53 protein-coding genes and 1 pseudogene (1 of these 54 running past the window's edge) are annotated in these 56,966 nt (G+C 59.9%); 33 read left to right on the top strand and 21 right to left on the bottom strand.

What is annotated here, in order from left to right:
- The 3 genes from QRN31_RS16965 to QRN31_RS16955 all read left to right on the top strand — a co-directional run.
- On the top strand, positions 1-522 hold the 3' end of the coding sequence (locus tag QRN31_RS16965) for a YbfB/YjiJ family MFS transporter (RefSeq protein ID WP_285433278.1). It extends 693 nt beyond the left edge of the window; 522 of the gene's 1,215 nt are visible here — the last part of the coding sequence; the start codon falls outside the window, past its left edge; it ends in the stop codon at positions 520-522.
- Between the two features lie 136 nt (positions 523-658).
- Positions 659-1,657, top strand: a complete 999-nt coding sequence (locus QRN31_RS16960; protein ID WP_222585881.1) for an NAD(P)H-quinone oxidoreductase — start codon at positions 659-661, stop codon at positions 1,655-1,657.
- Positions 1,658-1,978: 321 nt separating this feature from the next.
- Positions 1,979-2,932: an alpha/beta hydrolase gene (locus tag QRN31_RS16955; RefSeq protein WP_285433276.1), complete on the top strand. Its 954-nt coding sequence runs from the start codon at positions 1,979-1,981 to the stop codon at positions 2,930-2,932.
- On the opposite strand, the gene QRN31_RS16950 is transcribed toward QRN31_RS16955, so the two are convergent.
- Together QRN31_RS16950 and QRN31_RS16945 are read right to left on the bottom strand one after the other, a co-directional pair.
- The gene (locus QRN31_RS16950) at positions 2,904-4,718 is read right to left on the bottom strand and encodes an ABC transporter ATP-binding protein (protein WP_285433275.1); all 1,815 of its coding nucleotides are present in this window, start codon (positions 4,716-4,718) and stop codon (positions 2,904-2,906) included. The two genes, QRN31_RS16955 and QRN31_RS16950, sit on opposite strands and share 29 nt — an antisense overlap.
- A gap of 172 nt (positions 4,719-4,890) precedes the next feature.
- Positions 4,891-5,250 (bottom strand): DUF6124 family protein, encoded by a 360-nt coding sequence (locus QRN31_RS16945; protein WP_285433274.1) that lies wholly within the window; start codon positions 5,248-5,250, stop codon positions 4,891-4,893.
- A 488-nt stretch (positions 5,251-5,738) separates the two neighbouring features.
- Here QRN31_RS16945 and QRN31_RS16940 point away from each other — a divergent pair, with 488 nt between their 5' ends.
- Positions 5,739-7,280, top strand: a complete 1,542-nt coding sequence (locus tag QRN31_RS16940) for a T6SS phospholipase effector Tle1-like catalytic domain-containing protein (RefSeq protein ID WP_285433273.1) — start codon at positions 5,739-5,741, stop codon at positions 7,278-7,280.
- On the top strand, positions 7,280-7,936 hold the full coding sequence (locus QRN31_RS16935; RefSeq protein ID WP_285433272.1) for a DUF2931 family protein: 657 nt from the start codon (positions 7,280-7,282) through the stop codon (positions 7,934-7,936). Before QRN31_RS16940 ends, QRN31_RS16935 begins: the two co-directional genes overlap by 1 nt.
- A 108-nt stretch (positions 7,937-8,044) precedes the next feature.
- Here QRN31_RS16935 and QRN31_RS16930 read toward each other — a convergent pair whose 3' ends face one another.
- A complete protein-coding gene (locus tag QRN31_RS16930) occupies positions 8,045-9,064 on the bottom strand; it encodes an AraC family transcriptional regulator (RefSeq protein ID WP_285433270.1) in 1,020 nt (339 codons plus the stop codon).
- Between the two features lie 166 nt (positions 9,065-9,230).
- Here QRN31_RS16930 and QRN31_RS16925 point away from each other — a divergent pair, with 166 nt between their 5' ends.
- From QRN31_RS16925 to QRN31_RS16900, 6 genes are all read left to right on the top strand, one after another.
- Positions 9,231-10,082, top strand: coding sequence for a 3-hydroxybutyryl-CoA dehydrogenase (locus tag QRN31_RS16925; protein WP_285433268.1), 852 nt, complete (start codon positions 9,231-9,233; stop codon positions 10,080-10,082).
- Positions 10,069-10,674, top strand: a complete 606-nt coding sequence (locus tag QRN31_RS16920; protein ID WP_285433266.1) for a TetR/AcrR family transcriptional regulator — start codon at positions 10,069-10,071, stop codon at positions 10,672-10,674. Before QRN31_RS16925 ends, QRN31_RS16920 begins: the two co-directional genes overlap by 14 nt.
- Before the next feature lie 332 nt (positions 10,675-11,006).
- On the top strand, positions 11,007-11,798 hold the full coding sequence (locus QRN31_RS16915) for a HipA family kinase (protein ID WP_285433265.1): 792 nt from the start codon (positions 11,007-11,009) through the stop codon (positions 11,796-11,798).
- Between the two features lie 4 nt (positions 11,799-11,802).
- Positions 11,803-12,687 (top strand): hypothetical protein, encoded by an 885-nt coding sequence (locus QRN31_RS16910; protein WP_285433264.1) that lies wholly within the window; start codon positions 11,803-11,805, stop codon positions 12,685-12,687.
- A 167-nt stretch (positions 12,688-12,854) separates the two neighbouring features.
- Positions 12,855-13,268 carry a VOC family protein gene (locus QRN31_RS16905; protein WP_285433262.1) on the top strand — a complete coding sequence of 138 codons (414 nt, stop codon included), beginning with the start codon at positions 12,855-12,857 and terminating at the stop codon, positions 13,266-13,268.
- 121 nt (positions 13,269-13,389) lie between these two features.
- A complete protein-coding gene (locus tag QRN31_RS16900) occupies positions 13,390-13,818 on the top strand; it encodes a hypothetical protein (protein ID WP_285433261.1) in 429 nt (142 codons plus the stop codon).
- A gap of 9 nt (positions 13,819-13,827) precedes the next feature.
- On the opposite strand, the gene QRN31_RS16895 is transcribed toward QRN31_RS16900, so the two are convergent.
- From QRN31_RS16895 to QRN31_RS16855, 9 genes are all read right to left on the bottom strand, one after another.
- Positions 13,828-15,054, bottom strand: coding sequence for an RtcB family protein (locus tag QRN31_RS16895; protein ID WP_285433259.1), 1,227 nt, complete (start codon positions 15,052-15,054; stop codon positions 13,828-13,830).
- 185 nt (positions 15,055-15,239) lie between these two features.
- On the bottom strand, positions 15,240-16,259 hold the full coding sequence (locus tag QRN31_RS16890) for an ABC transporter substrate-binding protein (RefSeq protein ID WP_285433258.1): 1,020 nt from the start codon (positions 16,257-16,259) through the stop codon (positions 15,240-15,242).
- 77 nt (positions 16,260-16,336) lie between these two features.
- Complete coding sequence (locus QRN31_RS16885) at positions 16,337-16,552, bottom strand: TOBE domain-containing protein (protein WP_027921432.1); 216 nt, start codon at positions 16,550-16,552, stop codon at positions 16,337-16,339.
- 127 nt (positions 16,553-16,679) lie between these two features.
- Positions 16,680-17,444, bottom strand: a complete 765-nt coding sequence (locus QRN31_RS16880; protein ID WP_285433256.1) for an ABC transporter ATP-binding protein — start codon at positions 17,442-17,444, stop codon at positions 16,680-16,682.
- A 6-nt stretch (positions 17,445-17,450) separates the two neighbouring features.
- A complete protein-coding gene (locus QRN31_RS16875) occupies positions 17,451-18,782 on the bottom strand; it encodes an ABC transporter substrate-binding protein (protein WP_285433254.1) in 1,332 nt (443 codons plus the stop codon).
- Between the two features lie 52 nt (positions 18,783-18,834).
- Positions 18,835-19,902, bottom strand: a complete 1,068-nt coding sequence (locus tag QRN31_RS16870; RefSeq protein WP_285433253.1) for a branched-chain amino acid ABC transporter permease — start codon at positions 19,900-19,902, stop codon at positions 18,835-18,837.
- A gap of 22 nt (positions 19,903-19,924) precedes the next feature.
- Positions 19,925-20,806, bottom strand: a complete 882-nt coding sequence (locus QRN31_RS16865) for a branched-chain amino acid ABC transporter permease (RefSeq protein WP_285433250.1) — start codon at positions 20,804-20,806, stop codon at positions 19,925-19,927.
- Positions 20,807-20,808: 2 nt separating this feature from the next.
- Positions 20,809-21,609 (bottom strand): ABC transporter ATP-binding protein, encoded by an 801-nt coding sequence (locus tag QRN31_RS16860; protein WP_285433249.1) that lies wholly within the window; start codon positions 21,607-21,609, stop codon positions 20,809-20,811.
- A gap of 9 nt (positions 21,610-21,618) precedes the next feature.
- The gene (locus tag QRN31_RS16855) at positions 21,619-22,707 is read right to left on the bottom strand and encodes an AMP-binding protein (RefSeq protein WP_285433248.1); all 1,089 of its coding nucleotides are present in this window, start codon (positions 22,705-22,707) and stop codon (positions 21,619-21,621) included.
- A gap of 441 nt (positions 22,708-23,148) precedes the next feature.
- On the opposite strand from QRN31_RS16855, the gene QRN31_RS16850 reads away from it, so the two are divergent.
- Positions 23,149-23,796: a helix-turn-helix domain-containing protein gene (locus QRN31_RS16850; protein ID WP_285433246.1), complete on the top strand. Its 648-nt coding sequence runs from the start codon at positions 23,149-23,151 to the stop codon at positions 23,794-23,796.
- A gap of 118 nt (positions 23,797-23,914) precedes the next feature.
- On the opposite strand, the gene QRN31_RS16845 is transcribed toward QRN31_RS16850, so the two are convergent.
- The 4 genes from QRN31_RS16845 to QRN31_RS16830 form a co-directional block, all read right to left on the bottom strand.
- Positions 23,915-24,424 (bottom strand): hypothetical protein, encoded by a 510-nt coding sequence (locus QRN31_RS16845; protein WP_285433244.1) that lies wholly within the window; start codon positions 24,422-24,424, stop codon positions 23,915-23,917.
- A 301-nt stretch (positions 24,425-24,725) separates the two neighbouring features.
- Positions 24,726-26,171 (bottom strand): ComEC/Rec2 family competence protein, encoded by a 1,446-nt coding sequence (locus QRN31_RS16840; protein WP_285433242.1) that lies wholly within the window; start codon positions 26,169-26,171, stop codon positions 24,726-24,728.
- Positions 26,172-26,175: 4 nt separating this feature from the next.
- Entirely contained in the window at positions 26,176-28,137 is a 1,962-nt protein-coding gene (locus tag QRN31_RS16835) for a gluzincin family metallopeptidase (RefSeq protein WP_285433240.1), read from the bottom strand.
- 97 nt (positions 28,138-28,234) lie between these two features.
- On the bottom strand, positions 28,235-29,545 hold the full coding sequence (locus tag QRN31_RS16830; protein WP_285433238.1) for a patatin-like phospholipase family protein: 1,311 nt from the start codon (positions 29,543-29,545) through the stop codon (positions 28,235-28,237).
- Between the two features lie 285 nt (positions 29,546-29,830).
- Between QRN31_RS16830 and QRN31_RS16825 the strand changes: the two genes are divergently transcribed.
- From QRN31_RS16825 to QRN31_RS16810, 4 genes are all read left to right on the top strand, one after another.
- Entirely contained in the window at positions 29,831-30,037 is a 207-nt protein-coding gene (locus QRN31_RS16825) for a hypothetical protein (RefSeq protein ID WP_285433237.1), read from the top strand.
- 143 nt (positions 30,038-30,180) lie between these two features.
- Entirely contained in the window at positions 30,181-30,885 is a 705-nt protein-coding gene (locus tag QRN31_RS16820; RefSeq protein WP_285433236.1) for a metallophosphoesterase, read from the top strand.
- 194 nt (positions 30,886-31,079) lie between these two features.
- Positions 31,080-32,270: a methyl acetate hydrolase AcmB gene (acmB, locus tag QRN31_RS16815; RefSeq protein WP_285433235.1), complete on the top strand. Its 1,191-nt coding sequence runs from the start codon at positions 31,080-31,082 to the stop codon at positions 32,268-32,270.
- Positions 32,271-32,371: 101 nt separating this feature from the next.
- On the top strand, positions 32,372-33,295 hold the full coding sequence (locus tag QRN31_RS16810) for a transporter (protein WP_285433233.1): 924 nt from the start codon (positions 32,372-32,374) through the stop codon (positions 33,293-33,295).
- Positions 33,296-33,375: 80 nt separating this feature from the next.
- Here the strand turns inward: QRN31_RS16810 and QRN31_RS16805 are convergent, their stop codons facing one another.
- On the bottom strand, positions 33,376-34,404 hold the full coding sequence (locus QRN31_RS16805; protein ID WP_285433231.1) for an AraC family transcriptional regulator: 1,029 nt from the start codon (positions 34,402-34,404) through the stop codon (positions 33,376-33,378).
- 68 nt (positions 34,405-34,472) lie between these two features.
- Entirely contained in the window at positions 34,473-35,423 is a 951-nt protein-coding gene (locus QRN31_RS16800; RefSeq protein WP_285433294.1) for a LysR family transcriptional regulator, read from the bottom strand.
- Between the two features lie 395 nt (positions 35,424-35,818).
- Here QRN31_RS16800 and QRN31_RS16795 point away from each other — a divergent pair, with 395 nt between their 5' ends.
- The 13 genes and pseudogenes from QRN31_RS16795 to QRN31_RS16740 all read left to right on the top strand — a co-directional run bounded on the left by QRN31_RS16795 (position 35,819) and on the right by QRN31_RS16740 (position 50,325).
- Positions 35,819-36,148: a DUF485 domain-containing protein gene (locus tag QRN31_RS16795; protein ID WP_259150004.1), complete on the top strand. Its 330-nt coding sequence runs from the start codon at positions 35,819-35,821 to the stop codon at positions 36,146-36,148.
- Complete coding sequence (locus QRN31_RS16790) at positions 36,145-37,794, top strand: cation acetate symporter (RefSeq protein WP_285433229.1); 1,650 nt, start codon at positions 36,145-36,147, stop codon at positions 37,792-37,794. Before QRN31_RS16795 ends, QRN31_RS16790 begins: the two co-directional genes overlap by 4 nt.
- A 184-nt stretch (positions 37,795-37,978) precedes the next feature.
- Positions 37,979-39,229, top strand: coding sequence for an OprD family porin (locus QRN31_RS16785; protein ID WP_285433227.1), 1,251 nt, complete (start codon positions 37,979-37,981; stop codon positions 39,227-39,229).
- Positions 39,230-39,580: 351 nt separating this feature from the next.
- The gene (locus QRN31_RS16780) at positions 39,581-41,284 is read left to right on the top strand and encodes an AMP-binding protein (RefSeq protein WP_285433225.1); all 1,704 of its coding nucleotides are present in this window, start codon (positions 39,581-39,583) and stop codon (positions 41,282-41,284) included.
- Positions 41,285-41,386: 102 nt separating this feature from the next.
- On the top strand, positions 41,387-42,895 hold the full coding sequence (locus tag QRN31_RS16775; protein WP_285433224.1) for a CoA-acylating methylmalonate-semialdehyde dehydrogenase: 1,509 nt from the start codon (positions 41,387-41,389) through the stop codon (positions 42,893-42,895).
- 110 nt (positions 42,896-43,005) lie between these two features.
- Complete coding sequence (gene mmsB / locus QRN31_RS16770; RefSeq protein ID WP_285433222.1) at positions 43,006-43,896, top strand: 3-hydroxyisobutyrate dehydrogenase; 891 nt, start codon at positions 43,006-43,008, stop codon at positions 43,894-43,896.
- 2 nt (positions 43,897-43,898) lie between these two features.
- Positions 43,899-44,987, top strand: a complete 1,089-nt coding sequence (locus QRN31_RS16765) for an enoyl-CoA hydratase/isomerase family protein (protein WP_285433220.1) — start codon at positions 43,899-43,901, stop codon at positions 44,985-44,987.
- A 17-nt stretch (positions 44,988-45,004) separates the two neighbouring features.
- Complete coding sequence (locus tag QRN31_RS16760; RefSeq protein WP_285433219.1) at positions 45,005-46,156, top strand: acyl-CoA dehydrogenase family protein; 1,152 nt, start codon at positions 45,005-45,007, stop codon at positions 46,154-46,156.
- Between the two features lie 63 nt (positions 46,157-46,219).
- Positions 46,220-46,990, top strand: a pseudogene (locus tag QRN31_RS31600) (cache domain-containing protein); the annotation flags it as partial.
- Positions 46,964-47,848 carry a methyl-accepting chemotaxis protein gene (locus QRN31_RS31595; protein WP_502942497.1) on the top strand — a complete coding sequence of 295 codons (885 nt, stop codon included), beginning with the start codon at positions 46,964-46,966 and terminating at the stop codon, positions 47,846-47,848. The pseudogene QRN31_RS31600 and the gene QRN31_RS31595, both read left to right, overlap by 27 nt.
- Before the next feature lie 31 nt (positions 47,849-47,879).
- Positions 47,880-48,542: a TetR/AcrR family transcriptional regulator gene (locus tag QRN31_RS16750; RefSeq protein ID WP_285433217.1), complete on the top strand. Its 663-nt coding sequence runs from the start codon at positions 47,880-47,882 to the stop codon at positions 48,540-48,542.
- Between the two features lie 210 nt (positions 48,543-48,752).
- Positions 48,753-49,037: a hypothetical protein gene (locus QRN31_RS16745; RefSeq protein WP_285433216.1), complete on the top strand. Its 285-nt coding sequence runs from the start codon at positions 48,753-48,755 to the stop codon at positions 49,035-49,037.
- A 574-nt stretch (positions 49,038-49,611) separates the two neighbouring features.
- A complete protein-coding gene (locus QRN31_RS16740) occupies positions 49,612-50,325 on the top strand; it encodes an SOS response-associated peptidase family protein (RefSeq protein WP_285433214.1) in 714 nt (237 codons plus the stop codon).
- 46 nt (positions 50,326-50,371) lie between these two features.
- Here the strand turns inward: QRN31_RS16740 and QRN31_RS16735 are convergent, their stop codons facing one another.
- The 3 genes from QRN31_RS16735 to QRN31_RS16725 form a co-directional block, all read right to left on the bottom strand.
- Positions 50,372-50,572, bottom strand: a complete 201-nt coding sequence (locus QRN31_RS16735) for a hypothetical protein (RefSeq protein WP_222585827.1) — start codon at positions 50,570-50,572, stop codon at positions 50,372-50,374.
- 104 nt (positions 50,573-50,676) lie between these two features.
- A complete protein-coding gene (locus tag QRN31_RS16730; protein ID WP_285433211.1) occupies positions 50,677-51,156 on the bottom strand; it encodes a sn-glycerol-3-phosphate transporter in 480 nt (159 codons plus the stop codon).
- Positions 51,157-51,311: 155 nt separating this feature from the next.
- On the bottom strand, positions 51,312-52,244 hold the full coding sequence (locus QRN31_RS16725) for a helix-turn-helix transcriptional regulator (protein ID WP_285433209.1): 933 nt from the start codon (positions 52,242-52,244) through the stop codon (positions 51,312-51,314).
- A gap of 584 nt (positions 52,245-52,828) precedes the next feature.
- Here QRN31_RS16725 and QRN31_RS16720 point away from each other — a divergent pair.
- From QRN31_RS16720 to QRN31_RS16705, 4 genes are all read left to right on the top strand, one after another.
- The gene (locus QRN31_RS16720; RefSeq protein WP_285433207.1) at positions 52,829-54,178 is read left to right on the top strand and encodes an MFS transporter; all 1,350 of its coding nucleotides are present in this window, start codon (positions 52,829-52,831) and stop codon (positions 54,176-54,178) included.
- 97 nt (positions 54,179-54,275) lie between these two features.
- Positions 54,276-54,968 (top strand): fumarylacetoacetate hydrolase family protein, encoded by a 693-nt coding sequence (locus tag QRN31_RS16715; protein ID WP_285433206.1) that lies wholly within the window; start codon positions 54,276-54,278, stop codon positions 54,966-54,968.
- A 41-nt stretch (positions 54,969-55,009) separates the two neighbouring features.
- Positions 55,010-55,768, top strand: coding sequence for an SDR family oxidoreductase (locus QRN31_RS16710; RefSeq protein ID WP_285433205.1), 759 nt, complete (start codon positions 55,010-55,012; stop codon positions 55,766-55,768).
- 33 nt (positions 55,769-55,801) lie between these two features.
- A complete protein-coding gene (locus tag QRN31_RS16705) occupies positions 55,802-56,758 on the top strand; it encodes a 2-hydroxyacid dehydrogenase (RefSeq protein WP_285433203.1) in 957 nt (318 codons plus the stop codon).
- The last annotated feature ends 208 nt before the right edge of the window (positions 56,759-56,966 follow it).

The raw sequence follows: 56,966 nt of genomic DNA, 5'->3' as shown, positions 1-56,966 counted from the left end.
TTCCTGGTGGATTACGTGGCTCGTGGGCTCGGTGCCGGGGCGCACGTCGGTGCACTGATGTGGGTGATGTACGGCCTGGGCGCGATCATCGGGCCGGTGAGTTACGGTTTTCTGGCCGATAAGCTCGGCGCCCGGTTGAGTATCCGGCTGGTGCTTGTGGTGCAGGCGATTGCCGTGGGCTTGCTGTCGATAGCGAGTTCTTTCACGGCGCTGGCCGTGCTGGCGGTGATCCTCGGTTCATTCCCGCCAGGCATCGTGCCACTGGCGCTGGCCCGGGTGCATGAGCTGATCCCCAACCATCACCAGCAGCAGATTGCCTGGAGCCGCGCGACGGTGTCGTTCGCCACGTTCCAGGCGATAGCAGGCTTTGCCTATTCGGCGTTGTTCAATGCCAGCGGCGGGCATCATGCGCTGTTGTTCGTTGTGGCGGCGGGTGCCATTGTGGTTGCACTGATGCTGGAACAGGCGATGCGGTTAATGAACAGATCCCCTGTGGGAGCGAGCTTGCTCGCGAAGACGTAGGCAGATCCAACATCAATGTGACTGACACACCGCTATCGCGAGCAAGCTCGCTCCCACAGGGATTGGTGGTTTGACTGAATCATTGGTTGGCTCATGCGATCTCATTTACAGACAACTTTCTCGACAGGACTTCTACATGACTTTGCCGCAAACCATGACCCTGATTGAAATCACCGAACCCGGCGGTCCCGACGTGCTGAAGCCGCGCCAGGAACCGGTTCCAAGCGCCGGTGCCGGTGAAGTGCTGATTCGCGTGCACGCCGCCGGGGTCAACCGTCCCGACGTGATTCAACGCGCCGGCAAGTACCCGATGAAACCCGGCATGAGCCCGATCCCGGGGCTGGAAGTGGCCGGCGAAGTGGTGGCCATCGGGGCCGGCGTCAGCGAATTCATTGTCGGCGACAAGGTCTGTGCGCTGACCAATGGCGGCGGTTACGCGCAGTATTGCGTCGCCCCGGCCAGCCAGACGTTGCCGATACCCGACGGCATGGATTGGGTCCACGCGGCGGCAGTCCCGGAAACCTATTTCACCGTGTGGGCCAACCTGTTCGACATGGGTGGCGCCAGCAAAGGCCAGCGCGCACTGATTCACGGCGGCACCAGCGGCATCGGCACCACCGCGCTGATGCTCTGCCGCGAATTCGGCGTCAAGGCCTTCGCCACCGCCGGCAGCGAGGAAAAATGCGCGGCGATCCGCCAGCTCGGCGCCGAAGCGATCAACTACCGTGATCAGGATTTCGTCCAGGTCATCCAGGAGAAAACCGCCGGCAAAGGCGTCAACGTCATCCTCGACATCATGGGCGGCTCGTACTTCAACCAGAACGTTGCGGCGCTGGGCATGGAAGGCCGACTAGTGATGCTGGGCTTTCTCGGCGGTGCACGCGCCAACGACGTCGACTTGTTGGGGATCATGAGCAAGCGCGCGACGATCACCGGCTCCCTGCTGCGCTCGCGCACTCGCGAAGAAAAAGCCTCGATTGCCGAACAGCTGCGTGAGTATGTCTGGCCGGTACTGGCCGCTGGCCGTTGCCTGCCGATGATCGACAAGGTCTACGCCTACACCGATGCGGCGCAGGCCCATGCGCGGATGGAAGCCGGCGATCACATCGGCAAGATTGTCTTGAAAGTGGACTGATCAGTAGCCGGCGCCGGCTGCTTGGGCGCCGCTGATGATCGCGATGCCCGAGCTGGTAAGTCGAAATGCCGCCCAGAGCAAGCCCGCTCCCACAAGGGATATGCATTCCAATGTGGGAGATGTGCGGGCCGAACTGACGCTATCGCGAACAGACTCACTCCCACATTGAAATCCAGTCCCCTGTGGGAGCGGGCTTGCCCGCGATGGGGCCCGATTGGTCACCACCCAAGCCGGCCATTCACACGACCGTCGAATTTATCCCCACGCCCCGCCACGCATCTGTTAAAACCCGAGCTTTGATTCCCGTCATCGGACCACCGCATGTTTTCGAACCTGATGAGCCGCTTGAGCCGACGCTGGCTGCCAATCCTGTGCATGGCCGCGCTGGTCGTCGGCTTGCCCGTGGGTTGCGGCGTACTCAAATACAAAGAGCGCGAGCTGCTGTTCCGTATCGAGCCGGGGACCGCCGGCTGGTATCACGGTTTGCCGCAGGACGTTCAGGAGTTCGACATCAAGCCTGCCAGCTTCAAGGCCGGGCAAAACCTGCATGCGTGGTGGTGGCCGGCCGCCCGTCGCGATGCGCCGTCGATCCTCTATTTGCATGGTGTGCGCTGGAACCTGACCGGCCAGGCGTTCCGCATCGAGCAGTTACGAGCGATGGGGTATTCGGTGCTGGCCATCGATTACCGCGGTTTTGGCCAGAGCAAAGGTGATCTGCCGTCGGAAGCCAGTGTCTACGAAGACGCCCGCGTCGCCTGGGAGCGCTTCAAGGCGATGCAACCGGACGCCAACAAGCGCTTGATCTACGGCCACTCCCTGGGCGGTGCGGTGGCCATCGACCTCGCGGCCGACCTGGCGGCGCAAGCGAAAAAGGACCACAGCGCGATACCGGTGCGCGGTCTGGTGATCGAATCCACCTTCACCACGCTCGGCGATGCCGTGGCCGCAGTGGCCGAGAACAATCTGCCCGTGACCTGGTTGCCGGTGCGCTGGCTGCTGTCACAGAAATTCGACTCCATCGACAAGATCGTCGACATCGACATGCCGCTGCTGGTGGTCCATGGCCAGGCCGACACGTTCATGCCCTCGCGGTTCAGCCAGCAATTGTTCAATGCGGCCAGCGAGCCCAAGCGTTTGTTGTTGGTGCCCGGTGGCACGCACAACAACAGCATGAGCCTGGGGGGAAACCAGTATCGCCAGGCCATCGACAGTTTGATGAAGTCAAAACCGCAGCGAATCGCCGGGCCTAGCGGTAACCCTGGGCTTGCAGGTTGAACAACTGCGCATAGCGCCCACCCGCTGCGACCAGACTGTCATGATCACCGCGTTCAAGGATCGCCCCTTGATCCAGCACGATGATGTGGTCCGCGTTGCGCACGCTGGAAAACCGATGGGAAATCAGCAGCGTCATGCGACCTTCCGTGTGTTCGCTGAAATGCTGGAACACCGCCGCTTCCGCCGCCGGGTCGAGGGCCGAAGTCGGCTCATCCAGAATCAGGATGTCCGCGTTGCGGCGCATGTAGGCGCGGGACAAGGCGATCTTCTGCCACTGTCCGCCCGACAGTTCCTGCCCTCCGGCAAACCAGCGGCCCAGCTGCGTGGCGTAGCCTCGATCCAGGCCTTCGATGAACGGTGCGGCCATGCCTTCGGCGGCGGCTTCTTTCCAGCGTTGTTCGTCGTTGAACGCCAGCGTATCGCCGACGCCGATGTTTTCGCCGACGGAAAACTGGTAGCGGATGTAATCCTGAAAAATCACCCCGATGCGCCGGCGTAAAGCATCCTCTTCCCAGGTCTGCAAATCGCTGCCGTCGAGCAAGATACGGCCCTGATCGGGGCGGTACAGGCGGGTCAGCAACTTGATCATCGTGGTCTTGCCCGATCCGTTCTCCCCCACCAGCGCCATGCTGCGACCCGGCACCAGGTGCAAGTCGATGCCTTCAAGGGCGGCTCGACTGGCCCCCGGATACCGAAAACCGACGTTCTCGAAACGCAAACCATCGCAGGGCAGCGCGCCAACGGTCAGATGCCCGGCGTCGGCGACCACCGGTTCGGCGAGGTATTCATAAAGACTCGACAGGTACAGGCCATCTTCGTAGAGACCACTGATGGCGCTCAAACTGCTGCTCACTGCGCTCTGACCCTGCTTGAACAGCACCAGGTACATGGTCATCTGCCCGAGGCTGATATTGCCGTGGACGGTATCGACCACCACCCAGGCATAGGCCAGGTAAAACGCGCCGGTGCCGAGCAAGCCAAGGACAAACCCCCAGCCATCGCGGCGCAAGGTCAGGCGCCGGTCTTCGGCATACAGGCGGGCAAACGTCTCGCGATAGCGCTTCAGCAACAGCGGCGCGAAGCCGAACAGTTTGACCTCTTTGATGTAGCCCTCATGGGAGAGCAGCGTCTCGATGTAATTCTGCTGCCGGCTCTCCGGCGCACGGCGCGTGAACAGCCGAAACGCGTCCCCGGAAAAATGCGCTTCGGCGAAAAACACCGGCAACGCGCCGACCACCAGTAGCACCAGCGCCCACGGCGAAAAATGCACCAGCAACACGCCGAAGCTGATCAGCACGATCAGGTTCTGGATCAGCCCCAGCGACTTCATCACCAGCGCCAAGGGCCGGGTCGATGCTTCGCGACGTACCCGCACCAACTTGTCGTAAAACTCGGAGTTCTCGAACTGCACCAGCGATAACGTCTGGGCTTTCTCCAGAATCATCGTGTTGACCTTCTGCCCCAACTGCACCCGCAGCAACGATTGCTGCACCGACAGCGCCCGCTGCGCCCCGGACAACAACGCGAGCACTCCCGCCTCAAACAACACATAACGCACCACCGGCCACAACGGCGCACTGCCTTGCTGCGCGTGCAATTGCATGGCAGTCACGACAGCATCGACGATGCGCTGGCCGAGCCACGCGGCCAGCGCCGGGAGGACACCGGCGATCAGGGTGGCCAGGACCAGCCCCAGAAACAGCCCGCGAGAAGTGCCCCAGACCAGGAGCAAAGCGCGCCGGGCCTGGTCGAGCAATGAGGTGAAACGGGAGAGTGCCGCAGGCATGGATCGATGAACTCGGCAGAGGAAGGTCGCTGAAGGCGACAGTGTCGACATGGTACTTCAGCTGGAAATTGCGCAGGTGGGAAACAACTCTGGCGAGGGCGCTTGTCGATACGCTGCAACGGCCCCAAAGAGGGCCGCTGCATCGCAACTGACTTACCACAGCAGACTGTACTTACTTGGGCAGATCAATTTTATCCAACACCCGGTTCGCCGTGATCTCCGCGACCATGATGCTGTTCGAAATACCCAAAAGCGCGTAACGCGACTCGCCCTCCAGATGATCTACCAACTGATGGACCATCACATCGACCGAAGCCAGTGTCTCGACCAGATAAACCGCCAGGGTTTCGGCCGTGGCTTCAGGGTCAACAGAAAACAGGGTGCTGCGGGTTCGCGGCGTGGCTTTGATGTCGGCATTTGACGGGAAGTGGAAGTCGAGCGCTCGCTCGGCGGCTTCGTGGAATTTCTTTGAATCGGGTTCGTACGGGGAGGCTGGATCGGTGTCGGGGGGATTGGGTGTGACTTTGAACATTGGCTCTGACCTCATACATGAGTGAGGCTGCAACCCGTTCGCGACTAAACGATAGGGAGGCAGCTGCGCACAGGTTAGTCGACCGATGAGCCAAGAAATCGGCGCGCCCGAAGGCGCCCTGCGCACAGCCACCATCAGGAGCAGGGATGGGATACCCGACTGATAGAGACATCGTGCGACTTGACTACGACGGGCGACTAAACCCGACCACTGATGAGCAGTGGCAGGGAAACGATAGAGTCCGGGGTCAAACCGCACAAGCCGGCGGATTCTGGCGTAGCCGTAGGCAACGGCGCAAGGTTTTGTAGCTTTCCGGACGTAACTTCGATGGCTCTTAAACAAGAGCACATTCGCGATGTTGAATAGCCTGCCAAGAACGTCCTACAACGCTAAGAATGCCGCTGAATCAAAGTGCCATCCATTGCTTCCCTCTACCCTGAGTGTCACCCTGCGCGCGTTAATCAGGGATCAAGTCCAAGGAATCAAGGATGAGCGGCTACGTACCCAACCCGCCTAAAAACTACCGTTACGAAGAAGCCAAGCCAGTCGACATTCACGCTGAGCGCTGGGCTGAATACGAAAAACACGGCAAGGCTCCCGCGCCCACCCCACAAAAAACGGGCATTGCGTTACGCATTGGTGTCTTCTTCGATGGCACTGGTAATAACGCCAATAACGCCGAAGCGGGTTTGCTCTGCGGTGCCCATCACCCCATTGCGCCAAAAGATATCAATGCCAGTTGCAAGCCGTTCATGAGTGATCCGGACAGTAGCTACGGCAACGACACCAGCAATGTAAAAAAGCTGAGTGATCTGTATAGCGTGACTCAACAAGCAGAAGGCGAAGGGTCGCAAAAAATTGCCTCCCGCGTCGTTTACGTTGAAGGCATCGGAACGTTGTCGGGTGAAAAAGACAGTGTCCTGGGTGCAGGCGCCGGGCGCGGAGAAACCGGCGTTGCTAGACGAGTTCAGTCCTCGTTCGCACTGATCAAGCAGCGCATCAATGAAGTGTTGGTCGATAACCCCGACAGTGAAATTACCTCATTGACGTTCGATACCTTCGGCTTTAGCCGCGGTGCCGCAGCCGCTCGGCATTTCGCCAATGAAATTGTGCGTGGCAAGCAAGGTCCTTTAGGAGACGTCCTGCGCGGCAACCCCAAAGCCTTTGGTTCGACTTTCATTGACCAATACAAAAGCAGCATCAATATGGGCTTTATCGGCCTGTTCGATACCGTGCCATCGATTGCTGGCTGGTCTAACTTGGGGAATATCAAAAGCCCCATCGCAACAGGCATCAGACTCTACCTCGATCGGCGCTTTTTCACCGACGTCGTCCAACTGGTAGCGCGTGACGAATGCCGAGCTAACTTTGCCCTCAGCCGAATCAAACCTGATTTCACAGAAATCACGGTCCCCGGCGTCCATTCAGATATTGGCGGCGGATACCTCGAGGAGGCGCAAGAGTGCGTGCTAGTCAGCCCGATGCAAGCGCTTGACGTACCAATCAATACGGATGTCACCACCACGTCGATATACCGCGATGCGGCGAGGGTAAAAAGCCAACGGGTATCTAACGGCTGGCCTGCCCAGTTACTGGAAATTGTCACGCCTGCCGCCTTCGAATTACCGCATGAACCGCAAGACCGACTTAACCCAGGACAAAAAAGAGTCTATGCCGCTTTGCAGCTAAAGCGCCCGGTGAGCGGCAAGCTTTCAAGGGTGTATCTGCGCGTGATGCATCACTTGGCGAAAGAAAAAGGTGTTCGCTTTGACGACATTCCGGATTCGTCAGAGCTGGCGATACCACCAGAGCTTCAGGCGCTGTGCGACCGGTTTGTCGGCGGTGACTACAGCACCACACCGAAAGAAGAACAGCTACTTAAACTGAAGTTCATCCACACGTCTGCCAACTGGAACCATCCACTCGGCAGAAACGACGGTAGCGGTCTCAGGGCGGTTTACATTAACGCCCCCACGCAGGACGCAATCCGCGTTCAACATCCTCATGTACCTGACTGGACGCTTTGGTAATGAAACGACTCATCACGTTACTGAGCCTTCTCTTCATTGCCGGCTGCCAAGCTGCGGAACCGCTTTCAGCAAAACATGACCCTAGGTCTCAATGGTGGGAACTTGATTTCGTCGAACCCCACTACATGAAAGTCTGGGTTGAGGACAGCGCCGTAGAAGATATCAACGGCAAGCGGTTTGACCACACTGGTAAAGGGTCTGCATCAGGCGGTCAACCAGAAGACGGCACAGAGTCCGCCAAAGGGTGGCGAGGTGTCGGCGGCTCCGGCAAAGCGGTGGTCGGCGCTGAACTCCCCAAACGTATATTCGTGCGCTGGCAATCCATCGTAGAACCACAGACCTATAAAGTCTGGATAGACATACCCGAGCAAGCCAGACAACTGATGCATTCATCTGTCATGCAACGGTGCCCGGCCACCCCCGAACAAGAGGCCCGATACGTGGCGTCTGTCTATATAGGCATGGCCCCCGGCGGGGTCGTGAAGGTTTGGGTAAGAGATTCCTGCCATCGTCCCGTTGAGGTGGCTCAAGCCAAAGCAGAAATCGAGCCTTTAGGCCCAGACCAAGGCAAAAATGAAGGCCGTTATGCGTATCCGGTGAGTGTGAAGTCCAAGCTTTATATTGAGAAGTTTGGAATTCCTTACGGCAGCTGGTGACCAAAAAAATGGTTCAATTTTTGGGGGATCGCAGCTGCGCCGACGTATGAGGCATGAACAGTGGTCCGCCGCGTAAATAGTGCGCGGCGGTATATCACCTCAATTGAGTCAACCTGCCACTCCCCCCTGAAACCGCGCCCGATACCGCCCCGGACTCTCCCCCGTCCACTTCTTGAACGCCCGATGAAACGCGCTCGGCTCCTGAAAACCCAGCTGTTCAGCAATGTCGCTGATATTCGCCCGACTCTCGCGCAGTTGCTCAAACGCCACCCCGCGCCGTACTTCATCCTTGATCTCCTGATACGAACAGCCTTCGCGCTCCAGTTTGCGGCGGAAGGTGCTGGGACTCAGGTGTTGTTCCAGGGCGAAGGCCTGCAAGGTCGGCCAATCGCTGTAATGGCTGTTGCGCAGGCGCTGATGGACTTGTGACGCCAGGCCGTGCTGGTTGCGGAAACGGATCACCAGCCATTGCGGCGCGGTGCGCAGGAACACTTTCAGCGAGGCCAGGTCCTGGACCACCGGCAGGCGCAGGTAGTGGCTGGCGAACTCGATTTCGGTGCGCTCGGCGCCAAAGGTCAGGTTGGGGCCCCAGAGCAATCGGTCATCGCTGAGGGACACGCGCTCGTGGCGAAAATCGGCACGGTCGATGGGGATGCGACGTCCGCCAAGCCAGCACAGCAGGCTGATCATCAACACCAGGAAGGTTTCTTCGCCAAAACGGCTGACATCGTCGTTCTGCGCATGGCTTTCCAGGCTGATGATGGCGCGTTTACCGCGCACGGTCAGGGTGCCGCGAAAGTCGCGCAGGAACAGTGCGAAGTTGGCCAGGCATTGGCGCATGGCTTTGTGCAGGTCGGGTTCCTGGATCAAGGCGCGGCAGATCAGCGCGAAGCTGCCGGGCGGCATGCCGTGGGAGTCGAGGCGGAAGAATTCATCGTTCAGGTCACGGATCTGAATCAGCCACAGCGCGGCAAACGCGCTCGCCGGCACTCGCGCAGTCGGCTGCTCGATTAATGCCGGGTCGATGCCCGCCTCTTCCAGCGCAGCGCGCGAGCGCTGTGGATTGTCCCTTTGCCCCTGGATCATCGCCCGCACAAAGTAGGCCGCCACCGAGTCCTTTTCCCGCATTTGAACGCTTCTCTCCTCATCGCCCGAATGGCAAAAAACACCAGCTCCGTTGAACAGTTGCGGCATAGGACAACCGCCCCGCCGGTTCTAGACTCGCGGCCAATAGTACGCCTTCGGCCACCCAGTCGGCCAAGGTATCGCGGGGTTAGACCGGAAGGACGCAAAGATGAATCTGCAAAACATTGGCGTGATCGGCGCAGGCACCATGGGCAACGGCATTGCGCAAGTCTGCGCCCTGGCCGGCTTTAACGTGACCTTGATCGACATCGCCGAGAGTGCCTTGCAAAAGGCCCTGGCGACCGTCGGCAAAAACCTCGACCGGCAGATCGCCAAGGAAACCCTGAGCGAGGCACAGAAGCTCGACGCCCTTGCCAGGATTCGCACCAGCACCGATTACAGCAGCCTGCAGAACGTGCAGATGGTGATTGAAGCCGCCACCGAGAACCTCGACCTGAAACTGCGCGTGCTGCAACAGATCGCCGCGCAGGTCAGAGCCGAGTGCGTAATCGCCTCCAACACGTCGTCGCTGTCGATCACGCAATTGGCCGCCAGCGTCAGCCAGCCCGAGCGCTTTATCGGCCTGCACTTCTTCAACCCGGTGCCGGTGATGGGCCTGATCGAAGTGATCCGTGGCCTGCAAACCAGCGACGCCACCCACGCGCTGGCGCTGGACATGGCCACCACCCTCGGCAAGACCGCGATCACCGCCGGCAACCGCCCGGGTTTCGTGGTCAACCGGATTCTGGTGCCGATGATCAACGAAGCGATTCTGGTGTTTCAGGAAGGTTTGGCCAGCGCCGAAGACATCGACGCCGGCATGCGCCTGGGTTGCAACCAGCCGATCGGCCCGCTGGCCTTGGCGGACCTGATCGGCCTGGACACCGTGCTGGCGATTCTCGAAGCCTTCTACGACGGCTTCAATGACAGCAAGTACCGCCCTGCCCCGCTGCTCAAGGAAATGGTCGCCGCCGGCTATCTGGGACGCAAAACAGGACGTGGCTTCCATGCCTATGCCTGAGCGTTGCTCACGCTTCGCCGAGTACCGGGACAAGGTGCTGGAGTTGTTCGCCAGCAAAGGTTTCGGTCAGGTCGGCATGCGTGAGCTGGCCACCTGCCTGGGGCTGTCCCCGGGCTCGTTGTATCACCATTTCCCGAGCAAGCAGCACTTGCTGCTCGACCTGATCGAAGAGTTCTATGAAGAGCTGTTGTCGACCCTTGGACGCATCGATCAAAAAGCCTCGGCCAAACGCGACAAACTGCCCAACCTGATCCGCGCGCATTTGAATCTGCACCGGGAAATGCCTTGGCATTTTCGTCTGGCGGAACGGGACAGCGGCTGCCTCAACGAAGAACAACAGGCGCGCGTGCGGCTGTTGCGTGAGCAATACGAGCGCAAGTTGCTGAAGATGCTTGGCGTCCCGTCGCGTCTCGGAGAACAGGGTTTGATGGCCACCGGACACGCCATCGCCAACTTGCTCAACAGCGCGCCCGGCTGGCTGGCGCAGCATCCGCTGGAAGACGCGCAGCGTGATGAGCTGCTGGAAAACCTGGTGAGTGGTGCCGTTGAGCGCTTGCTGCGGCCATCCTGCGCCCCGCGCGCGGTGGCCTGAGGACCGGGCGTCACTTCAGGGGCAGCACATGCCACTCCGGTTAGCCGCCGCATCACTGCCCGATTTCATATGCGCGTCTATCATCGTGGATGGTCGACCGAGTTGAAATTGTGACTTCAAGTGACCGCACATTGCCATTCGACTTAACCTGCTACATCCTCTATTTAAGTCTGAAAGCCGCGCTAGAATTACATTTCCTGTCGCGACAATTTGACGGACTTGCCCAAGACAATCCTCTCGTCCACTGCTGGCAAAAGCCGACCGTCAGGGGATTTACTTAAAAATGAACGTCGCGGATCAACAGTCAGGCGACAAGGGAAGCGTAGAAAAGGATGTCGATCTCAAATCTGGAAGTCTTGGACATTCCGCTTGGACTTTTCCTACAGGGGGCCCCCGTCGATGATCCAGATATCAAGGGCCAGCACCCGCTGTTCTACGGGACAGTTACTGGACTTAAAGGATACAGACGCGATCTTCACGCCTACGTAAAATTCCTTCCGGCAGAGCGCCTTTTCGCAGAAACGATGAGCGCCACAATCGGACGGTATTTTGGTCTCCCAATTCCCCTCACCGCGCTAGTCATCGCAAGAGGCGAGTCACTCGGACGAGGACCAGGCAAATGCATTGCCCTCGCCAGCATCGACACGAATGCCATTCCTGTCAGTCGTGCGATCAAATTCGACAAAGTCTCGCACCTCCTGAACAAATGGTCCCATCTTCACGCTGCAATCGTATTTGACGAGCTAGTCGCCAATACGGATAGGAATCTGCGGAATTTGCTTGTCGGGGCCGACGGTGCAATCTGGCTGATTGATCATGAAGAAGCTTTAGCTTCGCCTGTGTCCGAGGCTGGAAAAAACATCCAGAATCGCTTGCTGCAAATGGTGATCGGTGAGGTCACAGTTTTCGAGCGTCACCTGTCAGCCAAAAAGCTCAAGAACAGCTCTGCCCCGATATACGACGCAGATTTCCAAAAATATGCGGCAGCTAGCCAGCCAGAGTATTGTCAGGTATCGATTGAGCACGTTGACCGGGTGGTGGAATTCCTTGAGTCCCGAGTCCATCATATGGGCGTGCTATTGGATAGCGCGCTTGGTTTAAAACAAAACAGTTTGGCGATCTAACACGATGCTTCCAGATCTTTCCGACTTCCCAAGTTTTCCAGAGTATGAGGCTGATTGGGCTCCCATTTACCTTGAGCCCATCGTTCAATCGGGAGAACGCCTGACAATCGCAGTTGTTGCGAAATCGAGCACTGGCGTCGACGGCTGCCTGGCAATTAGTGACAAGGCATTAAAGTGCCTGTACGGAGCGTCTGCGGCAGGAATGCAGAAAATGATGGAGTTGGCTCTTAACAGAGCATTGGAGTTCGCAGAGACTGGCTTTGAAGGTAGTTTTTCAGCGGGTATCCACGGGATATCAGTCGGAAAAACCCGAAAGGGTCTAGGTGTGAACATGAAGCATATTCTTCAGCAGGCGTGCAGCCTCACATCAAGCCTCTCCTCAGTTCATTCCGATGCTATCGAAGAAGAAGATGCTGAAGACGATCCAATCGTTTACGAACAGAATCTTGGTCAGCTACGCTCCGACATACAAGAGCGTGTCCTTGGAATATTGCCTAGGCTGCGGGACCGTTTCAACCTTCCCCTTCACACCCAAGCGATGCAGGGGGCCCGGGGTAATCTATTTTTTTCCGGGAACAAAATGGTCGCTAGCCTGGCAAAAATAAAACCATCGAAACAGATTAGCCGGCATGTCGATGGCGCCAAGAGTCGCTTGTGGGATCTCCACTTTGTAAAACACAAAATGGCCGATGCACCTCAAAACAAATGCACCCTTTTCATCTGGACGCCAAAGTCACTTGACCGATTCGATCGAGCGCTGATCACCGAATATGAGCAAAGTCTTGAAGATCTTAAGCGCCAAAGCTTAGAAGATGGCATTGAGCCCCAAGTGTTTTTTGGAGCAGAGGAAGCCGCCGAAGCAATTATCGACTATGAGCGCGCCGCTTAATCGACAACCCAAAATCACGACGCATCGATCAAGCAATAAGCCCCGCCCCTTCCATAGAAAAAACGTCTAAACAAACTCGGCACAATCCCGTCTCTAAGGCTTTGCTACTTGGAGTCAATTGATAGGCCAGAGGGCACCTCCAGGTCCCTCGGTCAACGGGAGCAAACATGAAAATCAATCCCTATCTCATCTTCAACGGCGACTGCAAAGCCGCCTTCACGTTCTATGAGCAAGCCCTGCAAGGCCGGATCGAAATGATGATGACCTTCGGCGAAAGCCCGGCTCGCGAGCAGCTTCCTGCGGACCTGCATAATCTGATCATTCATACCCGCCTGGCGGTGGGTGATCAGGCGATCATGGGGTCAGACACCACGCCGGATCGTCCGACGGATGATATGAGCGGTTGTTCGGTTTCGTTGAATGTCGACAGCGTTGCCGAGGCCGAGCGCGTCTTTGGCGCGTTGGCGGAGGATGGCAAGGTGCAGATGCCGCTGGACAAGACCTTCTGGGCTGAGCGGTTCGGGATGCTGGTGGATCGGTTCGGTGTGTCTTGGATGGTGAATTGCGAAAAGGATCAGTGACGTTTTCAGACATTAGAAAAGCCCAGCCTGAAAGGGTTGGGCTTTCTGGAAACTCCCGGACCGTCTGCTACCGTCAACAAGGCAGCCCGCGTAGTAGCGGCCCCTTCGGAGGAGTTCCACCATGCCTGCCCATGACGCCCCTTTGTCCACCCGTCTCAAACTGTCCCTGTTGGCGGGCGGACTCACCGCCGCCCTGCTCGCACTGAGTGGGTGCGCCACTGTTGATGCACGAACCACCGCGTATGTGGGCGTCGAGCATCCTGCGCCGACGCTGGCCAGCGAGGTCGTGGTGTTGCGCACTGAGCCGATGCGCCCGCACATTCGTTTGGGTGAAGTGCTGATCGATGCGAGTGTCGACCCTGCCCCGCCGATTACCAAGGTCGAAGAAAAATTGCGGGACGAGGCGGCCAAGCTCGGGGGCGATGCCGTGGTGGTGGTCTATGACCATATCCAGCCGGTGGGCGCCTACGTCAATGGGCCGCTGTGGGCGCGCGATGTCGAAACCATTGAGGGGCGCAAACTCAAGGGGATCGTGATCAAGTACCGCTAATGACTGCGTTCAGCCCTTCACGCACACCACTTGCCGCAAGGTGTGGAGCACTTCCACCAGTTCGCGCTGAGCGTGCATGACGTGGTCGATGTCTTTGTAGGCCATCGGTATCTCATCAATGACGGCGGCATCCTTGCGGCATTCGACGTGAGCAGTGGCGCGGATCTGGTCCTGGACGGTGAACAGGCTTTTTGCTTTGGTGCGGCTCATGACGCGGCCGGCGCCATGGCTGCAGGAGCAAAACGATTCTTCATTGCCAAGGCCACGAACGATGAAGCTTTTTGCGCCCATTGATCCCGGGATAATCCCCAGTTCGCCCTTTTGCGCTGACACCGCGCCCTTGCGGGTGACCAGAATGTCCTGGCCAAAATGCCGCTCTTTTTGCACGTAGTTGTGGTGGCAGTTCACCGCTTCCAGTGCCACGTCGAAGGGTTTGCTGATCACTTTGCGTGTTGCCTGAATCACCGCTTGCATCATCAGTGCGCGGTTTTGTTTGGCGAAGTCCTGGGCCCAGTTCACGGCTTCGACGTAGTCGTCAAAATGCCGGGAGCCTTCCTTGAAATAGGCCAGGTCGCGGTCCGGCAGGTTGGCAATGTGCTGACGCATGTCGGCCTGGGCCAGTTGAATGAACAGGTTGCCGATGGCGTTGCCGACCCCGCGTGAGCCGCTGTGCAGCATGAACCAGACCCGGTTGGTTTCATCCAGGCACACTTCGATGAAGTGGTTGCCGCTGCCCAGTGTCCCCAAGTGAACACGGTTGTTGGTGCTGGCGAGTTTCGGGTATTTGTCGGTGATCGCCTTGAACCGTGAATGCAACGCCGTCCAGGCGTGATCGGCCTGTTTGGGAACGCTGTCCCAGGCGCCTTTGTCGCGGATGCCACGGCCCAGGGTGCGCCCATGGGGCACCGCTTTCTCGATGGCGCAACGCAAGCCATGCAGGTTGTCCGGCAAATCGGCAGCCGTCAGCGATGTGCACGCAGCGATCATGCCGCAGCCGATGTCGACCCCGACGGCGGCCGGAATGATCGCACCCACCGTAGGGATGACACTGCCGATGGTCGAGCCCTTGCCCAGGTGGACGTCGGGCATCACTGCCAGGTGTTTGAAGATGAACGGCATCTTCGCGGTGTTGATCAACTGCTGCCGGGCTTCGTTTTCCACCGGGACGCCTTCGGTCCAGAGCTTGATCGGTTTGCCGTTGGCGACTTCCAGCAGTTGATAGGTCGGGGCTTGCATGATTCGCTACTGTCTATTGGCCGGCGGGGCCTGAGCGGCCCCTTGAAGTCCTCATAGTAACGCAGCGAACCCACGCTGAAGATCCTCAATCAGCGCCTCGACAGCCATCGTCGGGGTGTCGACGGCCAGCAGGATACGACGCGGTTTGCACCGTTGATCAGAAGCAGCCGGGGGCTCTGACCGACTTAGCTGCCGGCGCTGTCGTGGGCCTCTTCAAAGAAGTAGTCCTTCCAGCTGGCGGCCTTGTTTTTCAGTACGCCCAATTCCTGGAGTTTCTCGGCGTAGATAAACGTGCGCTGGGGCACGACGGTGAAGTCGATTTCCGGGTCGGCGACGATTTTCTCAACCAGTGGCAGTACCAGTTTCGATTGCTCCACCCGAATATAAGTCTGCGCAGCGGCAGGCTTGTCGGCCTTGATGATTTTCTCGGCTTCGGCCAATGCCGCGTAGAACGCCTTGTAGGTTTTCGGGTTTTCGTCGTGGAATTTTTCAGTGGTGTACAGCACGTTGAACGTGGCCTGTCCGCCCAAGACGTCGTAGGAACTCAACACCTTGTGCACGTTGGGACTTTGCAGTTCCTGGTACTGGAACGGCGGGCTGGAAAAATGCGCGTTGATTTCCGAGCCGCCGGCAATCAGCGCCGATGTCGCGTCCGGGTGGGCCAGGCTGATCGAGATGTCGTCAAACTTTTTGTACTGGTCCGCGCCAAACTGTTTGGCGGTTTCAATTTGTAGGGTGCGCGACTGGAAACCGACACCCGCTGCCGGTACGGCAATGCGATCCTTCTCCGTGAAGTCCTTGAGACTCTTCACGTTCGGGTTGTTGGTCAGCAGGTAATTGGGCATCGATCCCAGCGAGGCGATGGCCTTGACGTTCTGCTTGCCCTTGGTCCGGTCCCAGATCGTCAGCATCGGCGGCACGCCTGCCGACACCACGTCCAGTGCACCGGCCAATAGCGCCTCGTTCATCGCCGTGGCTCCCGAGATGCTATTCCAGTCGACCTTGATGTCGAGGCCCTGCTCCTTGCCATGCTTCTCGATGAGTTGTTGGTCGCGCACCACATCGAGGATCAGGTAACCGATGCCAAATTGCTGGGCGATGCTTATTTTGCCTTCGGCTTGAACGCCGGGACTGAGTAACGCGCTCACGGCCGCCACGGAGGCTGCCAACAGGGTCAATGCGCCGCGCTTGAAGGGAGTCACCATGAAAACCTCGATGTAATGGGAAGTGTGCACCGACAAAAAAAGCGGCCGAGGCCGCTAATACCGATCAAACGGGTTATTCAGAGCTTGGCGATGGAGACCTCGGTAGATTTCACGAAGGCAATCACCTCACTGCCCACTTTCAATTCCAGGTCGCGCACCGAGCGCGTAGTGATGACTGAGGTGACAATGCCGGAAGCGGTTTGCACATCGATTTCGGACACCACTTCGCCTTGCACAATTTCCTTGATGACACCCTTAAACTGGTTACGGACGTTGATCGCTTTGATAGTCATGTCGAGGCTTCCTGTCTGGTGTAGGGCACATCCGCATGGATGCGCAGGCCTTCAAAGTGCATCAGCCGAACCAACAACAAAAGGAATATATAATTATCTATTTATTACCAAATAGAATATCAACACCCTACCCCACTGCCCCCAGGTAATAATTCTGGATCTGCTCACGACCGGCCAACTCAGCTGCCGAACCTTCATCCACCACGCGACCGTTCTCCAGCACAAAGGCGTACTGCGCATAATCCAGGGCGATGTTGATGTTCTGCTCGGCCACCAACAGGCTCAACCCTTGCTCACGGTTGAGCCGGGCAAGGATGTCGAAAATCTCCTCGACCACCTGGGGCGCCAACCCCATGGACGGTTCATCCAGCAGCAATAGACGCGGTTCGGACATCAGCGCACGCCCAATGGCGATCATTTGCTGTTCGCCGCCGGAGGCGTAGCCGGCCAGGCGCTTGCGCAGCAGGCGCAATCGGGGGAAATAGCCGTAGATGCGTTCCAGACGTTGATTCAGCACTTTGCGCGACGGCCGCCCGACGAACCCGCCGATCAGCAGGTTCTGCTCGACGCTCAGGTGGGTGAAGCAATGCCGCCCCTCAAGCACCTGAGCCAGCCCCGCCAGCACAAGGCTGGCGGGATCGGCATCGGTGATCGCATGCCCCTGATAGACAATCCGGCCCTTGGTGACTTCACCGCGTTCGGCCCGCACCAGACTGGAAATCGCCTTGAGCGTTGTGCTCTTGCCGGCACCATTGGCACCCAGCAAAGCCACCATCTGCCCTTGGCCGACCTGCAACGTGACGCCGCGCAAGGCGAGAATCGACTGTTCGTAAAACACTTCGACCTGCTCCACGCTCAGCAACGGAGGGTCGGCCTGTAGGCTCTGGCTCATCGGACTTTATTGCTCCTGGCTGCAATTGCGCGCGGTGATGCCTTTTTCCTTGGCGTATTGCGCCGCAGAGGCTTCGATGATCGGCCGCAACAGGGCGCGGTCCGCCTGGACCCAATCGCTGATGAGGTTCCAGCGCTGGCCGTCCCACTGTTGGAAGCGCACGGCGCCGCCGCCTTCATGGTCGGCGCAAGACAGTTTCAACGGCTGCACCAGCCCTTTGGCGCCCAACGCCGCCAACCGCGCATCGTCCAGGTTCAAGTGCTCGAAGCCCCAGCGCACCTGCTCACCGGTCAACGGTTTGTCGCCGTATTTTTCCTGAGCCAGGCGCACTGCTTCGACGTTGAGAATGCCGTTCACCACCCCGAGGTTGTAGTACACGGTGCCGAAGCGCTTCGGATCGGCCAGGTTGCCTTTGCCCGCGTCGACCACGCTCTGCTTGATGCCCTGCAACACCGGGAAATCGGTCCCCGATGGGTGCGTGGTGATCGAGATGAAGCCCTTCGCCGCAGCACCCGCCGGCACCACATCTTCTTCCGAGTTGCTCCAGATATTGCCGATGATGTGATCCGCCGGGTAACCGACTTTTTGCGCCGACTTCAGCGCCACCGGGTTCATCACTCCCCACCCCCGCAGAATCACCCAGTCAGGCTTGAGGCGACGGATGTTCAGCCATTGCGATTGCTGTTCGTTGCCGGGGTGCGGCACTTCCAGCAGCGTGAGTTCGAACCCGGCGTTTTTCGCCAGGGTCTCGAGCACGCCGTTGGTTTCCTTGCCATAGGGCGAGCCGTGGTACAGCACGGCGATTTTCTTGCCCTTGAGTTTGTCGGCCCCGCCTTCACGCTGACCGATGTAATTGATGATCGCCGAGACTTCCGAATACGGGTTGAGCTGCAACGGGAACACGTACGGGAAAACACTGCCGTCGGTGGAGTCGGTGCGGCCATGGTTGATGGTAATCAGCGGCAACTTGTCGGCCGTCGAACGATCAAGCGTCGCGTAGGCAATGCCCACCGACAACGGGTTGGTGGCGGCCGCTGGCGCTCCATTGAGTCCGCCTTTGAGGCGCTCATAACATTCAACGCCCTTCTCGACCACGTACTCGGTTTCGCACTCGCTCCAGGTCAGCTTGACCCCGTTCACCCCGCCCTTCGAGTTGACGTATTGCAGGTAATCGATGAACCCGCCGAAGAAGCCGGTGCCACCCGCGGCGTAGGGGCCGACCCGATAGCTCTGCAACGGGAAATACTGTTCGTTGGCAGCTTGAACGCCGGCACTGAGCCCGGCGGTGATAAAGGCCAGGCCCAGCGCCAGGCGGCGCAGCGGTGTGCGGTGAGTCATGAAGGCAGTTCCTCGTGAGGTTCGATGATGGTTTTATCAGGGATGAAAGAATTCAGTACCGCAGCGGCCAGACCCTGGCCCGTTGTCGAAAGCGCTGCCACAGCCGGGCCAGCCCTTCGGGTTCCTTGATCAGGAAGGCGATGATCAATGCGCCGAAGAGCATTTTCTGGATGTTTTCCAATTGCCCGGAGTCGATCAGCCCGGCAGGCAAAAACCCGCAGACGTTGGCCAATAGAATCGGAAACAGCACGATGAATGCAGCGCCCAAAACGTTGCCGAGCACACTGCCCAGGCCGCCGATAATGATGATGAACAACACCTGGAACGAACGACTGAGATCGAAGCCGTGGGGCTCCACCGTGCCCAGGTAAGCGAACGCCCACAGCGAACCGGCGATGCCGAGGTAAAAGCCGCTGATGGCAAACGCCAACAGCTTGGCCTTGAACAGGCGGATGCCGATCACTGCGGCGGCGGTGTCCATGTCGCGCACCGCCATCCAGTTACGGCCCAACTCGCTGCGCACCAGATTTTTGCCCAACCAGAACAGCCCAACAACCACAGCCAGGGTCAACAGATAACGGCCACGGGGCGAACTGAAATCCCATCCGGCGATCAGCAGTGGCGGCGAGGTGATGACCCCGGAGGCGTTGTCGTTGGTAAACCAGCTGAACCGGGTGAGCACCCATTCCACGACGAATTGCGCGGCGAGGGTCGCCACCAACAGGTAAAAACCCTTGATCCGCAGGCTCGGCAGACCGAACAGCACCGCCACCAGCGCGGCGATCACTCCGCCCAGGCCAAAACTCACCAGCAACGGCAGACCGGGCACTCGCAGTTGCAGGTTGTAGGCCGCAAATGCGCCCACCGCCATGAACGCCGCCGAGCCCAGCGACAGTTGCCCGGCGTAACCAGTCAGCAAGTTCAGCCCCAGCCCCGCCAGGGACAACACCAGCAGCGGCACCAGAATCGCGCTGAACCAGTAGTCATTGCCGAGCAACGGCACCGCGATGAAGGCAAAACCCAGGAGCAGCCACAAACCCAGGCGGTCCTGGCGCAAACGAAACGTGCGCCGTTCTGCTGCGTAGCTGGTGCTCAGTTGACCCGCTTCTTGATAAAGCATGGAGGCATTCCTTGAAAGAAAATCAGACCCGTTCGATCGCCCGCTCGCCGAACAACCCGGCAGGACGCACCAGCAAAAACAGCAAGGCGAGGACGTAAGGCACCCAGTTTTCGATGCCGCTGCCGATGATCGGGCCGAGGTAGATCTCCGCGACTTTTTCCGCAGCGCCAATGATCAATCCACCGACAATCGCCCCACCGATCGAGGAGAAACCGCCGATGATCAGCACGGGCAACGCCTTGAGCACCACCAGCGACAACGAAAACTGCACCCCCAGCCGAGCCCCCCAGAGCAGCCCGGCCACCAACCCGACAAAACCCGCCACCGCCCAGACCAGCGCCCAGATCCGTGGCAGGCGAATGCCAACCGCCAGGGACGCCAGCGGATCATCGGCCACCGCGCGCAAGGACAAACCGACTCGGGTCTTGTTGAACAGCAATGACAAGGCGATCACCAGGGTGGCGGCGGTGCCGGCGGCGAACAGGTCGAACTGCGAGAGCAACATGCCGCGTATTTCCAGCGGCTCATCGGCAATGCCTAATTCGAGACCGTGGACCTGCGCGCCCCAGAAGAATTGCGCAAGGCCTTCGATCATGTAAGACAGGCCCAGCGTGGCCATGAACAGGATGATCGGCGGGCGATTGACCAAGGGCCGAAGCACCGTTTTCTCGATCAGCAACGCCAGCACTACAAGGCTTGCCAGCGTCACGACAAACGCCCAGAAGAAGGGAAAGCCGCGTTCGAGCAGACTGACAAAAGTCAGCGCAGCGAACAGCACCATTGCGCCTTGGGCGAAATTGAATACGCCGGAGGCCTTGTAGATCAGCACAAAACCAATGGCCACCAGGGAGTACATGACCCCCGCCAGCAACCCGCCAATTAACACCTCAAAGAAAAATTCCATGCTCAGCGGGCCTCCGCGCGGGAAAGTCGTGTGCCCAGGTAAGCCGCGATCACCTCCGGGTTGGCGCGAACCTGTTCGGGGGTGCCATCGCCGATTTTGCGGCCGTAATCGAGCACCACCACGTGGTCGCACAACCCCATCACCACGCCGATGTCGTGTTCGATCAGCACGACGGTGGTGCCGAACTCACGGTTGATGTCGCGGATGAACTGGGTCATCTCGGTCTTTTCTTCTGCGTTCATTCCGGCCATGGGCTCGTCCAGCAGCAACAACGTCGGTTCCGCGGCCAGGGCCCGGGCCAGCTCGACACGCTTCTGCAATCCATAAGGCAGCTTGCACACCAGCACATGGCGCCAGGGATGGATGCGCAGAAATTCGATGATTGTTTCGGCGTGGCGGCGCTGCTCATCGTCCTCCCGAGGCGCGCGCCCCAGGCGCAGCATCTGCTCGACCCAACTGCTGCGGCGCTTGAGGTTGCGGCCGGTGAGCACGTTGTCGAGCACGCTCATGCCCTTGAACAGCGCGATGTTTTGAAACGTGCGGGCAATGCCGCGCTCGGCAGCCTGGTGCGGGCGCATGCGTCGCCGCGTCTGCCCGGCGTAACTGACGCTGCCGCTCTGGGCCTGGTAAACGCCGTTGATGACATTCAGCAGCGAGCTTTTGCCGGCGCCGTTGGGGCCGATCAGCGCGCAGATTTCTCCGGCCTTTACGGCGAAGCTGATGGACGTGATGGCCTTGACGCCCTTGAACGACAGGGAGATGTCATCGAGCCGCAGCAGTACGGATTCAGTGATTGCGCTCATGGGGGCTCGTCAGACGGAGTGGGAAATCAGGTGGGCAGGCGCTTCGGCGGGTTCGCGCAGGACCGATGGCTCCTGCCAACTGTCGGGGTGGATGCCCAAGGCGCCGAAGAACGCGGCACTTTCTTGGCTCAGCGCGGGCCCGACCAACAACGGCACGCGCAGGCGGCTCATGCCCAGCACATCGAGCAAGGGCCGGCGGATCAGCCAGTAACCGATCCAGCGACGAAAAAGCAGTGCATCCGGCGCCATCGCCCAACGGTACAAACGATGGCTCAGGGTGCCAGGCAACGGCAGACGTTCACGGGCCCAGTGTTCAAGACGGGCATAAGATTCGCGGGTACCCAATACGAGAGTGGGACCAAGCTCGCGGCGGTCGGTGTCGCGTGTCGCCAAGGCTTCAGGGAAGTTCAGGCAGAACCCGGTGCTCAGCCATGGCGCCAGCAGGTAACGCGCCTGGCCGCTGGCAGCAAACACACGGGCCGCCAGTGCCTCTTCGCCAGCGACCAGGTTCTCCCGTGCCACCAACTTGCGCGCACCTTCCAGCAACTGCCCATGACTCAACGGTCGGGGTTGTCCGTCGGCGGGATGGAAAACAAAGGCTGTGGCCGCTGACTCGGTGACAGGCGCCGGCGCATCAGCCGCTTTCCCCATAAGCCAATCGGCAAATGCGCTCAACCCGTGATCGTCGGCGGCATTCAGGCCGCGCGCGTCCAGGTACAACAAGACACGGGATGGATGACCGACATCACGTATCTGCTGCAGCGACTCCAACGCTTCGGCCAATACAAACGCAGGTTTGAGCCTGACCAACAGCGGTCGATTGTCGAGTTCAGGGTCCAGCAGTGTGACGCTCCCCCCCAACCACTGCGCGGCGAGCGCCAGCAGAAGCGCTTCGGCCCGGGCCTGGCTGATAATCAGTAAGTCATCGCCGCGACTGAACCCTCGTTGCTGCAACTCAGCCGCGAGGCGGCTGACATCCGTCGCCACTTCACGCCAGCTGCGGGCCTGCCAGATGCCCAGGCGCTTGTAGCGCAGGGCGGTCTTCGAACCTCGGGTCTGGGCTTGTTGCAACAAGGCCTGGGGCAGTGTCTGGGTCATCGGGTTGTCCTTTGGAGGGCGGTCTGCAAACAGCCATTGCAGCCTCCGTGCCAGACAACAAATACCTATTTATCAATAAGTTAGGAGTAACTAACGCTCCCCTCGCCTGTATTGCCTGAGCACAGCCTGACGAATCCCTGTTGCTCCACCAACACTTGCGCCCAGTCGCCACACTTTTAAGAACCTAAACGAATTAACAAATACAAAATCAGTATTTATCGTTATAAAAATATCCACGTACTCTCAGCTCATCCCGTCATTCATCACCACAGTGAAGTGCCCCATGAATCCGACTGACAACCTCATCGACTTCGCCAGCTACCGTAAACGCAAACAGGCTCAGCAACGGGCACGGGCCATGTGGGACATGTACGCACGCAATGCCGGACTACAGGCTTTTCCATGGGTTCAGGCATGCCAAACGACCGAGACACGTCAAGCGTGAACGCCAATGGACCCTCGCGCTTTCTGGCGAGCGCCGACGAACCCGTGCTGGATTTGAACAACCTCGAGCAACTGGAAGAAGACCCGATCTGCCAGCGGGTCGCGCAGAATCTGCAACGTCTGCGCGGCAAGCGTCATCTGTCCCTCGACGCCCTGGCCCGCCAGTGCGGCGTGAGCCGAGCGATGCTCGCGCAGATCGAATCCGGGCGCAGCGTTCCGTCGATCAAAGTGCTGTGCAAAATCGCCAAAGGCTTGAAGGTATCGGTGGCCGCGTTTCTGGAGCATCGGGCCTTTGAAGGGGTGGCGGTGCTGTCGGCCAGTCAAAGCAAACGCCTGGTCAGTGCCAGCGGCGCGTTCATCAGTCGTGCGCTGTTTCCGTTCGATGTCGCACGCCAATCGGAGTTTTACGAACTGCGCTTGAGCCCGTTGGGCGAGGACGTCTCCGAGGGGCACGGGCCCGGCGTTCAGGAGAACCTGGTGGTGTCTCAAGGCGTGCTGGAAATCAGCGTCAACGACGAGCGCTATCTGCTCTCCACCGGCGACTCGATTCTGTTCTATGCGGACCAGCCCCACCGCTATCGCAACCCTGCCGACAGTGAAGCGGTGGCGTATCTGGTGGTGACTTACCCGGAGCGCCTGGACTGAATCACATGCCCCTGTGGGAGCAGGCTAGCTCCCACAGGGATCTATGGTGTTATCGGGAATGAATGAAAAAGCCCCCGTGGCCTGATGGCTGCGGGGGCTTTTTTTGTGCTGCCCGGAATCAGCAGGTGCAGCACATCAGCGGCATGCCATTGCAGCTCATCATCATCGGCATGCTGCAGTCGTTCATCATTTTCATCATCAGGGTGCAGCAGTTTTTCATCATGTCCATGTTCATGCCGGCCATCGGCATGATTTTGCACATCATGCAGTCGTCCATCAGGGTGCATTCCATCACGCACTTCATCGATGGCATCGGCATGCCCATCATCGGCATAGGCATCATCATGTTCATCATCGGCATGGCCATGCTCGCCGGGGACATGCACATCATGCTCATGTTGCCGCAGTGCATCATCATCGGCATGCCGCAGTTCATCATCATCTGCATCATTTCAGCGCTGTTCTTGAACATCGCCATGTCCATGCCGGCGGCCGGCATCATTTTGCACATCATGGCGTCGTCCATCATTTCGCAACTCATGGTCGCCATCATCATCGGCATGCCCATCATTGGCATCATCGGCATGTTGGCGTTCATCGGCATTTGCATCTGCATGGCGTTCATCATGGTGTTGTTCCCCGAAGGATTGAATAGGTGGACGAAGCTGATGGACGAATTCTATGCATTGGCCCAAGCGCAACAAGATGGCAGCCAAGCAGCTGGAATGAATGCTCAAGCATCGTTAACGGGGATACGCAGGACACCAACGTCTTTCGCCACGACGATTCGGCTGTTGTGACAGATACCCGATCAGTCGGAGCGTGTTTTGTCTGGTTATGGATATGCGACACAAGCCTATATAAATAACTGAAGGAAATAATCGTTCTAAACAGCGCTGTGTATTTTGCGCAGTCGCCCTGAAACCGACTCAATACGGGATCGACACCTCCACCCACAAATCATCGGTGCCATAACTCAGGCTGACCGGGTGATCGGGGTCTGTGGGTGAATCGTTGAAAGCCTTGATTTCGTTCGCGGGCGTCCCATCGCCGCTAACGACCCGCTGTCGGGTACGTTCCTGCAACGCACTCAACAGATCCGGATAGGGCATTTTCCAGTCTTTGCCTTTGGCAACATCCGCGTCCACCGGGATCATCGCCACCAACCGGGGATCGTGCATTTTTTCCAGTCCCGCCGCACGCGCGGTGGCGTTGTGGCTGCAATGGTGACCGACCTTATAGAGCGTGACCCGGGCGAGAATCTCGTCTCGGGTCAATGGCGCCGGTGCTCCTGGCTCGCTGTCCTTGGGATACGTCTGGTCTCCCCAGGACAACCAGTTGCCCACCTGGGCGTCCCCGGGAAACAGCAGTATTTGCCCGTCAGGCAGTTCGAACGCCAGGACCAGACTCGTGTTGTTGGTGTCCGAATCCATCTTCAGGGCGAGGGTCTCCGCGCCGTCCAGCCATTCGTCTTCAATACAGCGCCATTGGTTTTCGTGGCTGAAATAGCGCTGCTCGACGCTGTCGGCTTTGTCATCGATGGCGCGGTGGGGGTCTATACCTTTTTGCGCGTTCAGCGTCGTGCGCTGATAAGGGCGGGCGAACGGCGTATCGACGTCGAGCGCAACCACACCTTTGAGCCGCAGTGTTCGCTCCTCCAGCGCCATCGCGTCGTCCAGGCTGGTCATGTAGACCTCTTTCCCCGCGCCGCTGCTGGGCAGGTTCTTGCGCAAGCGCTCTTCAGAGCGCGGAGGTCCCATGACGTACGTCTTGAGCGTCTGGAGCGCGGCCGGTTGCACCACGTCCCCAGGCTCCAGATACCGGGTCGCTTTCGAGCCCACCTTGTCCTTGAGCTTTTCGATTGTCGTGCGCTTGTCCTTGCTGGCCGGCTCGGCCAGCGGTTCGATAAACGCTGACAGCCCCTGTACGGTTTTGATCCGCGCATCTCCATTCAATGCGCTGACACTGTCGCAGAGGCCGACGACACCGGCCAATGCCACCTTGGCCTTGTTGAAACGGGCATGCAGCGCGACCGCCTGCGGATCGTTGAGGTCCTCGGTCCAGGCCAGCCAGAGCTCACCGATGTGAAAATCGTCACCCAAAAAACGCGCTTGTTCGTAGAGAAAACCAGACAGGTGATCATGGTGCTCGTGGGTCACCACCACCAGGTCCAGCACGCCACCGGTGGTTTGATGAACGTCATCAACAATGCGCGCCATTCGCTCCTTGCCGTCCTTCTCCCCTTGCAGCACACCACAGTCGATCAACAGATGGCGCGTCACCCCGGCTTCCGTGTAGCGCAGCAAAAAGCAGTCACCCAGAATTCCCCGGTACATGCGGATCGCCACCCTGTTTTTTTGGCTGGCATCCGTCATGGCGTCAGACTCCACGGTGGGTCATGGCGAAGGCGTTATCGCCCGGGCGCGGACGCCGGTAGGTCATGGCCAGGCCATCACTGCCGGCCTGAAGGAAGCGTCGCTGCGCGTCCAGACGCTCATCGTCATCGATGCGCTTGCGGATGACATACCGCAGCGTGCCGTCGCGCAGGTCGATAATCAGCGTCGCCCCGCCGCGGAAGGTGAAGTCATAGGGGCGGTGACCTCTTTCTCGCACCGGCTTCAAGTCTTCTTTGAGTTGCTCCTCGGCATCGAAGTAGGCGCGACGGCGCTGGGCAATTTCGACCACCAGTTGCCGCAGGTCCTGCCCGTCCGGACCCGCCCTGCGACATGTGCGGACCGAGTGCACTTCCACGGCCGGTTGAACCCCGTCCGCGCCGATGAACAACGCCCCTTGCTTCCTTGATTCACCGGGATGGGCCATGAAGTAAATCCCCAGAACCTTCTCCCATTGCGCATCATGTGCCGACTCTGCCATCAGCCAGTTCCACACCACCTGACGATTGTGCTCAGCCTGAAGAAAAGCCTTCTCCCGTACGTATTGCGGCGTCAGATCAAGCGCGCCACCGGCCCAGCCGCGTTTCGGTTTTGCAGCGGCGTGGAAGTCGAGCAAGTCATTGGCCGTCAGTGCAAGGTCTTCTGACTGAACACCTTTCACCGACTCCCAGAGCAAGCTGTCCGGTGCCAGCGACAAACACTTGTCCGGGAAAATGCCACGCCGTCTGAAAGCCTGAATGACGGCCAGGCGATAGTGCATCGGGTCGTCCGGCACCAGGTCGTTATCGGCGGTGACGATGGCCCGTAGAAATTCACCAAAGTGCACATCCACCGGTGGCAGGTAATCCAGTGCGCGGATGCACAAGCGCAGGACATGATCGGCAGACTTCACGGCTTCGCGGGTCAGGCGTGCAATCAGTTCCGTCGACAGGTTGGCGGTCGACGTCTTGTCATGCCCGGCCAGTCGAAAAAGATCCTCCGTGCGTTGCTCGTAGATAGTGATAAAGGCGTCGAAAACAGCGGCAACCAGAATCGCGCCGCGCTCATGGGGCTCGCTCAACTGCGCCAGACGTGTCGGATCAGGCAAGCCGTCCTGGCCTTTTTCGTCGATGGCGTCGCGCAAGGCCGCATAACGCCCCGACGCCTCGCCGAATTGCCGAGCCAGGCCGCTCAGCCAGGAACGCTCGCTCAAGATGCCTCGACGTGCAGCCAGTTGACTGGAGACCACTTCGGGCAAGGTGAAATGCATCAACAGCGCCACGATGTCGGCAAAGGCTTCATGAAACGCCAGGCTATCCACGTTGGTCGACTCGATGTAACGACGGTGCAAGCCATCGAGAATCGCATGGGTCGTTTCATGCGCGACGATATCGTGGGACAGCGCGGTAAAGATCCAGCCACCCGGCAAGTTCACCCCGGCGTTGGTCATCGATGCCTTGAAGTAACCGAACAACAACGCCTTTTTCGCCGGGCTGTAATAGGCGTTGGCTTCGCGTAACGCGTGGGGATAGATGCGTAACCTTCGGACATAAGTGTGAGACGTCGTGCGCTTGGTGACGGCATCCTCGACCGCTCTGGGTGACCAGAAGACTTTGCGGCCCAGCGCCCGCTCAAATAATTTGATGGTCTTCATCGCGACGGCAAAAACCATCTGCTGATGGAAACGCGGATCACCCTCGGAGGGCGCGAGGCCGTCCTGGGCCAATAAATGTGGATCATTCAAGTCCACCGGTTTATAGAACTGGCCGCTGGTAGGGTCGACATCAATGACTTCCAGGTACTCGTTCACCGGCCCCGGCAAGATGTCGGGCTCCCATCGTTGCTCCCAGGGCAATTCGATGGTGGCGTGGTTGATCTGCACCGTTTCCATTTGAGTCGAGGCTTGCGGATCGAAGGCATACACCCGCAATTTGCGCATGGCCGGTGGAGAGTAGTCGGACGTGTCCACTCCAGATCTCCTTGTCTGACCGACGTTTGAAACACGTACGCCAGAGGCTGATTATTGCGTTAGCGCAATCCTTCGATATCAGCCCGAAAATGGCGACTCACAAAGCGCTCTCGGGATAGGGAAATCCAATCGGCGGCGGCAGTTGCCCATTGAAATGCGCCCGGACGGCCGCATCGGCTACCGCATAACCCCAGTTGATCAGGCGTTTCTGGGTTTCCATGTCCTTGGTCGCAAGATCAGTCGGCACCTGGGCCAGCTGGCGCGTGCTCTCAAGCGGACAAGGCAGGCAATCGGCCAGTGCGTGAACGCCGATGTCCTGTTTGATATCCCAAAAGGCGCCGTATCGCTCACGGGCTTCGAAGGCCTGGACAAGCAGACGCTTTCTAAGGCTCAGCACCTGGTTGTCCATCACGTCGAGGCAGCGACTGCCGATGGACACCCAATTGACGGACACATCGGGCTGCTCGGCAAAGGGCTTGCCGGCGTTACTGACGAACAGTGTCTTGAAGGACTTGTAGCAAGTCTCCAACCCGAGGTTATCGTAGACGCCGCCGTCAGCGAGGGCGACCGATGTGGTGTAGGGCGGATGCCGCAGAAACTGCGTACCGTCGTCAGGCGCAAAATCGCTGTCCCTGAACTCCAGCGTCGCTGGCGCGAGTATCGGCGGAAACGCCGCAGACGCCCCGACGGCCCGGGCGATCGAAAGTGCAGGATTCATGACCCTGCCCACTTTCCAGTCACCCATGTATGGTTTTGAAAATCGCCAGACCGCCCCCGACTGCAGGTTTGAGGCGTTGAAGATAAAGCGCACGCGGTCGGGTAAATCCTGCAATTTCTTACCGTTATACAGCGCATCATCGAGCGCCTTGGCCACATGCGCGTTGACCTCGCCAGGCAGCGCGATGTCCTTGATGACTTGAAAAACGCCCTTGGCCGACATCCCCGCAAGCGTCACTCCGGCCAGATGGCGTATCGGACCGACCACCAGCTCTGTAAAAGCCCTGTCGAAATCAACTGGCCCCAGGTTTTCCAGCGAGCTGAACTCCAGCGCCAGTTTCGCGGAGATGATCGAGCCGCCGGAAACACTCGATATGCGCTCGAGCTTGCCGACACTTTCGCTGCCATTGGTGCCGAATCGCTCAAGCGGCTTATCCTGAAAAAAACCCAGTTGCCCCAGCCGCCAAAGAGTGCCGGTATGGAACAACATCGCCCGATACCCCCCGCCGGACAGTGCGAGCGCCGCACTGTCGCGCAAAGGTTGGGGTTTATCCGGGTGAGCAAGATTCGAGACGGGTTCGACGGTGGGCATGACTGATCTCCAGAACCAATGAAGGGACCAAGATTCACTCGTAAGCCATGCCAGGAATGTTGAAGTGATTTCTGAATGCAGGACAGCAGACCTGTCCACTTTCCCTGCATGAAGCGACTGGGAACGGCCGCCCACTGCCTGTGCGAGACTTGGTTATAAGGTCTAGTTGGCTCAAGGCACGCGGTCAAGTTCAGGGCGGCGGTTGTTGGCGATACCACTCGTCGGCAACAAAAATCTGACGCCTTGCGCACCCTCCTGTCTGGCTCAGGGATTGCAATGGCGGTCATGCCAGCCCCGCAACGACGTCTTTCTGACGCGGCGGTAAAACCCAATCTATGCTTAAGGACGCCAGCGATACGCTTGGTCAGTCACCGGAGATGTAACGTGTCAACTCTCAATGAAATCGCAGCGAACCACGCGAGAATGGCTCTGGCAAAGGCACAAGAGTCGATCCGACTGAGTGAGCGACCACTTTCCATCGTGGGCAGCGTTGAAATCCCGTCGATCAATGAACACCCGCACGTTCCACTGCACCTTATTGCGGCAGTGCAGGACAACGGTGCCGGACAATCCAGCGGCTTTTCGCTCTGACAGCGTCTGTTCGTCGAGGAGCGGCACCCACCGTCCGGTGACCGCTCCCGCGAATCACCGATGCGCTCTACCGCGATTCGCGCCGACGCGGCCTAAACTCAATGGACTACCATCGCGCCGGTAAACGGCGCTCGAGGTATTCCATGCGCGAATTGCCAGAGGTGCCGCGCGTAAAGCGCTTCGCCGCCAACACCGCCGGCCGAGACATCGCCGTCGGCGACATTCACGGCCATTTCACCCGGTTGCAGGTAGCGCTGGAGGCGGCCCGATTCAACCCGATGGTCGACCGCTTGTTCAGCGTGGGCGATCTGATCGACCGCGGCCCCGAGTGCCCGGATGCACTCGATTGGCTGGACAAGCCATGGTTCCACCCCGTGTGTGGAAACCATGACGACTACGTGGTTCATTTCGATACGTGCGACGTCGACAGCTGGATCTTCAACGGCGGCTTATGGTTTACGAAGCTGTCGCTGTCGGAGCGCCAACAGTTCGCCGCGAAATTTTCCGGGCTACCGATCGCCATCGAGGTCGAAACAGCACAAGGCCTGATCGGCATCGTGCACGCCGACTGCCCTTTCCCTTCATGGGAACAGCTGCGCAAGGAACTGCAATTCCCTGAATCCGAACAGCGCCTGAGGCAGGTGCAGAACCGCATCATGTGGTCGCGAAGCCGTATCGATCTGCTGGAGAGCCATGGTGTTGAAGGCCTGCGTGCGCTAATCGTGGGGCACACACCGCTGCAGCAGCCCATCAGATTGGGCAACGTGATTCATATCGACACCGCAGGCTGGAGGCCGGCGCTTGGGTACTTCACCCTTTTGAATCTTGCAACGCTCGAAACCGTCTGAGCTGCACGGCACTTAAATAAGTGCCTGTCGCCGACACCCTCTGCCGACAGCCGACAAACCCGCGGATTTTATTTTCTTACTCTCCCCTTGGCCCGACGCTCATCCCTGGTCGTCGGCCCAGTCAGTCCTACCACTGCCCCGCCATAGGCTCTAGCCGAGCGGACTATGGATCGGGTTTCAGGAGAATAAAAATAATGAATCCGGGTTTCACATCATCAACCAACCACTTGCTCGAACTCGTCACGGCTGGACAGCACCGCGTCCCAGGCGTAGTCGCCGCAATCACCGGGCGCGCCGGTTTGCTCTACGAGGGAGCCTCAGGGCTACGCATGTCCGGTCAACCAGGCGCCATGACGACCGACACCGTGTTCGCCATGTTCTCCACGACCAAAGCGATAACCGCCACGGCAGTGCTTCAGTTGGTCGAAGAAGGCCGACTCGATCTCGACGCGCCTGCCAAAGACTATGTGCCGATGATCGGCGAACTGCAGGTGCTCGACGGGTTTGATGCCGACGGCACGCCACGGCTTCGCGCCCCCAAAAAACACATCACCACCCGAATGCTGCTGCTTCACACGGCAGGCCTTGGTTATGAATTCTTCAACGAAAACTACAACAGACTGGTCCAGGAACATGGCCAGCCCAGCATCATCAGCGGGTCGCTGGCGGCGCTGAAAACACCGTTGCTGTTTGAGCCTGGCGAACAGTGGGAATACGGCTCCAACATGGATTGGGCCGGTCTTGTGGTGGAGGCCATCACCGGCAAGCGCCTGGGTGAAGTCATGCGCCAGCGGATTTTCGAGCCTCTGGGCATGACCGATACCGGCTTTACCCTGACCCCGTCGATGCTCGAGCGACGGGCCGGCATGCACCAGCGTGAAGAGAATGGATCGCTGACGGCAATCGAAGGCTCCATCCTCCCGCAGGAACCCGAAGTGCACATGGGCGGCCATGGCCTGTTTTCGACAGTGAAGGATTACTGCCTGTTTATCCGCGCCTGGCTTAACGACGGACAGGGTGATCACGGGCGGATCCTGAAGCCTGAGACGGTTCGTTACGCTGAAAAAAACGGCCTTGAAAACCTGAAAATCAAAGCCCTTCCCGGCGTAATTCCGAGCATCTCCAACACCGCGGAGTTTTTCCCGGGCATGCCCAAGTCTTGGGCGTTGAGCTTCATGGTCAACGAACACGACGCCCCCACCGGTCGCCCTGCCGGCTCTTTGGCGTGGGCTGGCCTGGCCAATCTTTACTATTGGATCGACCGCAAAAACGGCATCGGTGGTTTTTGGGCCACCCAGATATTGCCCTTCGCAGACCCTGTTTCGTCCAGCGCTTATCTGGATTTCGAAACGTGCGCCTATCGCTATCTGAGCCACCGCCAGTAGCTGACCCGATTCAAGTCGCATGAGAGCCCGCCCGGGCTCCAGGCGATGGTGCAAGAACACCGTCCCCTCTCTGAAAACAACAAGAACAAAACAGGTGACCCATGGAGATCTCCACACGTACCCCTGCGCGCGCTCGATTCATGGCCTGCGGGTTTGACACGTCAACAATCGGTGCCGGCCTCGTCCTCGCCACTCTGGCGGGCAATGCCCAGGCCATCGATGTCGACGCCGGCGAATACGCTGCTGCGCTGCCCGCCGGCAGCAACATCGGCTTGCTTTACCTGCAACATGCGCAGCGGCGCGAGCTTTACAGTGATGGTCACAAAGTTGCAGTCAAGGCGGGGCTCGACTCGGATGTCGGCATCGTGCGCGTCGCGAATTACCAGCAATTGGGCGACTACACCATCAATACGCAGTTCCTGTTGCCGTTCGGTCGACTGGAAGGAACGCGCGATAACGACGCGTTGGGACAAGCCAATGGCGTGGGTGATCTGATTCTGGCCTCCACCTTGTGGCTGGTGAATGATCCGGCGAAGAACCGTTACTGGGGCATTGCGCCCTACCTCATCGCGCCGACCGGCAACTATGACCGTAACGATCCGCTCAACCTGGGGGAAAACCGTTGGAGGATGATCGTGCAGACGGGCTATGTGACTGGCCTCACTGAGAAGCTGTCCCTGGACCTCACCGCCGATGTGACCGTTTATGGCAAAAATGACGACTACACCAGTCAAGGCCTGACATTGCGTCAAAAGCCGCAATGGCAAGCCCAGACTTACCTGAGGTACGCCGTGACACCCAAGCTGTCGGTGCACGTCGGTGCGTCGCAACTGTGGGGCGGAGAAACGCGCCTGGACGGTCAGGGTCAGCACGATGAACCCAACACCAGCAAGTACCGTGTCGGGGGATCGTACTGGCTAACCCCTACCTTCCAGGCCTTGGTCAATTACGGCCAGGACGTCTCGGTCGACAACGGTTTCAAGGAAAACCAGCGGGTTAACCTGCGTCTGTTGTGGGTGTTCTGACCCGCAGCAAATAGCTGGAATCCTGGGCACCGAGCGCGGATCACACGCCACTCTCGGTGCCCTTGTCACGCGTCAAATCACTAGCGCAGTCGGCGCCGCAAGGTTTGCGAGGGCAACTCGCTGAAACGCTTGCGATAGCTCCCCGCAAATTCACCCAGGTTCAGATAACCCCAGCGAAAGGCGATGACCGAAACGGTGGTGCCGGAATCCGGATCCGTCGCCAATAAATCGCGCTGCGCCCCCAGCAGCCGCTGTTCGCGCAAAAAGGCGCCGGGCGTCATTCCGCGAAAGCGTGAGAAGGCCCCACTCAATGCCCGCACACTGGTCCCGACCGCGCTGGCCACCTCTGCCATCGTCGGCAGGCTCGCGGCATTGGCACTCATGAACTCTTCGGCAGCCCTGACATAACGGGGTGCGATGCGGTTCATCGGGCTACTGAAATCCAGCCCTGCTTGCGCCGCGCGACGGGCCCACTCTTGCAGCAAATGAACGCAAAGATTGTGCTCCAGGTGCGCCCCCATCCGCCCTTCAGCCATCTGTTCGGGAGCCTCGGCAACACAACGGACCGTGTACTCCAGCAAGCTCAGCCAGCTCGAACCCACGCCGCCGATGACGCACTTGTGTCGCCAGAACTGATCGTCAGGCACGAACCCGAACCACTGCTGTGCCATCTGTTCCAGAACCCCATGAGGAATGGTCAGATTCAACTGCAGGTGATCCGCGTCGAGGTCGATCCGGTAGTCGACACGACTGCAATCGGCAATGAAGGATTGACCCACTGCCGTGTCTTCAGTGACCGAACGTTGCCCCCAGTGCCGGGCATTGCCGCGCAGGGTCGTGAGCAGTAATGCATTGCCGGCTTGCGGTGAAAACTCATCGACGCTCACCGCCACGCCATAGGCAAAACGCGTCAGCGTCAACTCGCCAATCCTGGATGAATGCATGGTCGCGCGGGGCTTGTTGACGCGCCCTGTGGGGGTCACGCGATAGGGCATATAAACCCGATCCGACCAGTCGCGAATCTCATCCCATTCGGTTGAAAAATTTTTGTGGTGCTGGCGTATCGGCTTGCCACTGACATCGATTAACAACGCATGATCGAGAAGCATGAAGACACCTGTTTTTATTTTTTTTAGGGTCGGGTTAATGCGTTTCCGGGCCGGAACAGAGCGCAAGCTCAGGGTGTCGACAGGTAAGCCATCACCTTCGACTCGCCCATCAGCAGCGGTTGGTTGAGCTCCGCACACGCGCGCAGGTAGTCGGCCACCAAGGTGATCCGCTTGAGCTTGCGCAGGTCCTCGCTGTAGTACATCCAGAACTGGCGAGTGACCTCCACCTGATCCGGCAGCACTTCGCACAGGCGCGGGTCGGGGCCGGCGAGGAAACAGGGCAGGATGGCCAGCGCACGTCCTTCCAGCGCTGCGTGGTACTGGGAAACGACACTGGTGCTGCGCAAGCGGCTGTGCGCGCCAGGCAGCAGGTCGTTCAGGTAGAGCAGTTTGAAGCTGAAGGCCAGGTCCTCGACATAGGTCACGAACGGGTGACCGGCCAAATCCTCACGACTGGCAATCGGCGGATGATCGGCCAGGTATTGCGGTGTCGCATACAAACGCAGGCGGTAGTCACACAGCCGCGAGCACACGTATGGACCGCGCTCGGGTCGCTCCAGAGTGATGGCGATGTCCGCTTCGCGCCGCGACAGGTTGACGAAGTGCGGGACCGGCAGGATGTCCACCGAGATATGCGGGTAGTGAGTGATGAAGTGGCTCATTTGCGCAGTGACGAAGCAGGAACCGAAGGCTTCGGTACAGCCGATGCGCAGATGCCCGGCGAGCCCTCCGGTGGTTCCGGAAACCTGCTCGCAGGCTGCCAGCAACGTGCTTTCCAGAGACTCGGCATGGCCGACCAGACGCTGCCCATCCACCGTCAGGACGAAACCCGAGGTCCGGGATTTCTCGAACAACAAGGCACCCAGACTGTGTTCGAGGGCGCGGATGCGTCGCGACACCGTGGTGTAGTCCACTCCCAGGCGGCGGGCGGCACCGCTGGCGGTGCGGGCACGGGCGACTTCGAGAAAGAAGCGCATGTCGTCCCAATTCAAATGAGTTTGCGTTGTGCGTTTTTGCATATTCATCAGGCTTTTCTGCCCATACATATTGGAAATTTGCCAACATATACTCGCATTCAACCCAGCTTGACCAGCATCGTTTTCAAGCCAGAAAAGCCCTCCAAAATAATCAGGGCTGACGGGATAAGTGCACGGTTTAACACCGGCTTGCATGCCGTAGATACGCGGCTGCACGTCAGCAAAATCAAGGCACGCCGAGGGTCCGCGCGACAGCACGCAGACCTCCGGCACCACCCATGGGCCATCCACTTTTTTCCCGCCTGCGCAGGATCAACCGGGCGGCAATGACTCCAGCACCAGCATTCAGGTGGCGTCCCTTTTCGGAGCGTCGCCCGGGTACCCGTACGCCCCTAAAAAGGCCGACAAACAAAAACAATTAAATGCGGAGCCTCACCATGACGACCGACCATCCGAACCATGCCCTGACTTGCGACCAGGTCAGGGCCAATCCCAAGTTCCAGCGCCTCACTCGCCAGCGCGCACTGTTGGCCTGGTCACTGAGCGGCGCGGTCCTGACCGTCTATTACAGCTACATCATGGTCGTGGCCTTCGCCCCTGCCTGGTTGCGTCTGCCGCTGTACGACGGCAGCCATCTGAGCCTCGGCATGCCGATCGGCGCGACGATAATCCTGCTGTCCTGGCTGCTGACCGCCTGGTACGTGTACACCGCCAACACCCGCTTCGACGCGCTCAGCGCGCAGATCCTCCAGGAGACTCGCGCATGAAACGCCTGACCGCCCTGCTCGCCCTTTGCCCTCTGCTGGCCAACGCCGACACCCTCATCGCAGAGAAGCAACCGCTCAACGTGCATGCCATCGGCATGTTCTTCGTCTTCGTCCTTGCCACGTTGCTGATCACTTGGTGGGCGTCTCGCCGCACGCGTTCCGCTGCCGACTTCTACAGCGCCGGTGGCGGTATCACCGGTTTTCAGAATGGCCTGGCAATCGCCGGTGACTACATGTCGGCGGCCACGTTGCTCGGCCTTTCCAGCCTGGTGTTCACCAAGGGCTATGACGGATTCATCTACATCATCGGCTTCTTCGTCGGCTGGCCCATCGTCACCTTCCTGATGGCTGAGCGCCTGCGCAACTTGGGCCGCTACACCTTCGCCGACATCGTCTCCTTGCGCCTGGATCAAACCCGCGTGCGCAGCTTCGCCGCCCTCGGCTCGCTGACAGTAGTGTGTTGTTACCTGGTGGTGCAGATGGTCGGTGCCGGCCAGTTGATCAAGTTGCTGTTCGGCCTCGACTACCGCACGGCGGTGGTGGTGGTCGGTCTGCTGATGCTGGTCTACGTGATCTTCGGCGGCATGCTCGCCACCACCTGGGTGCAGATCACCAAGGCAGTTCTGCTGCTGGGCGGCGGCACCACCCTGATGCTGATGGCATTGAGTCGCTTCGGCTTCAGCTTCGAGACACTGGCTGCCCAAGCGGTGGCGGTACACGCCAGCGGCGTGCAGATCATGGGCCCGGGCACCTTGCTCGCCGACCCGATCAACGCGGTATCGCTGTCCCTCGGACTGGTCTTCGGCATCGCCGGACTGCCACACATCCTGATGCGCTTCTTCACCGTGCCCAATGCCAAGGAGGCGCGTAAATCGGTGCTGTTCGCCACGGTGTTTATCGGATTTTTCTTCCTCGTAGTTTGCATTCTGGGCTACACCGCCATCGTCATCGTCGGCACAGACCCTCAGTACTATGTCGACGGCAAGGTCGGCGGCGCCATGATCGGCGGCGGAAACATGGTGGCGATGCACTTGGCTAAAGCGGTGGGCGGCAACCTGTTTCTCGGCTTCCTCTCCGCCGTGGCCTTCGCCACCATCCTTGCCGTGGTGTCCGGGCTGGCCCTGGCCGGCGCCTCGGCCATCTCTCACGACCTTTATGCTTCGGTGCTGAAAAAGGGCAAGGCCGACGAGAAGCAGGAAATGCGTGTGTCGCGCATCGCCACTGTCTGCCTGGGCATTGTCGCGATTTCCCTCGGCATTCTGTTCGAGGGCCAGAACATCGCGTTCCTGGTCGGCCTGACGTTCGGCATTGCGGCCTCTGCAAATTTCCCGGTGCTGATCATGGCCATGTATTGGGATGGCCTGACCACCCGAGGCGCCGTTTACGGCGGCCTGACGGGACTGATCAGCGCGCTGGGCCTGGTCGTCGGCTCGCCGTCGGTGTGGGTCGGCGTATTGGGCCATGCCCACGCGATTTTCCCGTACGACCAGCCGGCGCTGTTCTCCATGCCGCTGGCCTTCCTGGTCATCGTGGTCGCGTCCAAGCTGGACCGCAGCGAGCGCGCCAACCGAGAGCGCGCGGCTTATGCCGATCAGTTCGTCCGTGCCCAGACAGGCCTGGGCGCTGCCATGGCCAGCAGTCACTAACGCTCCAGCTTTACGGGGTCTGTGCCCCGAGCGCGAGTTCGCCCCTTAGCACCGCGCTTTTTTACTCTCGCCCAGCGCCGCCCCGCGCTGGGCACGCTCAACAAGCCTTCCCTCCACTGGCCCCGGTCAGTGCGGGATCGGCTTGCTCGTAAAAACACTGACCCATAACAACAAGAGACACGCCATGAAACCCAGCCTTTTCACCCTGTTCCTGGCAGGCACCAGCCTGGCCACCCAAGCCCATGCGGACTTCCTCGCAGACAGCAAGGCCAGCCTGGAACTGCGCAACTTCTACTTCAACCGGGATTATCGCCAGGCCAACGCCCCTCAATCGAAACAAGAGGAATGGGCCCAGGGTTTCCTGCTGCGCTATGAATCGGGCTTCACCGACGGTTTGATCGGCGTCGGTTTCGATGCCATCGGACTGGTCGGCGTCAAGCTCGACTCCAGCCCTGATCGCGCAGGTTCCGGCTTGCTCAAACGCCATCGCGACACGAGCAAAGGTGCGCAGGACGAGTACGGCGAACTGGGCCTGACCGCCAAACTGCGCGCCTCAAAAAGCACGCTGAAACTCGGCACGCTGCTGCCGAAACTGCCGACCGTGCTGGCCAACGATTCACGGCTGTTGCCACAAACCTTCAAGGGCGGTCAGTTGACGTCGCTGGAACTTGAAGGCCTGACCATGGACGCCGGGCGCCTGACCCAGGTCAATCAGCGCGACTCCTCGGATTACGAGGACATGGGCATCACCCGCACCGGCGCCAAGGGCATTACGACGCGTCATCTCGGTAGCGACAGCTTTGATTTCGCCAGCCTCAACTACAAATGGACCAGCAACCTCGCCACCGGCTACAGCTACGGTCACCTCGACAATTTCTACAGCCAGCACCTGGTCAACCTGACCTACGTATTGCCGGTGACCACGGGCCAGTCGTTGAAGACCGACCTGCGTTATGCCCGGTCCACGGACGATGGCGGCAGCAATGTCGATAACAACGCCATCGGCGCGATGTTCACCTACAACCTCGGCGGGCATGCGTTCGGGCTGGGTTATCAAAGCATGAGCGGCGACACCGGCTACGCCTACGTCAACGGCACCGACGCCTTCCTGGTGAACTTCGTGCAGATCGGCGACTTCGCCAGCAAGGACGAAAAGTCCTGGCAGGCGCGCTACGACTACAACTTTGCCGCCATCGGCGTACCGGGCCTGACCTTCATGACGCGCTACCTCACCGGCGACAACATCGATCTGGGCGCCAACCGCCCGGAAGGCAAGGAATGGGAACGCGACACCGACATTGGCTATGTCGTGCAGAGCGGACCGCTGAAAAATGTCGGGTTGAAGTGGCGCAACGCGACGGTGCGCTCGACCAACTTCGGCAGCGACCTTGATGAAAACCGCTTGATCGTTAGCTACACCCTGCCGCTCTGGTAAATCCCCTGTAAAGCCGGGGCCGCTCGTATCCCCTGACGGTGCGAGTGGCACCCATCCATCCCTTCACACCTATGATTTTTTTGCACAACGCACCGGTTTTTATGAGCATTTTTTATTGATTTTTGCATGCATATACTGGGCTCAAGCGCTTGGTCATGAACCGGGCCAGACCCAACAAAAACAAACAAGGGCATACACCGTGAAAACATCCCTGCTTGCCGCCGTCTCCCCGCTCTCTGGTACCTGCACGCGCCCCGTACGCGTTGCTCCCCGCAGCGAAGCCACCCTCGCCGCCTGAACCTCCCGTACCCGATACCGCGCCGATCGCCCCCGCGATCGATGGAGACTTTAATGAACAGCAACTGCCAACCCTTCCTCGCCGCTCGAGACTTCCTGCTGGCCCACCGTACCGATTACGCCACTGCCACGCGGGACTTCCGCTGGCCGCAGCTGAACGAGTTCAACTGGGCGCTGGATTACTTCGATGCGATGGCCGAAGGCAACCAGGCCAACGCCCTGTGGATCGTTGAAGAAGACGGCAGCGAACAGCGCTACAGCTTCGAGCAACTGGCCTTGCGCTCCAATCAGGTCGCCAACCATTTGCGCGCCCTTGGCGTGCGCCGTGGCGAACGCATCCTGTTGATGCTCGGCAACGACGTCGCCCTGTGGGAAACCATGCTGGCCGCCTTCAAGATCGGCGCCGTGGTCATTCCCGCTACCGCCCTGTTGACCCCGGATGACCTGAGCGACCGCATCGAGCGCGGCCAGGTTCGCCACCTCGTGGTCGGCGGCGCCCATGTCGACAAGTTCGTCGGCCTGGGTGAAGGCTGCAGCCGCATCTGCGTCGGTCCGGGCCCCGCCGACTGGACCCCGCACAGCGCCGCCAGCGAATACTCCGAGCAGTTCGAAGCCGAGGGTCGCACCTATGCCACTGACCCGATGCTGCTGTACTTCACCTCCGGCACCACCTCCAAACCGAAGATGGTGCTGCACAGTCACCAGAGCTACCCGGTCGGCCACCTGTCGACCATGTACTGGATCGGCCTGCAGCCGGGCGACCTGCACTTGAACATCTCGTCACCGGGCTGGGCCAAGCATGCGTGGAGCTGCCTCTTTGCACCGTGGAACGCCGGCGCCTGCATCTTCATCCACAACGTCGCGCGCTTCAGCGCCCCGGCCCTGCTCGGCGCACTGGAGCGCTACGGCGTCACCAGCCTGTGCGCCCCGCCCACCGTGTGGCGGATGCTGATCCAGGAGGACCTCGCCAGTTACAAAGAGCGCTTGAACCTGCGCGAACTGGTAGGCGCCGGTGAACCGCTGAACCCGGAGATCATCGAGCAGATCCTGCATGCCTGGGACTTGCCGTTGCGTGATGGTTTTGGCCAGTCGGAAACCACCGCGCTGGTCGGCAACACACCCGGCCAACTGCTCAAACCCGGCTCCATGGGCCGTCCGCTGCCGGGCTACCAAGTGACCATGCTTGACCCCGACGGAGTGCCGGGCAACGAGGGTGAAGTGGCCCTGCCACTGGACGTGCGTCCGCTTGGCCTGATGCTGTGCTACGAGGACAGCCCGGAAAAAACCGCCGAAGTGATGCGCGACGGTTTCTACCGCACCGGCGATACCGCGCAGATCGACGAGGATGGCTACGTCACCTTTGTCGGCCGCGCCGACGATGTGTTCAAGGCCTCCGACTACCGCATCAGTCCCTTCGAGCTGGAAAGCGCGCTGATCGAACACCCGGCGGTGATGGAAGTGGCCGTGGTGCCAAGCCCGGACCCGCTGCGCCTGGCCGTGCCCAAGGCGTTTTTGATCCTGGCTCACGACGAACCCGGAAGCGCCGAACTGGCCGGCCATATCCTCGCCTTCGCCCGCGAGCACCTGGCGCCTTACAAGCGAGTGCGCCGTATCGAGTTCGTCAGCGAACTGCCCAAGACCATCTCCGGAAAGATCCGCCGGGTGGAACTGCGACAGATGGAAGTGTTGCGCCGACAAAGTGATACACGCGGCCCGCAAGAGCACTTCGAAGAAGACTTCCCTCAGCTCAAGGGCTGAACCCCGGCCGGTTCGCCGGCCATTCTGAATTCACACGCGACCGCTCGGCCAAACAGGCCGAGGGGCCTCTCTCGACTCAAAGAAAGTAGACAGGACCCGAAAATGACCTCCTCCAGCATTCCTAGCGTCAAGCTTCTCATCAACGGCGAGTTCGTCGAATCACGCAGCACCCAGTGGCGCGACGTGGTCAACCCGGCCACTCAGGAAGTTCTGGCTCGCGTGCCCTTCGCCACCGCCGAGGAAATGGACGCCGCCGTGGCCAGCGCCAAGGAAGCCTTCAAGACCTGGCGCAAGACGCCGATTGGCGCCCGCTCCCGGATCTTCTTCAAGTACCAGCAGCTGATCCGCGAGAACATCAAGGAACTGGCCGCCCTGCTCACAGCTGAACAGGGCAAGACCCTGCCGGATGCCGAAGGTGATGTGTTCCGCGGCCTGGAAGTGGTCGAGCACGCCGCTTCCATCGGCAACCTGCAGATGGGTGAGTTGGCCAACAACGTCGCCAATGGTGTCGACACCTATACCTTGATGCAGCCACTGGGCGTGTGCGCCGGCATCACCCCGTTCAACTTCCCGGCGATGATCCCGTTGTGGATGTTCCCGATGGCCATCGCCACCGGCAACACCTTCATCCTCAAGCCGTCCGAGCAAGATCCGCTGGTGACCATGCGCCTGGTCGAACTGGCGCTGGAAGCCGGTGTACCCAAGGGCGTGCTTAACGTCATCCACGGCGGCGTCGACGCGGTGAACCTGATTTGTGATCACCCGGACATCAAAGCCGTGTCCTTCGTCGGTTCGACCAAAGTCGGCACCCATGTCTACAACCGCGCCACCCAGAACGGCAAACGCGCCCAGTGCATGATGGGCGCGAAGAACCACGCCATCGTCCTGCCTGATGCCAACAAGCAGCAGACATTGAATAACCTGCTGGGCGCCTCGTTCGGCGCTGCCGGCCAACGCTGCATGGCCCTGCCGGTGGTGATCCTGGTGGGTGAAGCGCAGACCTGGCTGCCGGACCTGATCGAGCGGACCAAAACCCTCAAGATCAATGGCGGCACCGAACCGGGCACCGACATCGGCCCGGTGATCTCCTGCGCGGCGCTGGATCGCGTCAACAGCCTGATCGCCAGCGGCATCGAAGAAGGCGCCACGCTGGTACTGGATGGCCGCAACCCAAGCGTGCCGGGCTACCAGGACGGCAACTTCGTCGGCCCGACAATCTTCTCCAATGTCACCGCAAAAATGTCCGTGTACCGCGAAGAGATCTTCGGCCCGGTGCTGTGCGTCATGCATGCCGACAGCCTGAGCGAGGCCATCGAGATCATCAACGCCAACCCGAATGGCAACGGCACCGCGCTGTTCACCCGCTCCGGCGCTGCGGCCCGTCACTTCCAGGAAGAAATCGACGTCGGCCAGGTCGGGATCAACGTGCCGATCCCGGTACCGGTTCCGCTGTTCTCCTTCTCCGGTTCGCGCGCCTCCAAGCTCGGCGATCTGGGCCCTTACGGCAAGCAAGTGGTGACCTTCTACACCCAGACCAAAACGGTCACCCAGCGCTGGTTCGACGAGGATGACACCGGCGGCTCGGTGAACACCACCATCACCCTGAAATGATCTCTGCCGGCCGGCGCCCAGCGTCGGCCGGCCGGGACTTGAACGGTGCATTCGCAGACATAACGGGTCGACGCGCAACAGCGCCTCCCCTCTCGCAAAAGGTAGTCAACATGCATATCGGATTTCTCGGCCTGGGCAACATGGGCGGCCCAATGGCGCGCAACCTGCTCAAGGCTGGCCACAGCCTGACCGTCTTCGATCCTTTCCCGCAGGCGGTCGCCGCCCTGGTCGAGGCCGGCGCCAGCGCCGCTGACTCGCCCGCCGCCGTGGCCAAGGCCGGGGTCGAGGTGATCGTCACCATGCTGCCAACCGCCGACCACGTGAAGCAGGTCTATCGCGGCAAGGACGGCTTGCTGGCCAACATCGGCCAAGGCGTGCTGTTGATCGACAGTTCGACCATCGACCCGATCAGTGCCCGCGAAGTCGCAAAATTCGCCCTGGCCCAAGGCAACCCGATGCTCGACGCACCGGTCTCCGGCGGCACCGGCGGCGCCACGGCTGGCACCCTGACCTTTATGGTCGGCGGCCCGGTCAGTGTGTACGACCAGGCCCTGCCGGTCCTCTCGGCCATGGGGCGCAACATCGTGCACTGCGGCGGCGCAGGCAACGGCCAGGTGGCCAAGATCGCCAACAACATGCTGCTCGGCATCTCCATGGTCGGCGTCGCCGAGTCCATGGCCCTGGGGGTGGCCCTGGGCATGGACGCCAAGGTGCTGGCCGGTGTCATCGGCACCTCCACAGGTCGCTGCTGGAGTTCGGAGATCAACAATCCGTTCCCGGGCGTGCTGGAAAATGCCCCGGCCTCGCGTGGATACACTGGCGGCTTCGGCACCGACCTGATGCTCAAGGACCTCGGTCTCGCCACCGAAGCCGCCAAACATGCGCGTCAGCCAGTGGTGCTCGGTGCCGCCGCCCAGCAGCTCTACCAGACTTTCAGCCTGCAAGGTAATGGCGGTCTGGACTTCTCCGCGATCATCAAACTGTTCCGTGGGGAAGCGTAAGCATGAGCGAGCAGCAAGCCCCGGTGCTGGCCAGTGTGCGTAACCGCATCGGCCACCTGACGTTGAATCGACCCGGTGCGTTGAACACCCTGGACCTGCCCATGGTGACACTGCTGTGCCGGCACCTGTGGGTGTGGGAACAGGACCCGGAGATTGTCGCCGTGACCCTTCGCGGCGCCGGGGAGAAAGCCTTCTGCGCCGGCGGCGACATCCGCATGCTGTACGACAGTCACAAGGCCGGGGACAACCTGCACGAGCTGTTCCTCGAAGAAGAGTACTCCCTTGACGAGTACCTGCATGGCTACTCCAAACCGGTGCTGGCGCTGCTGGATGGTTTCGTCCTCGGCGGCGGCATGGGGCTGGCACAGGCTGCTTCGCTGAGGGTGATCACAGAGCGCACGCGGATGGGCATGCCGGAAGTCGGCATCGGCTTTTTTCCCGATGTCGGCGGCAGTTATTTTCTGCCGCGCCTTCCGGGTGAGCTGGGTCTCTATCTGGGGGTCACAGGCTGCCAGGTCCGTGCCGCCGATGCGCTTTATGCCAACCTCGCCGACTACTGTCTGCCCAGCGAGCGGTTGGCCGAACTGGATGCCGCCCTGGATCACTTGAACTGGACCGGTGCGCCCGAGGAAGACTTGCAAGACCTGCTCGCCGGCCTGGCCACCGAGCGAATTGCCGGATCGGAACTCAAGGCTTATCGCCAAGTGATCGATGAGTATTTCTCGTTGCCTGATGTGCCGGCGATTCGCAACGCGCTGCAGCGCGAGCAGCGTCCCGAGCTGCGCGACTGGGCCGAACAGACGGTCGCGCTGCTCGACAGCCGCTCCCCGCTGGCAATGGCCACCACACTGGAGCTGTTGCGTCGCGGTCGATACCTGAGCCTGGCCGACTGTTTTGCCCTGGAGTTGCACCTGGACTACCAGTGGTTCGACAAGGGAGACCTGATGGAGGGCGTCCGCGCCCTGATCATCGACAAGGACAAGACCCCACGCTGGAACCCGCCAACCCTGGCGGAACTGGTACCGGCGCGGGTGCAGGCTTTCTTCAGAGAATTTCGCCCAGCCTCTGGCACTCCCCTTCGCACCGCCTGATCGGCAGGAGACTCGCAATGCACGATATCGAATTGACCGAAGAACAACGCATGATCCGCGACATGGCACGTGACTTCGCCCACAGTGAAGTCGGCCCGCATGCCCAGGCTTGGGAAAAAGCCGGCTGGATCGATGACGCCGTCGTGGCGCAGATGGGTGAACTGGGCCTGCTGGGCATGGTGGTGCCGGACACATGGGGCGGCAGTTACACCGACTACGTCGCCTACGCCCTGGCCGTGGAAGAAATCTCGGCCGGCGACGGTGCGCTCGGCGCCTTGATGAGCATCCACAATTCAGTGGGCTGTGGCCCCTTGCTGAAATATGGCAGCCCGTCCCAGCAAGACCGCTGGTTGCCGCTTCTGGCCAGCGGTCAGGCCATCGGCTGTTTCTGCCTGACCGAACCACAGGCCGGTACCGAAGCCCACAACCTGCGTACCCGCGCCGAGTTGCGCGACGGCCAGTGGGTGCTCAACGGAGCCAAGCAGTTCGTCAGTAATGGCAGGCGCGCCAAGCTGGCCATCGTCTTCGCCGTGACCGATCCGGAGCTGGGCAAGAAGGGTCTGTCGGCCTTCCTGGTGCCGACCGACAACCCCGGATTCGTGGTCGATCGCAGCGAACACAAGATGGGGATCAAGGCGTCCGATACCTGCGCGGTGACCCTGAACAACTGCACCATTCCCGAGGACCATCTGCTGGGTGAACGCGGTAAAGGCCTGGCCATTGCCCTGTCCAATCTGGAAGGCGGTCGCATTGGCATCGCCGCCCAGGCCCTGGGCATCGCCCGCGCCGCCTTCGAGGCCGCGCTGGGGTATGCCCGCGAACGCATCCAGTTCGGCAAGCCGATCATCGAACACCAGAGCGTGTCCAACCTGCTCGCCGATATGCACACCCGGCTCAACGCTACCCGCCTGTTGGTGTTGCATGCCGCACGCCTGAAAAGTGCCGGGAAATCGTGCCTGTCAGAAGCCTCGCAGGCCAAGCTGTTCGCCTCGGAAATGGCCGAGCGCGTCTGCTCCAGCGCGATGCAGATCCATGGCGGCTACGGCTATCTGGAGGACTACCCGGTGGAGCGTTACTACCGTGATGCACGCATCACCCAGATCTACGAAGGCACCAGCGAGGTGCAGCGCCTGCTGATTGCCCGCGAGCTGGCCCACTACGCGCTCTGAGCCCCTGGCCGGACGCGCCCTGCGTCCGGCTGCTCCCTCTTTCGCCCCCTCCTGGAGTTGCCCATGCTCGGCCTGCGTAATATTCCCATCAGCCGCCGGCTGTGGTTGATCCTGCTGATGTCCATCCTGATGCTGCTGATTCTCGCCGGCCTGATGCTCAAGCAGAGCTATGACGACCTCTATGCCGCCAAGGCGCTGAAAACCCGCCACGTGGTCGAGACCGCCAGCGGCGTCCTGCGCCATTTCCAAGACCTGGAAGACCACGGTCTCAGCCGTGAGCAGGCGCAACAACAGGCCAGCGCGGTCATACGCGACCTGCGCTACGACCGCGAGGACTACTTCTGGATCGAAGACCTCGACACCCGCATGGTCATGCACCCCAATGCCAAGCTTCAGGACAAGCGCATGGCGGGCACCCTCGACCCGGATGGCAAGGCCTTGTTCGACGAGATGGTTGCCGTGGCCGTACGCGACGGTTCTGGCCTGGTGCGCTACCGCTGGCCCAAGCCGGGTTCCGACGCGCCGGTGGAAAAGGTCTCCTACGTCGAACTGTTCAAGCCTTGGGGCTGGATCGTCGGCTCGGGCATCTACATCGACGACGTGCACGTCGAGTTCCGCCGCCAGCTGATACAGGCCTTCGTCATTCTGGTGATGATCGCCCTGCTGCTCAGCGCGCTGATCCTGCTGATTGCCCGCAGCATCGCCTCGCCACTGACGCAGGTGGTTGATGCCATGGAGAACATCGCCAGCGGCGACGCCGACCTGACCCGCAACCTGGACAGCCGCTGGCGCGACGAACTGACCGCCATGAGCGGCCACTTCAACGCGTTCACCAGCAAACTGCGCGGGGTGATCGGCCAGTCCATGCAGACCGCCGGCAGACTGGACAAGGCCTCGCAATCGCTCGGTGAGATTGCCAGCGACAGCCAACGCCACAGTCAGCAGCAGTCCCAACAGATGGAACTGGTGGCCGCCGCCATTCACGAGGTTTCCTACGCCGTGCAGGAAGTGGCGAAGAACGCCGAGCACGCCGCCAACGAAGTACGCCAGGCCGATGAGCAGGCACGCCAGGGCCAGCACAACATCGACAGCAGCCTGCGCCAGATCGACCAGTTGTCCGAGACCATCGGCCAGGCCGTCGAAGTGATCCAGAGCCTGGCCCAGGAAAGCACCCAGATCGGCAGCGTGCTGGAAGTGATCCGCGCCATCGCCGAGCAGACCAACTTGCTGGCGTTGAACGCCGCCATCGAGGCGGCGCGCGCAGGCGAGCAGGGTCGCGGCTTTGCCGTGGTGGCCGACGAAGTGCGCCTGTTGGCGCAACGCACCCAGCAATCCACCGCGCAGATCCAGGGCATGATCGAGCGCCTGCAGGGCAACTCGGAAGCGGCGGTCAATGTCATCAATGCCAGCAGCCAAGCCGCTCAACAAACCGTGGAACAAGCCCGCCAAACCGGTGAGAGCCTGCACCAGGTCATTGGCGCATTGCGCAACCTCACCGAACTCAACGCCTCGATCGCCAGTGCCACCCTCGAGCAGTCGCACGTGGTCGAGGACATCAACCAGAATGTCACCCGTGCAGCCTCGCTGGCCCACGAAAACGCCCAGGCCGCAGACCGCTCCAACGAGGCCAGCCAACAATTGGGTCAACTGGCCAGCCAGCTCAATAAGCTTTTGGGGCAGTTTCGCGTATGAGGTGGATCAACAACGATGGAGGCCTGATGTCATGAACCACGCCCAGCCGGTCACGCCCCGTTGCGCCAAGCCGAATTCCCTTTTGCCGGCGGCCATCGACTCGCGCTACCTGGAAACCCGTCAGAAGGCGCTTGAGTTGTTCGCCAATTGCGGTTTCAGCCGGGTCAGCATGCGCGACCTGGCCACTTATCTGGGGATTGCTGCCGGCTCCATTTACAACCACATCGAAAGCAAGGAAGCCCTGCTGTTCGAACTGATCGAGGAGCTCTACGAACAGTTGCTTCATGGCGCCAGCCTGGTGACTCGTCGCAAATCCGCACCCGACGTACGACTGCACGGCCTGCTTGAGGCGCACCTGCTGCTACATGAGCGAATGGGGGCGCATTTCCGTCTGGCGGAATACGACCTGCATTGCCTAAGCAGCGAACAGCACGCCTCGATCCTGAGTCTGCGCCGACGCTATGAGGAGCACCTGGTGGAAACGATTGAGCAGCTCACCGGCAAACCGGCCAGCGCCACCCGACGCGCCACCCTGAGCGGCATCGTGTCCCTGCTCAACCAACTGCCGGCCTGGGTCGGGGAACCCCAGGCAAGCGGCAGGGCACGTCGCAAGCTGCTGCATGAGATGGTGATGAGTACCCTTCAGGGCGCGTTGCAGGCGACTCATGCTTCAGGCGCTCGGCTGACGCGCTAAAAGGCCAGCAAGCCTATCGGCATCAGCGAAACACGCCCTGCCGAACGCTGATCGCCAAACCACTCGCCTGCAAAAAAAATAACCGTCAGGTTTCGATGTGGTTTTTTTGCGTCTACCTTTATCCGTCAGAACTCACCTCTGCATCCAAAGGCAAACAACTAACGACAAAAGTACATACGAATACATGTTCCCCCACTTAGAGGATCAGACATGCATCCATCCTTTCTGCAGCGCATCGACGAACTCTGCGCCCTGCTCGGCCCGTCCAGCGCAACCCGCATCGAATTCTTCCGGCGCTGTAACCGACTGAAGTCGCGCCGTGGTGTTCGCTTTCAGGTGGTGACCAAGAAGCTCGGCATTTTCCATGTCGTCGAGCGATACACGGGCAAGACGTGGGCCTTGCGCTCCAGTTACCGGGAGGCCATGGAATTCGCCATTTACCTCGAGGAAAAGTCCAACCGGCGCAAGGAAGGCGTACGGCGCATGGCGAGCTGATGCCGCATCGGTGAGACGCGGTCATCGCAGAGCGTAAAACCCGTCTCTAAAAGACTACTGTCAGCCGTGAGCCTGCTTTTCTACGGGAGGCAAAAGTTCATGCGACTTTAAGCGCGAGGGTCGATCGTCGTCCGTCCGCCATGAGCTGCAGATACGCTTGCCATTTTTTGAACGCTTGTTGCTGTCGGTTGGAGGCTTCCTGCCACCGAGATCCACCGATGAGTTCGACCGGGATAGACATCATCTGTTCGGTCGCAGCATCAAGCTCATCAACGAGCTTGCGCCCGTTCGGCATTTCGGAAATTAGAGATCGCATAGGAACCTGGTTTTTTTTGGGCTACTACATCGACTTGCTAACTGTTTGATCGTGCGCAGGTTCCGACGAACGGCTACTAAATTCCTTATCTGTGCTGCGCGCGGCATGAAACATCGCCGCCCGCGCCTTGGTTGGCGTATTCGTTGACCAGGGGAGTCCTTATTAAAACTCCCTCAACCACTTCCCTGATCTGATCCAACAAATAATGAAACCGCCGGCCATGGGTCTATCCTGAATACACAGCAGGAGGGTGCAATCATGTGCGGACGCCTTTCCCAGTACCGTGGCATTCACGACTTTGTCGCGGCCCTCAGCATCCCCAACGCCCTGCTCAACTATGTCGGCGATCCGCCTTTGGAGCGCTATAACGCGGCACCGACCACGCAGCTCGCGCTCTTTCACCGCGATGGTGAATACCTGCGTGCTGACAGTGTGCGTTGGGGCTGGCGCCCACACTGGGCCAAAGACCGGGCCCCGCCGATCAATGCCCGGGTGGAAAAGGTCGCCCATGGCCCCTTCTTCAAAGCCATCTGGCCGCACCGGGCGATTCTCGCGATCGACAACTGGTTTGAGTGGGTTTACGAAGGCGGCCCGAAAAAACAGCCCTACCTGATCCGTCACCGCGACCACACGCCGATTCTCTGTGCAGCGATCGGCCAATACCCCATCGGCGAGCATGAGCCCAGCGAGCATGACGGCTTTGTGATCATCACCGCCGACAGTGCCGGCGGCATGGTGGACATTCATGATCGACGGCCGGTGGTACTCGCACCAGAGCTGGCCGGCGAATGGCTGGACCCCGCCACACCCAAGGAGCGGGCCGAGCAGATGGTGCTTTTGCAGGGTGAGCCGGCTGAGGCGTTTGAATGGTTTCAGGTAGATCGCGCGGTGGGCAACGTTCGCAATCAAGGGCCGGAGCTTATTGTGCCAACCAGCAAGATCAGCGGCGGCGACTACAAGGGTAACGGTTAAGCCTGGCCCCTGCCTTAAAGAGCCCAGCGCGATGGCTGGGCTCTGTTTATCTTCTGTGTTCCATCATCTTGTCCGCGAGAACGGTCGCCCTTTCGACCAATAGGTTCTGCCTGTCCTCGTGACTCGAATTCGGACCGCCGATAACCGGTGCAGTCAGGTTGCTTTCCGCAATCAATGCAGCACAAAAGTATTGATCCCAGACGGCTCTGTTCTCTGCAGCCTGAGTGCTCATTTGGACCGCTTGCATAGGCGCCTCCTGTTGATGAGGTTGCGCACCTATTTTACGCCTGAACTGCAAACAACCCTCGACACTACGGACAGTCGGCAGGCATGCGCGCCAGCGCAGTTTCTTTAGAATCGCAGGCCTGCGGTGACCAGCGCCGCATTGAATCCGAGCAATACCAGCTCGGTGGTTACAGGCCCGTAATGAACCCCCAATGACGGAATGATCACGGGTGCAACACCGAAGTGATTGAGCGGTATTTTGTCTTTGTATTTGCCGTGATAGCCCTCGACGGCACCGCCGGTCAACTTCATGTAAACCGGGTAGTCCGCGCTTTCGTAGCGCTTTCCGATGTAGGCGTAATAAGACCGCTGGCTGAACGAGTTGCGGAAGGTCGCCCCGCCAAACAACCAGCCGGAGGGTTCGTTCCGCTCCAGCCCGATCAAGTCCTGATTGTTATTGTGGTCAGGGTCCGGCGTGTAGTGCCGGGTATAGACGCTTGTTTGCAGTTGCCAGAATCCCTGGTTCTTTTCAGACGCGTCGTCCTGAGCCAGTGCATGGACACACGGGGCCATCAGCAGAAAACCGCAGATCCATGGTTTTTTCATCGGTAGCCCCTGAGAGGCAATCGGGCTCACGCCGGAAGGCGTGCCCGATTTTAGGCGTGCATTGAGTTGGAAACGTTAGTCTAGTCGGTAAAAAAGGAACATCCGAAACGCTCGTCCCAGCCGCCATGAGCCCATCGAAGGCGAGTATTGAACCGTCATGTGCTGGAGGGGGATTGTGGCGTATCAGGATTGAGTTGCTGACGCCGAAATTGCCCTGGAGGCTGGCCGTGGATCTGGCGGAAGCGTCGTGAAAAATAGGCTTCGTCGGCGAAGCCGCACAACCTCGCCACCTCCCCCACTGGCCGCGTTCCATTGAGTAAATAATTGCGCGCCGCGTGCATCCGGCGTTCGAGAACCAGTTCGGTGAACGTCTTGCCGATTTCCTTGCGTAACCAGTGCGTGAGGTAAGTCGGCGAAAGGTAGGTCGCAGCGGCGACCTTGATCAGGTTGAGATCGGGGTCGGCGATGTTCTTGCGCAAATACTCCGACATCCTGCTCAGGGCGTCGCGTCGGCTGACTTCGGCGGCGTTCTCTTCGGCCAGCCGTTTCAATGGCTCTGCGTACAAGGCGCAGACACTTCCAATCAATTGCAGCAGCAAACCCTTGAGCATCTCGCGGGTGCCGAACTGACGGTTTCCGTCGAGCACGCGCATCTGTTCGATCAACCCACAGACCTTGCTGAAATCTTCATCGGCCAGAATGAAATCCAGATGTTCCTGAAAGCGGAACGGCGACAACTCCGGCGCCAGGAGAATCGAGACTTCCTCCAGATCCATCGGATCGCACTGCAAGTGCGGCAGCAGAAAGGTCTGGGAAAAATTGATCACCATGAAGTTGCTGTCAGCCGGATGCGGAATCACGTGCACGCGATGCGGCAGGATGAAGGCCAGGGTGTTGCGTGGAAACGGACGCTCGACGTTGCCGATGTGCTGCTCGGTATCGCCCCCCAGGTTGACCTGGATCTGGAAATACTCGTGGCGATGCGGACTGGTTTCGGCGAGCCGGCCCTTTTTGTCGCGAATGTAAAAGTCCGTCAATTCGCTACGTTGCTGCATGACGTAAGTGGGTACTCGATTCGATGACGACATCGCCTGAGGCTCCTCGACAGGTACATGGGCAGGTTGTCGTCGCGCCGCGGAACAGGCGGCGACGTCGCTGATTGTGTCGGCCGCGACGGCCAAATTCAATGCGTCATAGGATGACATCAAAAATCAGAGAATTAATTGTATTCGTGTGTGCTCCGTCGTCTGTCCAAAAAAATGAGCCAGATCAATATTATTTAATCTTTTATAAACAATAACTTATCAAACGTTTTCGACAAAATTACGGAAATAAGCCGATTTGATTTTTCTTGGACACCTGCACTAATCGCTGTTTTCAGGAGAAAAAACGATCTAACGCCTTCGTTGATTTTGCGAGGTTGTACGACCACTCTGACAGCCAATGCAGCCCGACCCTTCCAAAAACAATCACAAGGTGCGCACGCAATGAACCTGTTTCTTTCCCACGCCAACCCTCCCCCGACCGAGCCTGTCCGAAGGCGTATCTGAGCGCCTGACAGCGTCTGTTCGCGCCTCTCATTCAAGTAGCGATGCTCTGCCCCGACACCGGGGGCATCGGTTTCGGCTGCGCGCGAACAACTGGATTCCTCTAACAATAAAAAGGTCTACTCATGTCGAACTCGCACACCTCCCCGTCCACCGCGCCGTCGGTGAGCACCGGCGCCCGGGACGCCCTGTTGCCTCAGCGGCTACCGACACGTCGGCGCTGGTTCATGCTGTCGTTGCTGCTGATTGCGACCATCATCAACTACATCGACCGCGTAAACATCTCGATTGCCGCACCGTTCATGGCCAAGGATCTGGGGCTGGACAAGATCGAGATGGGCCTGATTTTTTCCGCGTTTGCCTGGACCTACGCACTCGCCCTGGTCCCCGCCGGGTTCATTGCCGATCGCTTCGGTTCCCGGGTCACCTACGGGGTATCGCTGATCAGTTGGTCGGCCGTCACCGTGTGCCAAGGCTTTGCCACAGGATTCGCTTCGCTGTTTGGGCTGCGCCTGGCGGTCGGAGCCATGGAAGCTCCAGCGTTTCCTGCCAACAGCCGAGCTGTGACGGTGTGGTTCCCGGCCCGCGAACGTGGCCTGGCCAGCAGCATTTACGTGTGTGGCCAATACCTGGGCACGGCCCTGTTTACCGGCGCGCTGTTATGGCTGGCGACGACCTATGACTGGCGCCACGTTTTCTACAGCACCGGGATACTTGGCATTGTGTTCGGTGTGATCTGGCTCTACGTGTACCGCGATCCACTGAGCTGCAAGAACGTCAGCGAGGAAGAGCTGAAGTACATCGAAGCCGGCGGTGGACTGGTCAAGAGCAGTCAGGAGCGCACGCGGTTCAACTGGAGGCAGATCACCGAGCTGTTCAGCTATCGGCAGATCTGGGCGATTTGCATCGGCAAGTTCGCCAGCACCTCGGCGTTGTACTTCTTCCTGACCTGGTTCCCGACGTACCTGATCGAAGAACGCAAGCTGACCATGATCAAGGCCGGGATCTTCGCGGTGCTGCCGTTCGTGGGAGCGACGGTCGGCATTCTGCTCGCAGGCATCATCTCCGACTTGCTGATACGCCGTGGTTACTCAATGTCCTTCGCTCGCAAGTTGCCCTTGGTGGTCGGATCGATGCTGGGGATGTCGATTGTGCTGGTGAATTTCACCGACTCGAACGTGATCTGCATTGCCGTGCTGACCATTGCCTTCTTCGCCCAGGGAATCGCTTCGTCGTCGTGGGCGGCCGTATCGGAAGTCGCGCCCAAGGAACTGATCGGCCTGACCGGCGGGGTCACCAGCCTGGCCGCCAACATCGGAGGGATCGTCACCCCGATTGTGATTGGCGGCATCGTCCACGCGACCGGCTCGTTTGCTTACGCCTTCTGGTTCATCGGTGGCGTGGCGCTGATGGGGACCTTGTCCTATTCGTTGCTGCTCGGTCGCTTGTACCGCATCGAACTCAAGGTGCGCTGAGCCAAGACAGCGTTTTTCTCCAACACGAGGCGGCATTCGTCCAACTTCACAAAAGATTGCCGCCGTACGCTGATGCTTCTAACAGGACACCTGAAAAATGACCATGACCGAGTATGTGTTTACCCCGGATCTGCCCGTGACCGTGCCGGTTGCTGGCAGCCAGCAGCGCTTTCCCGTTGGCCGGGTATTTTGCGTCGGCCGCAACTACCCTTGGCCAGATACCCAAGGCCAGTCCCGTCAGCCGCCCGTGTTCTTCATGAAACCGGCGAGCAACGTGGTGGAGGCGACGGGGGAAGTGATCTTCCCGCCGTTGACCGAAGAGTTTGCCCACGAAATCGAATTGGTCGTGGCCATTGGCGAGGGTGGCGCCAATATTCCTGAGAGTCAGGCATTGGCCTATGTCTGGGGCTATGCAGCCGGTCTTGATCTGACCCGTCGCGATGTCCAGCGCTCGGCCAAAAGCAATGGTTTGCCGTGGGAAGGCGCCAAGGTATTCGACGGCGCCGCGCCAATGACCGCCATCGTCCCGATGACTCGCGCGGGTCACCCTGACGGCGAGTTGTGGCTGAACGTCAATGGCCAAGAGCGCCAGCGCGACAGCCTCGACAGTCAGATCTGGTCAGTCAGTGAAATCATCAGCCGCATCTCGCAATCGGTCGCGCTGCGAGCCGGCGACCTGATCATGACCGGCAGCCCGGCAGGCGTCGATGTGCTGCAACCCGGCGACATCATCAACGCCGGGATCGACGGCATCGGCCAACTGGAAATGCGCGTCGGCCAGCGACCTTGAGCCCGGCACACACCCTCGTGAATTGAATAGGAGATAACCACATGAACCGTCCTTTGAAAGTGGCGCTGGTCACTGGTGCCGGTAGCGGAATCGGCCGCGCCGTGGCCCTGGGCCTGATGGCCGACGGGTTCACCCTGGTCTTGGCCGGACGCCGGCCAGAACCCCTGCAGGCATTGGTCGACCTGGCGAGCAGCGAGGGACACGAAGCCTTGGCGGTCCCCACTGACGTGCGCGATCCGGCCAGTGTCGATGCGCTGTTTGCAACCATCGCCGAGGTCTACGGACGCCTCGATGTGGTGTTCAACAACGCCGGGGTCAACGCCCCTGCCGTGCCGCTGGATGAACTGACGTTCGAGCAGTGGCGAAACGTGATCGACACCAACCTCAACGGGGTTTTCCTCTGCGCCCGTGGTGCCTTCGCATTGATGCGCCGGCAACAGCCACAGGGCGGACGCATCATCAACAACGGCTCGATCTCGGCGCATACCCCACGCCCGTTCAGCAGCGCCTACACCGCAAGCAAACACGCGGTGCTGGGACTGACCAAATCCCTGGCCCTGGACGGGCGCGAATTCAACATCGCCTGCAGCCAGATCGACATCGGCAACGCCTTGACCGAAATGTCGGTGCGCATGACCAAAGGCGTGCGCCAGGCCAACGGCACCATCGCGGTGGAGCCGATGGTGGACGTCAAGCATGTGGCCGATGCCGTGCGCTACATCGCCGGTCTGCCGCTGGAGGCGAACGTCCTGAACATGACCGTCATGGCCAGTGCCATGCCGTTTGCCGGTCGCGGTTGAACCGGCTTTTTTATTCCGTTACGCGAGGTTTACATGAAACCAGAAGTCTTGCAGCTTAGCCCGATCCTGATCCCTGAAATCAACACTCGGCTTGATGAGTTGTTCACCGTCAGACGTTACTTCCAGCAGGCCGACAAGCAGGCTTATTTGCAGGAACACGGCGCGAACATTCGCGGGGTGATCACCGGCGGGCATACCGGGATCAGCCAGGCGCTGATGGCGCAGTTGCCGAAACTGCAAGTGGTGGCGGTCAATGGCGTCGGCACCGATGCGGTGGACCTGGCTTACGCCAGGGATCGTGGGATCCGCGTCACCGCGACCATCGGCGCGCTGACCGAAGATGTCGCCGACCTGGCCATCGGCTTGCTGATTGCCGTGTGTCGCGGGCTTTGCACCAGCGATCGTTACGTGCGTTCGGGACAATGGCCGCACAGCGCGACACCATTGGCGCCCTTGCCTTTGGCGCGTCAGGTATCAGGCATGCGAATCGGCATCGTCGGCATGGGCCGGGTCGGGCGTGCCGTGGCAACCCGCGCCGCCGCCTTCGGCTGCCCGATCAGCTACACCGATCTGCAGCCCATGAGCGATGTGAGCCACACGTTCTTCGCCGATCTGAAACAGTTGGCCAGCAACAGTGACGCGCTCATTCTCGCCGCCGCGGCCGACAAGACTGAAGCCATTATCAATGCCGAGGTGCTGCAGGCGTTGGGCAAAGGTGGGTATCTGATCAACGTGGCCCGGGGCAAGCTCGTCAACGAGGCGGACCTGGTATCTGCACTGGCGGCCGGCGAGATTGCAGGTGCGGCGCTGGATGTGTTTGTCGATGAGCCGAACGTGCCGCAGGCGCTGTTTGGTAACGAGAACGTGGTGCTGCAACCCCATCGCGCGAGTGCGACGCTGCAGACTCGCACGCGGATGGGCGAGATGGTGGTGGCAAGTCTGGTGGACAGTTTTGCCGGGAAGATACCGCAGGGTTGTGTGACTGACTGAAGGTTGGCTACCGAGGGTAATGCTGTTCGCTGAAGACAGTTTTGGGGTTGCGGGTTGGGGGTTGGGTGCATATCCGTTTTTGCGGTAACGGCTGCTGTTGGTTCCGCCCTGACGGCGGGTCACTTTCGAAAAGCGCGAAAGTAACCAAAGCGCTTTGCCCCTGACGTTCGGTGCCTCGCCTAGGCTCGGCATGCCCTCGCTCCGGTCC

Origin of the sequence: Pseudomonas sp. fls2-241-R2A-110 (genome assembly GCF_030209165.1) — a bacterium.
In the GTDB taxonomy this organism is placed as follows: Bacteria; Pseudomonadota; Gammaproteobacteria; order Pseudomonadales; family Pseudomonadaceae; genus Aquipseudomonas.
The sequence above is the reverse complement of the archived record's forward strand: the minus strand, read 5'-3'. Positions and strand labels throughout refer to the sequence as shown.

Coding starts and splice junctions, on each gene's coding strand:
- QRN31_RS16960 (WP_222585881.1), top strand. CDS start 659: ATGACTTTGCCGCAAACCATGACCCTGATTGAAATCACCGAACCCGGC.
- QRN31_RS16955 (WP_285433276.1), top strand. CDS start 1,979: ATGTTTTCGAACCTGATGAGCCGCTTGAGCCGACGCTGGCTGCCAATC.
- QRN31_RS16950 (WP_285433275.1), bottom strand. CDS start 4,718: ATGCCTGCGGCACTCTCCCGTTTCACCTCATTGCTCGACCAGGCCCGG.
- QRN31_RS16945 (WP_285433274.1), bottom strand. CDS start 5,250: ATGTTCAAAGTCACACCCAATCCCCCCGACACCGATCCAGCCTCCCCG.
- QRN31_RS16940 (WP_285433273.1), top strand. CDS start 5,739: ATGAGCGGCTACGTACCCAACCCGCCTAAAAACTACCGTTACGAAGAA.
- QRN31_RS16935 (WP_285433272.1), top strand. CDS start 7,280: ATGAAACGACTCATCACGTTACTGAGCCTTCTCTTCATTGCCGGCTGC.
- QRN31_RS16930 (WP_285433270.1), bottom strand. CDS start 9,064: ATGCGGGAAAAGGACTCGGTGGCGGCCTACTTTGTGCGGGCGATGATC.
- QRN31_RS16925 (WP_285433268.1), top strand. CDS start 9,231: ATGAATCTGCAAAACATTGGCGTGATCGGCGCAGGCACCATGGGCAAC.
- QRN31_RS16920 (WP_285433266.1), top strand. CDS start 10,069: ATGCCTATGCCTGAGCGTTGCTCACGCTTCGCCGAGTACCGGGACAAG.
- QRN31_RS16915 (WP_285433265.1), top strand. CDS start 11,007: ATGTCGATCTCAAATCTGGAAGTCTTGGACATTCCGCTTGGACTTTTC.
- QRN31_RS16910 (WP_285433264.1), top strand. CDS start 11,803: ATGCTTCCAGATCTTTCCGACTTCCCAAGTTTTCCAGAGTATGAGGCT.
- QRN31_RS16905 (WP_285433262.1), top strand. CDS start 12,855: ATGAAAATCAATCCCTATCTCATCTTCAACGGCGACTGCAAAGCCGCC.
- QRN31_RS16900 (WP_285433261.1), top strand. CDS start 13,390: ATGCCTGCCCATGACGCCCCTTTGTCCACCCGTCTCAAACTGTCCCTG.
- QRN31_RS16895 (WP_285433259.1), bottom strand. CDS start 15,054: ATGCAAGCCCCGACCTATCAACTGCTGGAAGTCGCCAACGGCAAACCG.
- QRN31_RS16890 (WP_285433258.1), bottom strand. CDS start 16,259: ATGGTGACTCCCTTCAAGCGCGGCGCATTGACCCTGTTGGCAGCCTCC.
- QRN31_RS16885 (WP_027921432.1), bottom strand. CDS start 16,552: ATGACTATCAAAGCGATCAACGTCCGTAACCAGTTTAAGGGTGTCATC.
- QRN31_RS16880 (WP_285433256.1), bottom strand. CDS start 17,444: ATGAGCCAGAGCCTACAGGCCGACCCTCCGTTGCTGAGCGTGGAGCAG.
- QRN31_RS16875 (WP_285433254.1), bottom strand. CDS start 18,782: ATGACTCACCGCACACCGCTGCGCCGCCTGGCGCTGGGCCTGGCCTTT.
- QRN31_RS16870 (WP_285433253.1), bottom strand. CDS start 19,902: ATGCTTTATCAAGAAGCGGGTCAACTGAGCACCAGCTACGCAGCAGAA.
- QRN31_RS16865 (WP_285433250.1), bottom strand. CDS start 20,806: ATGGAATTTTTCTTTGAGGTGTTAATTGGCGGGTTGCTGGCGGGGGTC.
- QRN31_RS16860 (WP_285433249.1), bottom strand. CDS start 21,609: ATGAGCGCAATCACTGAATCCGTACTGCTGCGGCTCGATGACATCTCC.
- QRN31_RS16855 (WP_285433248.1), bottom strand. CDS start 22,707: ATGACCCAGACACTGCCCCAGGCCTTGTTGCAACAAGCCCAGACCCGA.
- QRN31_RS16845 (WP_285433244.1), bottom strand. CDS start 24,424: ATGATGAACGCCATGCAGATGCAAATGCCGATGAACGCCAACATGCCG.
- QRN31_RS16840 (WP_285433242.1), bottom strand. CDS start 26,171: ATGACGGATGCCAGCCAAAAAAACAGGGTGGCGATCCGCATGTACCGG.
- QRN31_RS16820 (WP_285433236.1), top strand. CDS start 30,181: ATGCGCGAATTGCCAGAGGTGCCGCGCGTAAAGCGCTTCGCCGCCAAC.
- acmB (WP_285433235.1), top strand. CDS start 31,080: ATGAATCCGGGTTTCACATCATCAACCAACCACTTGCTCGAACTCGTC.
- QRN31_RS16810 (WP_285433233.1), top strand. CDS start 32,372: ATGGAGATCTCCACACGTACCCCTGCGCGCGCTCGATTCATGGCCTGC.
- QRN31_RS16805 (WP_285433231.1), bottom strand. CDS start 34,404: ATGCTTCTCGATCATGCGTTGTTAATCGATGTCAGTGGCAAGCCGATA.
- QRN31_RS16800 (WP_285433294.1), bottom strand. CDS start 35,423: ATGCAAAAACGCACAACGCAAACTCATTTGAATTGGGACGACATGCGC.
- QRN31_RS16795 (WP_259150004.1), top strand. CDS start 35,819: ATGACGACCGACCATCCGAACCATGCCCTGACTTGCGACCAGGTCAGG.
- QRN31_RS16790 (WP_285433229.1), top strand. CDS start 36,145: ATGAAACGCCTGACCGCCCTGCTCGCCCTTTGCCCTCTGCTGGCCAAC.
- QRN31_RS16785 (WP_285433227.1), top strand. CDS start 37,979: ATGAAACCCAGCCTTTTCACCCTGTTCCTGGCAGGCACCAGCCTGGCC.
- QRN31_RS16780 (WP_285433225.1), top strand. CDS start 39,581: ATGAACAGCAACTGCCAACCCTTCCTCGCCGCTCGAGACTTCCTGCTG.
- QRN31_RS16775 (WP_285433224.1), top strand. CDS start 41,387: ATGACCTCCTCCAGCATTCCTAGCGTCAAGCTTCTCATCAACGGCGAG.
- mmsB (WP_285433222.1), top strand. CDS start 43,006: ATGCATATCGGATTTCTCGGCCTGGGCAACATGGGCGGCCCAATGGCG.
- QRN31_RS16765 (WP_285433220.1), top strand. CDS start 43,899: ATGAGCGAGCAGCAAGCCCCGGTGCTGGCCAGTGTGCGTAACCGCATC.
- QRN31_RS16760 (WP_285433219.1), top strand. CDS start 45,005: ATGCACGATATCGAATTGACCGAAGAACAACGCATGATCCGCGACATG.
- QRN31_RS31595 (WP_502942497.1), top strand. CDS start 46,964: ATGAGCGGCCACTTCAACGCGTTCACCAGCAAACTGCGCGGGGTGATC.
- QRN31_RS16750 (WP_285433217.1), top strand. CDS start 47,880: ATGAACCACGCCCAGCCGGTCACGCCCCGTTGCGCCAAGCCGAATTCC.
- QRN31_RS16745 (WP_285433216.1), top strand. CDS start 48,753: ATGCATCCATCCTTTCTGCAGCGCATCGACGAACTCTGCGCCCTGCTC.
- QRN31_RS16740 (WP_285433214.1), top strand. CDS start 49,612: ATGTGCGGACGCCTTTCCCAGTACCGTGGCATTCACGACTTTGTCGCG.
- QRN31_RS16735 (WP_222585827.1), bottom strand. CDS start 50,572: ATGCAAGCGGTCCAAATGAGCACTCAGGCTGCAGAGAACAGAGCCGTC.
- QRN31_RS16730 (WP_285433211.1), bottom strand. CDS start 51,156: ATGAAAAAACCATGGATCTGCGGTTTTCTGCTGATGGCCCCGTGTGTC.
- QRN31_RS16725 (WP_285433209.1), bottom strand. CDS start 52,244: ATGTCGTCATCGAATCGAGTACCCACTTACGTCATGCAGCAACGTAGC.
- QRN31_RS16720 (WP_285433207.1), top strand. CDS start 52,829: ATGTCGAACTCGCACACCTCCCCGTCCACCGCGCCGTCGGTGAGCACC.
- QRN31_RS16715 (WP_285433206.1), top strand. CDS start 54,276: ATGACCATGACCGAGTATGTGTTTACCCCGGATCTGCCCGTGACCGTG.
- QRN31_RS16710 (WP_285433205.1), top strand. CDS start 55,010: ATGAACCGTCCTTTGAAAGTGGCGCTGGTCACTGGTGCCGGTAGCGGA.
- QRN31_RS16705 (WP_285433203.1), top strand. CDS start 55,802: ATGAAACCAGAAGTCTTGCAGCTTAGCCCGATCCTGATCCCTGAAATC.